The sequence below is a fragment of the Clostridium celatum DSM 1785 genome (assembly GCF_000320405.1).
Lineage (GTDB): Bacteria > Bacillota > Clostridia > Clostridiales > Clostridiaceae > Clostridium > Clostridium celatum.
Genome location: NZ_KB291600.1, coordinates 1 through 52,555 on the forward strand (window position 1 = coordinate 1; position 52,555 = coordinate 52,555).

40 protein-coding genes are annotated in these 52,555 nt (G+C 26.9%); 16 read left to right on the top strand and 24 right to left on the bottom strand.

From position 1 onward, the window contains the following. Nucleotides 1-82: 82 nt before the first annotated feature. Complete coding sequence (locus tag HMPREF0216_RS00605; RefSeq protein ID WP_005209879.1) at nucleotides 83-1,444, bottom strand: sulfatase family protein; 1,362 nt, start codon at nucleotides 1,442-1,444, stop codon at nucleotides 83-85. Between the two features lie 275 nt (nucleotides 1,445-1,719). Between HMPREF0216_RS00605 and HMPREF0216_RS00610 the strand changes: the two genes are divergently transcribed. From HMPREF0216_RS00610 to HMPREF0216_RS00620, 3 genes are all read left to right on the top strand, one after another. Then, nucleotides 1,720-4,329: a calcium-translocating P-type ATPase, PMCA-type gene (locus HMPREF0216_RS00610; RefSeq protein WP_005209881.1), complete on the top strand. Its 2,610-nt coding sequence runs from the start codon at nucleotides 1,720-1,722 to the stop codon at nucleotides 4,327-4,329. Nucleotides 4,330-4,533: 204 nt separating this feature from the next. Beyond that, nucleotides 4,534-4,872: a hypothetical protein gene (locus HMPREF0216_RS00615; RefSeq protein ID WP_005209887.1), complete on the top strand. Its 339-nt coding sequence runs from the start codon at nucleotides 4,534-4,536 to the stop codon at nucleotides 4,870-4,872. Nucleotides 4,873-4,902: 30 nt separating this feature from the next. After that, a complete protein-coding gene (locus tag HMPREF0216_RS00620; RefSeq protein ID WP_040418389.1) occupies nucleotides 4,903-5,118 on the top strand; it encodes a hypothetical protein in 216 nt (71 codons plus the stop codon). Between the two features lie 88 nt (nucleotides 5,119-5,206). On the opposite strand, the gene HMPREF0216_RS00625 is transcribed toward HMPREF0216_RS00620, so the two are convergent. Then, nucleotides 5,207-7,468 (bottom strand): glycogen/starch/alpha-glucan phosphorylase, encoded by a 2,262-nt coding sequence (locus HMPREF0216_RS00625; RefSeq protein WP_005209889.1) that lies wholly within the window; start codon nucleotides 7,466-7,468, stop codon nucleotides 5,207-5,209. A gap of 479 nt (nucleotides 7,469-7,947) precedes the next feature. Between HMPREF0216_RS00625 and asnB the strand changes: the two genes are divergently transcribed. Both asnB and HMPREF0216_RS00635 read left to right on the top strand, forming a co-directional pair. Then, on the top strand, nucleotides 7,948-9,534 hold the full coding sequence (gene asnB / locus HMPREF0216_RS00630; RefSeq protein ID WP_005209890.1) for an asparagine synthase B: 1,587 nt from the start codon (nucleotides 7,948-7,950) through the stop codon (nucleotides 9,532-9,534). 193 nt (nucleotides 9,535-9,727) lie between these two features. Beyond that, on the top strand, nucleotides 9,728-10,687 hold the full coding sequence (locus HMPREF0216_RS00635) for an alpha/beta hydrolase (RefSeq protein ID WP_005209892.1): 960 nt from the start codon (nucleotides 9,728-9,730) through the stop codon (nucleotides 10,685-10,687). 178 nt (nucleotides 10,688-10,865) lie between these two features. On the opposite strand, the gene HMPREF0216_RS00640 is transcribed toward HMPREF0216_RS00635, so the two are convergent. From HMPREF0216_RS00640 to HMPREF0216_RS16085, 8 genes are all read right to left on the bottom strand, one after another. Next, nucleotides 10,866-11,072, bottom strand: coding sequence for a hypothetical protein (locus HMPREF0216_RS00640; protein WP_005209894.1), 207 nt, complete (start codon nucleotides 11,070-11,072; stop codon nucleotides 10,866-10,868). Between the two features lie 142 nt (nucleotides 11,073-11,214). Further along, entirely contained in the window at nucleotides 11,215-13,305 is a 2,091-nt protein-coding gene (locus HMPREF0216_RS16075; protein WP_147576202.1) for a tetratricopeptide repeat-containing sensor histidine kinase, read from the bottom strand. A 327-nt stretch (nucleotides 13,306-13,632) separates the two neighbouring features. Further along, nucleotides 13,633-18,951: a beta-N-acetylglucosaminidase domain-containing protein gene (locus HMPREF0216_RS00650; protein ID WP_147576203.1), complete on the bottom strand. Its 5,319-nt coding sequence runs from the start codon at nucleotides 18,949-18,951 to the stop codon at nucleotides 13,633-13,635. Between the two features lie 338 nt (nucleotides 18,952-19,289). Then, nucleotides 19,290-21,110, bottom strand: a complete 1,821-nt coding sequence (locus HMPREF0216_RS00655) for an ABC transporter ATP-binding protein (RefSeq protein ID WP_005209900.1) — start codon at nucleotides 21,108-21,110, stop codon at nucleotides 19,290-19,292. Continuing rightward, nucleotides 21,103-22,833 carry an ABC transporter ATP-binding protein gene (locus HMPREF0216_RS00660; RefSeq protein WP_040418391.1) on the bottom strand — a complete coding sequence of 577 codons (1,731 nt, stop codon included), beginning with the start codon at nucleotides 22,831-22,833 and terminating at the stop codon, nucleotides 21,103-21,105. Before HMPREF0216_RS00660 ends, HMPREF0216_RS00655 begins: the two co-directional genes overlap by 8 nt. Next, nucleotides 22,817-23,266, bottom strand: a complete 450-nt coding sequence (locus HMPREF0216_RS00665; protein ID WP_005209905.1) for a MarR family winged helix-turn-helix transcriptional regulator — start codon at nucleotides 23,264-23,266, stop codon at nucleotides 22,817-22,819. The genes HMPREF0216_RS00660 and HMPREF0216_RS00665 overlap by 17 nt, the downstream gene beginning before the upstream one ends. Before the next feature lie 219 nt (nucleotides 23,267-23,485). Then, entirely contained in the window at nucleotides 23,486-28,111 is a 4,626-nt protein-coding gene (locus tag HMPREF0216_RS17535; RefSeq protein ID WP_005209907.1) for a cadherin-like beta sandwich domain-containing protein, read from the bottom strand. Further along, nucleotides 28,080-28,400 (bottom strand): glycosyl hydrolase family 28-related protein, encoded by a 321-nt coding sequence (locus HMPREF0216_RS16085; protein ID WP_005209909.1) that lies wholly within the window; start codon nucleotides 28,398-28,400, stop codon nucleotides 28,080-28,082. The genes HMPREF0216_RS17535 and HMPREF0216_RS16085 overlap by 32 nt, the downstream gene beginning before the upstream one ends. A gap of 250 nt (nucleotides 28,401-28,650) precedes the next feature. Here HMPREF0216_RS16085 and HMPREF0216_RS16605 point away from each other — a divergent pair, with 250 nt between their 5' ends. Both HMPREF0216_RS16605 and HMPREF0216_RS00675 read left to right on the top strand, forming a co-directional pair. Continuing rightward, the gene (locus tag HMPREF0216_RS16605) at nucleotides 28,651-28,809 is read left to right on the top strand and encodes a DUF1540 domain-containing protein (protein WP_005209910.1); all 159 of its coding nucleotides are present in this window, start codon (nucleotides 28,651-28,653) and stop codon (nucleotides 28,807-28,809) included. Between the two features lie 140 nt (nucleotides 28,810-28,949). Further along, the gene (locus tag HMPREF0216_RS00675; protein WP_040418394.1) at nucleotides 28,950-29,615 is read left to right on the top strand and encodes a hypothetical protein; all 666 of its coding nucleotides are present in this window, start codon (nucleotides 28,950-28,952) and stop codon (nucleotides 29,613-29,615) included. Nucleotides 29,616-29,667: 52 nt separating this feature from the next. Here the strand turns inward: HMPREF0216_RS00675 and HMPREF0216_RS00680 are convergent, their stop codons facing one another. From HMPREF0216_RS00680 to HMPREF0216_RS00690, 3 genes are all read right to left on the bottom strand, one after another. Continuing rightward, nucleotides 29,668-30,909, bottom strand: a complete 1,242-nt coding sequence (locus tag HMPREF0216_RS00680; RefSeq protein ID WP_040418396.1) for a Gfo/Idh/MocA family oxidoreductase — start codon at nucleotides 30,907-30,909, stop codon at nucleotides 29,668-29,670. A 131-nt stretch (nucleotides 30,910-31,040) separates the two neighbouring features. After that, entirely contained in the window at nucleotides 31,041-31,871 is an 831-nt protein-coding gene (locus HMPREF0216_RS00685) for a phosphatase PAP2 family protein (RefSeq protein ID WP_005209916.1), read from the bottom strand. 19 nt (nucleotides 31,872-31,890) lie between these two features. Next, complete coding sequence (locus tag HMPREF0216_RS00690) at nucleotides 31,891-33,081, bottom strand: M20 metallopeptidase family protein (protein ID WP_040418397.1); 1,191 nt, start codon at nucleotides 33,079-33,081, stop codon at nucleotides 31,891-31,893. Nucleotides 33,082-33,256: 175 nt separating this feature from the next. Here HMPREF0216_RS00690 and HMPREF0216_RS16090 point away from each other — a divergent pair, with 175 nt between their 5' ends. Continuing rightward, entirely contained in the window at nucleotides 33,257-34,012 is a 756-nt protein-coding gene (locus HMPREF0216_RS16090; protein WP_005209925.1) for a GerMN domain-containing protein, read from the top strand. A 76-nt stretch (nucleotides 34,013-34,088) separates the two neighbouring features. Here the strand turns inward: HMPREF0216_RS16090 and HMPREF0216_RS00700 are convergent, their stop codons facing one another. Beyond that, the gene (locus HMPREF0216_RS00700) at nucleotides 34,089-35,039 is read right to left on the bottom strand and encodes an aromatic acid exporter family protein (RefSeq protein WP_005209926.1); all 951 of its coding nucleotides are present in this window, start codon (nucleotides 35,037-35,039) and stop codon (nucleotides 34,089-34,091) included. 168 nt (nucleotides 35,040-35,207) lie between these two features. Further along, nucleotides 35,208-36,245, bottom strand: coding sequence for a collagen-like triple helix repeat-containing protein (locus HMPREF0216_RS17840; protein WP_005209927.1), 1,038 nt, complete (start codon nucleotides 36,243-36,245; stop codon nucleotides 35,208-35,210). Nucleotides 36,246-36,466: 221 nt separating this feature from the next. Here HMPREF0216_RS17840 and HMPREF0216_RS00710 point away from each other — a divergent pair, with 221 nt between their 5' ends. After that, nucleotides 36,467-36,985, top strand: a complete 519-nt coding sequence (locus HMPREF0216_RS00710) for an NUDIX domain-containing protein (RefSeq protein WP_005209928.1) — start codon at nucleotides 36,467-36,469, stop codon at nucleotides 36,983-36,985. Between the two features lie 243 nt (nucleotides 36,986-37,228). On the opposite strand, the gene HMPREF0216_RS00715 is transcribed toward HMPREF0216_RS00710, so the two are convergent. Together HMPREF0216_RS00715 and HMPREF0216_RS00720 are read right to left on the bottom strand one after the other, a co-directional pair. After that, nucleotides 37,229-38,332 (bottom strand): DHHW family protein, encoded by a 1,104-nt coding sequence (locus HMPREF0216_RS00715; protein ID WP_005209929.1) that lies wholly within the window; start codon nucleotides 38,330-38,332, stop codon nucleotides 37,229-37,231. 12 nt (nucleotides 38,333-38,344) lie between these two features. Next, a complete protein-coding gene (locus HMPREF0216_RS00720; RefSeq protein WP_005209930.1) occupies nucleotides 38,345-39,721 on the bottom strand; it encodes an MBOAT family O-acyltransferase in 1,377 nt (458 codons plus the stop codon). A 254-nt stretch (nucleotides 39,722-39,975) separates the two neighbouring features. Here HMPREF0216_RS00720 and nadA point away from each other — a divergent pair, with 254 nt between their 5' ends. Genes nadA through nadC form a run of 4 tightly spaced genes read left to right on the top strand, consistent with a single transcriptional unit; the run spans nucleotide 39,976 to nucleotide 42,987 of the window. Next, a complete protein-coding gene (gene nadA / locus HMPREF0216_RS00725) occupies nucleotides 39,976-40,881 on the top strand; it encodes a quinolinate synthase NadA (protein WP_005209931.1) in 906 nt (301 codons plus the stop codon). A gap of 4 nt (nucleotides 40,882-40,885) precedes the next feature. Beyond that, nucleotides 40,886-41,179, top strand: a complete 294-nt coding sequence (locus tag HMPREF0216_RS17845) for an FAD-binding protein (RefSeq protein ID WP_005209932.1) — start codon at nucleotides 40,886-40,888, stop codon at nucleotides 41,177-41,179. After that, nucleotides 41,163-42,170 carry an FAD-binding protein gene (locus tag HMPREF0216_RS00730; RefSeq protein ID WP_147576205.1) on the top strand — a complete coding sequence of 336 codons (1,008 nt, stop codon included), beginning with the start codon at nucleotides 41,163-41,165 and terminating at the stop codon, nucleotides 42,168-42,170. Before HMPREF0216_RS17845 ends, HMPREF0216_RS00730 begins: the two co-directional genes overlap by 17 nt. Next, nucleotides 42,148-42,987 (top strand): carboxylating nicotinate-nucleotide diphosphorylase, encoded by an 840-nt coding sequence (gene nadC, locus HMPREF0216_RS00735; RefSeq protein ID WP_005209936.1) that lies wholly within the window; start codon nucleotides 42,148-42,150, stop codon nucleotides 42,985-42,987. Before HMPREF0216_RS00730 ends, nadC begins: the two co-directional genes overlap by 23 nt. An 88-nt stretch (nucleotides 42,988-43,075) precedes the next feature. On the opposite strand, the gene nagZ is transcribed toward nadC, so the two are convergent. Then, on the bottom strand, nucleotides 43,076-44,320 hold the full coding sequence (gene nagZ, locus HMPREF0216_RS00740) for a beta-N-acetylhexosaminidase (RefSeq protein ID WP_005209938.1): 1,245 nt from the start codon (nucleotides 44,318-44,320) through the stop codon (nucleotides 43,076-43,078). Between the two features lie 216 nt (nucleotides 44,321-44,536). Between nagZ and HMPREF0216_RS00745 the strand changes: the two genes are divergently transcribed. After that, entirely contained in the window at nucleotides 44,537-45,352 is an 816-nt protein-coding gene (locus HMPREF0216_RS00745) for an N-acetylmuramoyl-L-alanine amidase (RefSeq protein WP_083875331.1), read from the top strand. 49 nt (nucleotides 45,353-45,401) lie between these two features. On the opposite strand, the gene HMPREF0216_RS00750 is transcribed toward HMPREF0216_RS00745, so the two are convergent. The 3 genes from HMPREF0216_RS00750 to HMPREF0216_RS17270 all read right to left on the bottom strand — a co-directional run bounded on the left by HMPREF0216_RS00750 (nucleotide 45,402) and on the right by HMPREF0216_RS17270 (nucleotide 47,278). Continuing rightward, nucleotides 45,402-46,085, bottom strand: a complete 684-nt coding sequence (locus HMPREF0216_RS00750) for a TIGR01906 family membrane protein (RefSeq protein WP_005209942.1) — start codon at nucleotides 46,083-46,085, stop codon at nucleotides 45,402-45,404. Nucleotides 46,086-46,200: 115 nt separating this feature from the next. Beyond that, a complete protein-coding gene (locus HMPREF0216_RS00755) occupies nucleotides 46,201-46,965 on the bottom strand; it encodes a hypothetical protein (RefSeq protein ID WP_005209943.1) in 765 nt (254 codons plus the stop codon). 163 nt (nucleotides 46,966-47,128) lie between these two features. Then, nucleotides 47,129-47,278, bottom strand: coding sequence for a hypothetical protein (locus tag HMPREF0216_RS17270; RefSeq protein ID WP_005209945.1), 150 nt, complete (start codon nucleotides 47,276-47,278; stop codon nucleotides 47,129-47,131). A 414-nt stretch (nucleotides 47,279-47,692) separates the two neighbouring features. Between HMPREF0216_RS17270 and HMPREF0216_RS00760 the strand changes: the two genes are divergently transcribed. Next, nucleotides 47,693-48,868, top strand: coding sequence for an AI-2E family transporter (locus HMPREF0216_RS00760; RefSeq protein ID WP_005209947.1), 1,176 nt, complete (start codon nucleotides 47,693-47,695; stop codon nucleotides 48,866-48,868). Between the two features lie 167 nt (nucleotides 48,869-49,035). On the opposite strand, the gene HMPREF0216_RS00765 is transcribed toward HMPREF0216_RS00760, so the two are convergent. The 3 genes from HMPREF0216_RS00765 to HMPREF0216_RS16920 form a co-directional block, all read right to left on the bottom strand. Further along, complete coding sequence (locus HMPREF0216_RS00765) at nucleotides 49,036-49,404, bottom strand: hypothetical protein (protein WP_005209949.1); 369 nt, start codon at nucleotides 49,402-49,404, stop codon at nucleotides 49,036-49,038. A 77-nt stretch (nucleotides 49,405-49,481) separates the two neighbouring features. Continuing rightward, nucleotides 49,482-49,649: a glycine zipper domain-containing protein gene (locus tag HMPREF0216_RS16915; protein ID WP_005209951.1), complete on the bottom strand. Its 168-nt coding sequence runs from the start codon at nucleotides 49,647-49,649 to the stop codon at nucleotides 49,482-49,484. A 277-nt stretch (nucleotides 49,650-49,926) separates the two neighbouring features. Beyond that, a complete protein-coding gene (locus HMPREF0216_RS16920) occupies nucleotides 49,927-50,079 on the bottom strand; it encodes a hypothetical protein (protein WP_157464278.1) in 153 nt (50 codons plus the stop codon). Between the two features lie 508 nt (nucleotides 50,080-50,587). On the opposite strand from HMPREF0216_RS16920, the gene HMPREF0216_RS00770 reads away from it, so the two are divergent. Then, nucleotides 50,588-52,489 (top strand): segregation/condensation protein A, encoded by a 1,902-nt coding sequence (locus tag HMPREF0216_RS00770; protein ID WP_040418403.1) that lies wholly within the window; start codon nucleotides 50,588-50,590, stop codon nucleotides 52,487-52,489. The last annotated feature ends 66 nt before the right edge of the window (nucleotides 52,490-52,555 follow it).

Sequence of the window (52,555 nt, forward strand, 5' to 3'; positions counted from 1 at the left end):
TATTTTTTCATATCAGCTTAACAGATTCTATTTATTCTTTATATATTATACCTATAAATTAATATTTTAAAATAGCTTATCATTATCTTGCTTTTATTATCTCTGGAAGTTCTTCGCCAGCTTTAACTATATAATGTCTTAATTTGTTTGCAAGTTCTTCCCTTACTTCTTCATAATCTGGATCTTTAACTAAGTTATTTAATTCATAAGGATCTTTTTTTAGGTCATATAAAAAATCTTCTTCATAAATATCACTTTCTGCAAAATCATATCCATTTTTATCTGGTGCATATACACTATACAAATAATCAGCAGTACGAATACATCTACCAACTCTACTTTCACTTATTTGTGCAAATATTTCATTACTTCTATATTTAAATTTTCCATCTACTACATCTTTTAAATTTTCACCTATAATTTCATCTTCTGCCTTAATGTCTGCCATAGCTAAAAAAGTTTTTGGAAGACTTGCTATACTTACTAACTCCTTTATTCTTTTTCCACCTTTAAAGCCTGGTCCTGAAATTATTAAAGGAACATGAAGACATGCTGAATGGCAAGAGCGTTTATAATCATCTGCTCCATTTAAATTCCTATCTCTATTTCTAGTTTTAAAATGAGAACCGTAATCTGAAGAGTAAATTATAATTGTATTCTCATATAGTCCCTTATCTTTAAGTTTATCTATAACTCTACCTAAATTATCATCTAAACTTCTACAACATCCTAAATAATCTGCATATTCTTCTGTAGCATTTCCTCCACCTAAAGCAATTAAATCTATGGGTAATTTAAAATTCTTAAATCTTTCCTTTGAACCTTTTGGTCCTTCATAACATCTTCTATCATTTTGATGATGTGGTTCAATATGTGAAATTGTCATAAAAAATGGTTTTTCATAATTATAACTATTTAAATACTCTAAAGCAAAATCAGTAATACAATCTGCACGATACCCTTTAAATTCACATTTATTCATTTTTTCATCGAAAACGTATCCATCATATCCATGAGAGGTAAATTCCAAAATATCAGCAGCACGCCAAAATCCCTTATATCCACCCCTTCTTTCTAATGGTATTGCACTTATAGTATAATCTCTACAAATAGGCTTTGTCGCGACTTCACTTGCTAAACTCCATTTACCAATATATGCTGTATCATAATTATTTTCTGTAAAATAATCAGCAATAGTTTTAATGTTAAGAGGTAATGCTATATCATCTTTAAAACATCCTGTTTCCTTTTGATATTTACCAGTTTGAAGAATAGCTCTACAAGGTCCACATAATGGCTGTGGAGTGTATGCCTCTTCAAAAATAACCCCTTCTTTTGCTAAGCTATCTAAATTTGGTGTTACATCTAATTCCTGACCATAGCAACCAATTGTATCCCATCGTTGCTGGTCAGAAAAATAAAATAATATATTTGGTTTGCTCATTAAAACGTTCCCCTCTTTCCCATAAATAAACTATAAACTACCTCATAAATTTCTACTTTTTCTTGTGAGTTTATTCCAAAATATAGTGCTAAATTTTTGCTATATTTAATTTAATTATACTATATATCAATAATTCACTCTATGATATTGCCTTTTTAACGCAATATACTTATAAAAAAACGCTATTTTACATAAATAATATTTTTACAAAAAAACATAAACTTCTTTTAAAATTTATATACTAGATTGATTTATATAATTTATGAGGTGAAAAAATGTGGTTTAATAAAAGCATCGAAGAAACAATACAAGAATTAAATTCTAATACCCTAAATGGACTTACCTCTATTGAATCTAAAGCTAGATTAGAAAAGTATGGCGAAAATAAACTAATTTCAAAACCAAAACAAACTATATTTCAATTATTTGTATCTCAACTTAAAGATGTAATGATTTATATACTAATTGTAGCTGCTATTATTTCTATAATTATGGGTGAAACTAGTGACTCAATAATTATTCTTATTGTAGTTGTAATTAATGCTACAATTGGAGTTGTTCAAGAATCCAAAGCTGAGAAAGCTCTAGAATCATTAACTAAATTAAGTACTCCTAAAGCTTTAGTTAAAAGAGATGGTACTATAATAGAAATTCCATCAGAAGAGGTTGTTATTGGTGATATTGTAATTATTGATGCTGGTAGATATATTCCTGCTGATTTAAGACTTATAGAAAGTGTTAACTTAAAAATAGATGAATCTGCTTTTACAGGTGAATCAATACCAGCTGAAAAGAATGCTGATAAAATAATTTTAGATGAAAAATCACCAATTGGTGATAGAGTTAATATGGCATATATGTCTACTCTTTCTACCTATGGGCGTGGTTTAGGCATTGTAGTTTCTACTGGAATGGATACAGAAATAGGAAAAATAGCAAAACTTTTAGATACTGATGAAAAAAATATTACTCCTCTTCAAAAGAGACTTAATAAGCTTGGTAAATTTCTAGGGATTATTGCAATAACTACATGTTTGCTTATTTTTATAATTTCTATTTTTCAAGGAAGAGATTGGCTTCAAATGCTCCTAACTGCTATTTCTCTTGCTGTTGCTTCAATTCCGGAAGGACTTACTGCTATAGTTGCAATAGTTCTAGCACTTGGAGTTCAAAGAATGATAAGCCTTAATGCTATTGTAAAAAAATTACCTGCTGTTGAAACCTTAGGTTCTATAAATATAATATGCTCTGATAAAACCGGTACATTAACCCTAAATAAAATGACTGTTAAAAAATATTTTACAAATAATAAATTAAATAATATAGAAAATATTAATATTAACTGTAATGAAGAAAATTTATTGATAGAGGCTATGGTTCTTTGTAATGATGCAACTTCTACTAAAGCTTCAAAAACTGGTGATCCTACAGAAATCGCATTAATAGATGTAGGAAATAATAATAATATTTTCAAGGAACCATTAAACAAACTTCATCCTAGAGTATCAGAACTTCCATTTGATTCCGATAGAAAACTTATGACTACAATAAATTTTTATGATAATGCTTATAAAGTATTTACAAAAGGAGCACTAGACTCTATCTTTAAAATTTGCGATAAAATTTTAATAAATGGTGAAATTAAACCTCTATCTAGTGATAACAAAAACCTAATTTTAAATGCTGCAAATTCAATGAGTGATTCTGCCCTAAGAGTATTAGCTGCATCTTATAAAGATATTAATACTGATGATATTAATAAAAACACCTTAGAAAGTGGACAAATTTTTCTTGGTTTAATGGCAATGATTGATCCCCCTAGAGAAGAAGTAAAATATTCAATAGCAAAATGTAAATCTGCTGGAATTACACCAATAATGATAACTGGTGATTACAAAAACACAGCCTTTGCTATAGCTCATGAATTAAATATTTCAGAAAATATAAATGAATGTATTTCTGGTTTTGAAATTGATGATTATAATCAAGAAGATTTCAATAAAGTAGTTAATAATTATAAAGTTTTTGCAAGAGTATCACCTGAGCATAAAGTTAAAATAGTTAAGGCATTTAAATCCAATGGTAATATAGTTTCAATGACTGGTGATGGAGTAAATGACGCTCCTTCTTTAAAAGCTGCTGATATAGGTGTAGCAATGGGTATAACAGGTACAGATGTTGCTAAAGGTGCTGCCGATATAATATTAACTGATGATAATTTTTCTACCATAGTAAATGCCATTGAAGAAGGTAGAAATATTTATAATAATATACGAAAGGCTATAATATTTTTACTTTCTTGCAATTTTGGTGAAATTATAGCACTCTTTGTTGCTATTCTACTAAATTGGGATAGCCCTCTACTTCCAATTCATATACTTTGGGTAAATTTAATAACAGATAGTTTTCCTGCACTATCATTAGGGTTTGATCCTAAAGATCCTTCTGTTATGAATGATCCTCCTAAAGCTTCAAATGAAAGCTTATTTGCTGGTCATATGAAAATTTATCTTATAATAAATGGCCTTCTTATAGGAATTCTAACTTTATTTGCATTCAAACTTGGTGAAAAATTATATCCAAATTCACTAATTCATGCTCAAACTATGGCTTTTGTAGTTTTAAGTATATCTCAACTATTCTTTGCATTAAATATGAGAAATACTAAAAAATCTATATTTGAAATTGGTCTATTCACTAATAAATATTTAATACTATCTTTATTACTAGGAATAATTATTCAAGTTGTAATAATTACAGTTCCCTTCTTTTCAAATCTATTTAAGGTTTACTCATTAAGTTTCACTGATTGGATTTTAGTTTTTTTAATTTCGATAATTCCATTGGCTGTTAACGAATTATTAAAATTACATTTAAGAAGATAATATTTTAATATTTAAATAAAAAAGAGAATATATACTTGTATAAATTACAAGTATATATTCTCTTCTTTTTCTATAAAAATCTTTTAACTTCCTTTACTTATATTCCAATAAATGGTAATATATATAAATATGAGGATCTTTTAATCTTATTTATATTGCAAATAAAAATTATTATATTTTTTATATTAGAAAGGGGTTTTATTAATGAGGTATTACATTTTGAGAGCACAAGGAGAAAATGATGTCAAATCAGCAAAAGAAGCAACCCGTTACAGTTTTAATATTAACAATATTAATGCTGAAAGATTTTTAAGCGACTTAAAGGATGAGCCAATTGAATATTTATTATATTGCGTTACTAATAAGAAATTTATTGAACATGGTGTAATAAGTGATATTTCTGTAGATAGATCATCAAAAAATTTCCAAGCACATTTATCACCAAAAAAAAATTTAGACATATATTATACACCATATGCTTCTCCAAACTGCAGAATTATTCCTACAAATAAAAATAAAATGGACGAGCTTTTAAGCATATAATTATTAAATCTATTTATAAAGGAGATATTTATGAAAACATTTAACAATTATACTTATTTCGGATTACTACTAAATTTCATTTGGTTAATATCCTCTAGATTTAATTTATTGCCAGACTTTATAGAAGGTCTTTGTATTGGATTAGGACTTGTATTAATATTAGTTGGAATGTTATACAACACTCATAATATATCTCAATTAAAAGCTTTCAAAAAATCATTATATAACAAAATTTTATTAAAATAATAGTGAGGTAGTTGTTCCTCACTATTATTTATTTTACTATTTATAACTATACCAAAATTATAAATAATAACATATTAAAATTTATCTATTATTTTAACTTCCAAATTTCTTCATTATATTGAGCTATGGTTCTATCTGCTGAAAAGTATCCTGCTTTACTAATATTTATAAGTACCTTTCTATTCCAAGCTTCCCTATCTTCATAGTCCTCAAATACTTTATCTTTAATTTTTATATATTCTTCAATATCAAGCAAAGTCATAAACCAATCCTTACCTATTAAGTCATTGTGAAGTCTTTGTAAATTTATTTTATCTCCAACAGCTAACATAGTGTCGCTTACTAAAAAATCAACTAATGGTTTAATTGATTCTTTATCATAATATCTTCTTGCAATATAATCAGACCTTCTATAATGTTCAATAACTTCTTCACTTGACTTACCAAAGATATATATATTTTCATCTCCAACCAATTGATGAATTTCAACATTAGCGCCATCTTCAGTTCCTAAAGTTAATGCACCATTTAACATAAACTTCATATTACCTGTCCCTGATGCTTCCTTAGATGCTAAAGAAATTTGTTCTGAAACATCACAAGCTGGTATAAGTTTAGAAGCCTTAGTTACATTATAGTTTTCAACCATAACAACCTTCAAATATTTATTAACCTCAGGATCATTGTTTATTATTTCTTGTAAACATAAAATAGCATGAATTATATCCTGTGCTATTATATATGCTGGTGCTGCTTTGGCTCCAAATATCATAGTTATTGGTGTTTTAGGAATCTTACCCTCTTTAATTTCTAGATATTTATTAATAATGTATAAAACATTCATTTGTTGTCTCTTATATTCATGAAGTCTTTTTATTTGAATATCAAATATAGAATTTTCATCTATATCTACATTTTGAGTTTCTTTTAAATACTTCTTTAACTCAATCTTATTTTGCTTCTTTATTTCTTCAAGCTTAGCTAATACCTCTTTATTATTTACATATTTCCCCAAACGCTCTAATTCCATAGCATCAGTTTTAAAACCATCACCTATAAGTTCAGTAATATACTTAGCTAACTCATTATTACAATGAAGTAGCCATCTCCTAAAGGTTATACCATTAGTCTTATTATTAAACTTCTCTGGATATATATCATAAAATGCTTTTAATTCTTCCTTCTTTAAAATTTCAGTATGAAGTGCTGCTACACCATTTACACTAAAGCCATAATGAATATCCATATTAGCCATGTGTACTCTAGAATCTTTATCTATTATTTGAACCCTTTCATCTGAATATTTTAACTTAACTCTATTATCTAGCTCTCTAATTATTGGCATTAATTGTGGTGAAACCTTTTCTATATATGCTATTGGCCATTTTTCTAATGCTTCTGCTAATATTGTATGATTAGTATATGCACAAGTCTTAGTAACTATATCTATAGCTTCACTAGTTGCTATACCCTTTTCCCCTAATAATCTTATCAATTCAGGTATTATCATTGATGGATGTGTATCATTAATTTGAACTACCACATGCTCATTTAATTTACTTAAATCATATCCATTTTCCTCTGCTTCTAGAAGTATTAATTGAGCAGCATTACTTACCATAAAATATTGTTGGTATACTCTTAACAATTGTCCTGCTTCATCACTATCATCTGGATATAAGAATAATGTTAAATTTTTCTTTATATTTTCCTTATCAAATTCAATCCCTTTTTTAACTAAATTTTCATCAACCGTATCTATATCAAACAGTCTTAATTTATTACAAGGTTTATTATATCCTGTAACATCTATATCATATAATGTTGAAGTTACTTTAAATCCACCAAATAAAACATCAAATTTAATATTTGACTTAGTAAGCCAGCTTTCTTTTTCTATCCACGGATTCTTTTCTGCCGTTTGCTTGTTATTTTTAAATACTTGCTTAAATAATCCATAATGATAGTTTAAACCTATACCATCACCATTTAATCCCAAGGTTGCAATAGAATCTAAAAAACATGCAGCAAGTCTTCCAAGCCCACCATTTCCAAGAGAAGGTTCTAATTCAACTTCCTCGATTTCAGCTAACTCCTTACCAGCTTCATTCAAAACTTCTTTGACTTCAGAATAAAGTCCTAAGTTTATCAAATTATTAGATAATAGCTTTCCAATTAAAAATTCAGCAGAAATATAGTATAACTTTTTATCTCCCTTATTTGTCCCTTTATTTTTTATAACACTTTTAGTTAACTCTAATAATGCAAAATATACTTGTTCATTGCTTGCAGCTTCTATTGTTTTTGAAAATCTTCTGTCTAAAATTTCACTTAAAGCTTTCTTTATCATAGTAATTATCTCACCTCAAACTACGCCTTTATTTAAATCATTTGCTATATTTAATAAAGATTTTATTATTCTCTTAATTATATAATATCAATTTCAAAACTTTTCCATTGTATATTCTTTTTATTTTTTGTATATATTTTATGCTAATTTAAAAATATATATATTTTTTTAATTATGTCTCTACTAATTACAATATTAATATTTTTATATCATCACTTATATATCACAAGCTATATTTTCATATAACTTGTTGCATTTTTATTACTTTTATAATATAATTTAACAAATAGTTTTTTATATCATCAATGGCGATGATAAGATATTAACTTGAAAGTATGCTTGAAATTATAAGTATATCTTTAATTTAATGTCTTTGAGCCTTGTAGATTAAAAGCTTATTAATGGAATGCTATAAGGCTCGCTTTTAAAAAGCGAGCCTTTGTTGTTTTAATATAAAAAAATAAACAGGGGGTTATTATATGTGTAGTTTTGTTGTATTTTCATCTACAAAATTAGAAAGTGAAGAATTTGATAAAGCATTAAAAAAAGTATTTCATAGAGGACCTGATAATAAATATTCAGCTATTGAAAATGGTTTATATTGGGGCTTTAACCGTTTATCAATAATGGATTTATCATCAAATGGAAATCAACCATTTAAATATAACTCGTGTGAGCTTGTATGTAATGGAGAGATTTATAACTATCTATCATTAAAGGAATTATTATCTACTGAATATAAATTTCACTCCAATAGTGATTGTGAAGTGTTAATACCTTTATATTACAAATATGGTATTGAAATAATGTGCAAAATGCTTGATGCTGAATTTGCATTAGTTCTATATGATAGTGATACTAATTCTATAATGGCAGCTAGAGATCCTATGGGGATTAGACCTATGTTTTATGGTTATACAAAAGAGGATCATAAAATTTCCTTTGCTAGTGAAGCAAAGGCATTAATTGATTACTGTAAAGATATTATGCCATTTCCACCAGGACATTATTATAAAGATGGTGAATTTATTTGTTATAATGACTTATCAGAATCAAAATTCATAAACAATGATGATTTTAATACTATATTTACTAATATAAGAACTAAACTTATATCTGCCGTAGAAAAAAGGCTTCATGCAGATGCACCTATTGGTTATTTATTAAGTGGTGGCTTAGACTCTTCTCTTGTATGTTCTATCGCACAAAAAATTACAAACAAACCAATAAAAACCTTTTCTATAGGAATGGAAACTGATCCCATAGATTTAAAATATGCAAAACAAGCTGCTGAATTTTTAGGTACTGACCATACTGAAGTTATTATAACTAAGGACGATGTATTAAACTCCCTTGAAGAGGTTATTTATCATTTAGAAACCTTTGATATTACTACTATTAGAGCAAGCATTGGCATGTATTTATTATGTAAATACATTCATGAAAATACTGATTTAAAGGTTATTTTAACTGGCGAAGTAAGTGATGAATTATTTGGTTATAAATATACTGATTTTGCCCCTTCTGCAAATGACTTTCAAAAAGAATCTCAAAAAAGAATTAAAGAACTTTATATGTATGATGTTTTAAGAGCTGATAGATGCATTTCTGCTCATGCTTTAGAAGGACGAGTTCCCTTTGCTGATATTGATTTTGTAAATTATGTTATGAGCATTAATCCATCAAAAAAAATGAATAATTACAATAAAGGTAAATATCTTTTAAGAAAAGCATTTGATAGTGAAGATTATTTACCTAATGACTTATTATACCGTGAAAAAGCTGCTTTTAGTGATGCTGTTGGTCACTCTTTAGTTGATTACTTAAAAGAATATGCAGAAGAGAAATACACTTATACCGACCTTGAGTTAGCTAAAGAAAAATATAAATACTGTACTCCATTCACTAAGGAATCCCTTCTTTATAGAGATATTTTTGAAAGATATTATTCTGGAAATGCTAAGTGGATTAAAGGTTTCTGGATGCCAAATAAATCTTGGGAAGGTTGTAATGTTAACGACCCAAGTGCTAGGGTACTTTCAAATTATGGTGATAGTGGAAAATAAAAACTATACGGGGCTACAACTTAGCTCCGTATAGTTTTTTATATAATCCCACTGAAAGTAACTTTATTTTATTACTATTCGGCATAAAAAATAATCCTCTTTAATTACAATATAATAATGATTAATTACTCTTAATAACATTTTATTTAAGTGCTATAATTAAAATTGAATTTAGCCAAAGAGGTGAAAATTTATGAAAACAATAATACTAATTTTTTTAGTTATACTATTACTAGCTATAATTTTTATAGTGCTTTATGGTGGCAATTATCTATATAACCTTGGAATTAATCCAAACTTCCCAAAAGACTTAGTTTTTAGTAATAAGGATACTAATTCTAACTCTGTAAATCAAGATGAAACTAGTGGTGTTTCAACTATTGATAGTGAGACTTGGCTTTTTGAAAAGTCTAATTATGAAAATTTATTTATTACTTCAAAAGATAATTTAAAAATTCATAATTATCTTATAAAAAATAAAATTAAATCAAACAAATGGATAATTGCTGTACATGGTTATACTTCTGAAGCTAAGTATATGGCACCCTATGCTCAAAAATTTTATAGTATGGGGTATAATATTATCCTTCCTGATTTAAGAGGTCATGGTAAAAGTGAAGGAAACTATATTGGAATGGGTTGGCATGAACGTTTAGATATAATTGATTTAATAAATTATATTACTAAAAATTATTCTGATTCTGAAATAATTCTTTTAGGTGTATCAATGGGTGCTGCTACTGTTATGAATGTTTCCGGTGAAAATCTTCCTAGCAATGTTAAAGCTATAATTGAAGATTGTGGTTATACCTCTACTTGGGATCAATTTGCTTACCACTTAAAAAAATTATTTAAACTCCCAGCCTTTCCTATGATGCATACTGCAAGTATAATATGTAAAATTCGTGCTGGATACTTTATAAGCGAAGCTTCTTCAATAAAACAATTAAAAAAATCTACAACTCCTATGCTTTTTATACATGGAGATAAAGATAATTTTGTACCTTTTTATATGCTTAATGAAGTATATGAAGCTTGCCCTGCTCCAAAGGAAAAGCTTATAATCTCAGGTGCAGCCCATGCAAGAGCTGCTAAAGTTAATCCCAAGCTATATTGGGATACGATTCAAAGTTTTTTAAATAAATATATATAAAGTATAAATTATTTTTAATCATCTAAATAAAAAATCTAAAGCCATTAGTGTGTAAACATTTAAAAGCTTTAGATTTTTTTATAAAAATTATTATATAAATTCTCAGTAAAATTATACAGCTTCCTAAAGACAATATCATTAACCTTTTCACATAATAACTTTTAACAATACAGCTAAACTATCGTCTTAATATATTTTTTGCTTTGAATATAAATTCTTTTTCACTTTTTGCTTCAACAAAAGTTCCATCAACAAAGGCAACTATTGTATCATCCATTCTTCCCCCACACTCACCTATACATCCATATACTATCTTTTCATCTTTAAATTCTCTTTTAACTACCTCACAATCAATTCCTGAGCATCCTGGGCAAATTACTATCATATCTCTTCTCCTTAATTTTATATCTTTTGATTAATACTTTTTATAATTATACTCTAAAATAAAATTTTATAAAATAAAAACTCTTAGGTTAATAGTGTATAAATTACCTAAGAGTTTTCAATATAAAATTTTTATTTTACTTCTAATACAATTCATATATATCCGATAATTCACTAATTACTCTTTCGCTATCTATATCATATTTATATATACTTTCATTTTCATCAATATCTTTTGCTTTAATATTAGGAATAAATACTTTAAAGTCACTACCTTTTCCCTCAGTGCTTTCTAATTCAATATATCCATTATGAATATCAACAAAGGACTTAACCAAAGTTAAACCTATACCACTTCCCTCATTAGTCCTATTTAAAGATGCATCTATTTGTATAAATTTACTAAATATTTTTTCTTTCATTTCATCTGGAATTCCTATACCATTATCCTTTACTTGTATAACAACATATCTTCCTGTTTTATATATATTAACTAATATGTCTCCATTATTTTTACTAAATTTTATTGCATTAGATAATAAGTTTAATAATATTCTTTCTATCATATATGGATCACATTTAACATAAATTTCCTCTTTTTCTGTATCAAACAAAATATTATTTTTTTTAATTTCTACATATGACAAAACTGAAATGGTTATTTCTTCTATTAAACTTACTATATTGTAATTACCAAATTTAGGAGTTATACTTCCACAATCTATTTTATTTATATCTATCATATTTTGAACTATTTTCAACATACGTAGACAATTAATTCTTACACTCTTTTCATGTTTTAAATAATACTCTTTAAATTGTTTATCACTTTTATCTCTAAAAACATTCATAAGTTGTATTGATGAGTATATTATATTTATAGGAGTCTTTAATTCATGAGATAAATTGGCAAAAAAACTCTCTCTATCTTTATCTATAGCCTTTAATTTTTCATATTCTTTTTGTACATTTATATATTTTCTTACTAGGTCATTTTGTTCAACTTCAACAATCAATTTATTAAGCTTTTTCATATACTCATATGATACTTTATAATCTTCTAACATTTCATAATCTATAGCTAAACTCTTATACACTGTTGCAATATAATTATTATTAGTATTAGTAGCTATTTCTAAAGCTATATTATGATACTCTATAGCTTTTTTATAATTTTCTTTATTAAAATATACATCTCCATAAAGTTGATATATAAAATATTGTATATCAGTGAATATACAGTTTTCCTTATTTTGTTTGTAATATTCATGACTTTTATTTAATAATATTAAGCTTTCATCTAAATTGTCTTTTTTTATATTAACATAATATTCAACTATTAATAAATCTAACTGCATACTATATTGTTTAATTTTTATAAAATCTAAGTTCTCTATTTCTTTTTTACACTCTGTAAATAACTCTTCAATAATTTCTAATTTTATTTTATTTTCTAAAATTACTTTTATTAAATCAAATATTATTGATACCCTTACTGCAGTAAACTCTTTAAACTTTTTATCATTTAAAGTAGTAATAAATAGTTCTACAGCCTCTTCCTTCATATTTACTTTAACATATCCTACCCCTATATAATAAAGTATTAATATTTCTGAATGAATATCTCCATAGTATTTAGCTATATTTAAAGCTTTTCTAAGTAACTCTACTGAAGTATCAAAATCATTAAATGCTAACGCATAAGTTGAAGCAATTGCTATATACATTTGTGGTGATAATGGAGATTGGAATTTCCCAAGATTCTCTAAAGCTTTATCTAAATATACTTTAATTTCAGGTATTATTTTTCCTTTTCTAAAGATATATACTCCTACCCGTGAATTTAAATAAGCTAAATCTTCATATTCATTTAATTCCTTTAATATTTTTTCTGCTATTAAATAATTTTTTTTAAATTCTTCTCCTTGGTCTAATATTAAATATGTAGTTGCAAGTAAACTATAGGCTCTTGCTAAATAATATTCATTTTTTGTATTTTTAAAATATTCTATAGCTTTTTTACTTGCTTTTATGCTGTCCTCATATCTTTTTACTCTACTACTCGTCAAAGCTAATAAGTGATATGCTTTAGCTAAACGTCTATCATTTAAGTTTATATCACTATTTAATTTTTCAACCATTTCTTTTCTTATAATTTCAGCTTTATTTAAATCTAATTTTGATTCATTTGTGTATTCAAACATATTTATATATTTTTCAACTTCTCTTTTCATTTTAGAACACCTTCTCATATTACCACTATAATACTTTATCACCATACTTATCCCCAAATTCTATACTTTTATTTTTCTTACTTTTAAAACAAAAATCAACCTACTGTAATTATAAATTTATATAAATTAAATATAACTATAAAATTTCAATATTAATAATGAGAATATGTATTAATTTTTACTATAGCCGATAAATTAAAAATGGCAAACAAAGAAACTATTATAAATAGTTTAATTTTCATTTGCCACTTTTAATTAATTTTTTTAACAATTTAGTTAAATTATTTATACACTTAATTTTTATACAGCTTATTCTTTTGCTTTATATTATTTTTTTCTTCTTGATATTAAAGCTCCTATACTAGCTATAATAGTTCCAAATAATCCAACGGCAGCTCCTGATGTTCCTCCTGTTTGTGGAAGTTTATTACTGTTGCTACTTTGGCTATTGCTTGAAGTGCTTCCTGCAATATTATTTGTATTACTATTTCCGCTACTAATATTGTTTCCAACATTATTACTGCTGTTATTTCCACTATTATTGTTGTTTCCACTATTATTATTACTTCCAGCAATTATAACTAATCCATTTATAGCATTATTTAAGTTTGCTGAAGCTTTTGCAATCTCTTCTTCAGTTGAATCTTCATTTTCAAAAACTTCATTAGCTTCATTTAACGCCTTTTCAACTGCTCTAAAGCTTGCTACAGTATATTTGCTAGAATCTAATGATTTTGCTTTATTAATTAAATCTTCTAGTCTATCTTTGCTTGGCTTTAATCTTAATTCTAAGAATGCTCTTAATAATGTATTATACGATTCTGAAACTTCTTCTTCCATAGCATTTACATCAGATATTACACCATTAGCCTCTGCTAAAACAACCATTAACTTATCCCAAGTTGAAGTAATATAATCATCTCCTGTTAATGCACTAATTCTTTCTACAAGAGAAATTAAATTTTCTTTATTGCCCTTTTCAAAAGATAACATTTGCATTGCTTTGCTTAATCTATCAAAAGATTGATCTACTGAAACTTGAGTTGCATTTTCATCAGCTAAAATTACTTCTGCTTCAGCAAGAGCCGCTTTAAATTCTTCTACTACTGCTGGAACAACTTTTGAAAGTTCTTCTTCAGTTACTTTCTTAGCTTCTTCTACAGCAACTTGTAAATGTGCATTAAATACTGGGTTGTTTTCTTCTTCCTTTTCTACTAAATTATCAATAGCATTTCTTACGCCTTCAGTTGCACTATTTACTTCTTCTACTGTTGCAGCATCATTAGCTAAAACTTCTTTTGCAGTTATTACAGCTTTCTTAAGATCATTTAGAGATTCATCTGTATAGTTAACATCTCCATTAATTTTTCCATCTGCCTCATTAATAATATTGCTTAATTCTCTTATATCAACTAAAGAAGTAATAGCATTTACTAAAGTTTCTCTAGCCTTATCAATATCTTCTTGAGTTGCACTTCCAATATTATTTAAAATTTTCTTAGCACTTTCTAAAGCTTCATTATATAAATTCCAGCTATTAACCGTATAATTTTCTTGTACATAATTACAAGAATCAATAAGTGTTTCTAAATCACTTACATTAGGAACTTCATAATCATTAATTGTAATTAATTCATAAATTGTTGGAGCTATTCCATTCCATTCAATCTTAATTTCAAAAATATTATCATACTTAGTATTTACTATTTCATTTAAGCTCCTATCTAAAGTTCCAAGCTGCTTCCATATATCATTTCCTGCTTCATCTTTTCCAACTCTAGCCATTACTTTAGCATTAGAAATTTCATTACCACTTTGAATAATATTAATTTTCTTAATATCAGTCTTATCTGATAAACGATATGTGAAGCTTCCACTTGTTATTTCCCCATTATTAGTATTTGGTTTATATGCTGTAGTTAAATTACCATCCACTATCTTACTTGGTTCAAATCCTTTAACTTCTATTGGGTCTGAAACAAATGTTGGGTCATTTACTGTTGGTATATATTCACCATTATTAATTAAAAATTCATTAATAACAGCCCAACGATATGAATATGGTGCTGTAAATACAACTCTTAAATATCTAGCTTCTTGATTTATTTCTCCACTATCCATATAAGCATGAGAAATTGGAATTATTCCACCTGATACACTACCATGAGTATATCCATTATCTGTTGGCTTTGAATCCATATCTTCTGATGTATTTGGTATATTATTTTCAATAGTTATAACATCAGTCCAAGTTTCACCATCTAAAGATAATTGAATTTTACCATCTCTAATATGATCTTTTTCTGTATCTAATACAACATATTTTAAATTATTAATATCAATTGTTTGTCCTAAATCATAAACTATTGTATTACCTGTTTGTGGTGCTGCTGTATATTTAACACTAGTATTAAAGTTTCCATCAAAAACAACTGCTGGATCAGCATCATAATCAGCATATGAGCTTATTAATGATGGCTCATAAACTTCATTGGAAGTAACTTCAAGTTTGTTTAAACTAAAAGTAACTTCTTTATTAGCAATTAATCTAATATAACGAGCATCCTCTAAGTTCTCATTATCTAAAACATCATTCCACTCAATTGTATTCATAGAAGTTTGTAATGTTATTCCATCCATATTTGAAACTTCTAAATCAATATTGCTTAAATCCTTAATACGATTTAATTTAATACCGATATACTCACCTTCATTTAAAGTAATATTTTCTTGTGGAACTAGTTTAGTCAATGATTCATCTATATACATAGATTTTATACCTAAATTAACATTTGAATAAACATTATTAGTTGATGGAAGGTTCATACTTTTCTCTACTCTAAATTCAGAGAATTTAACCCACTTATTTAACTCTTTTAAGTTTGTAATTCTTACATATCTTGCTTCAATTCCGCCAAAATCTTCATCAATAACATCTTTTCCAGCTGTGCTTGAATATGTCTTAAATGTTGTCCAAGTTTCATTGTCAGTAGAATATTCTAATTTATAATCTGTCCATTTATCTGTATCCCCTGCTCCAACTACAACATGTACATTTCCAACACTAGTAACTTCACCTAAATCTAACCCAACGTAATCTCCAACTTTTGTAATATCTCCAGTATGAGTTCTATACCAAACACTACTGCTATCATTACCATCTGTTAAGTTAGCTTCACTTCCACTATAAACACTCCATCCTTCACTTCTCATAAGAGTAGCATTTATTTCAGAATTATCTCCTTCACCTTGATTTAAATCATTTTTATTTATAGTTATATCCTTAATACCAAGCCAAGTATTAGTTTTATCTTGAGTGGCAATTACTCTAATACCCATCACATCTAAATCTAAGCCTTCAACTGTAATTTGATTTGGCATAGAATATAATTCGTCATTTAAATCAACCCAAGTACTACCATCCTCTGTATATTGAAGCTTAGCTTCTTGCATTGTATCTCTTGGATTAGATGCTGCTCCCATTTCTATATGAATATCTTTAACTTTTATTTTCTTATTATATTTTACCCCAATATAAGTCCCAGCAACTACAGTATTTGGAGTTTTATATACAACTTCAGTTGCTGAATTATTATCTAATAAATTTTCTAAACTTCCTGTAGGTGTATCTGTTCTATTAGTTATTACTGTTGTTATTACCTTACTTGGATCTACAATTGAAGTAACTACTTCTGCTAAGCTTTGAGCCATATTCTTTATAAATGGAACTATATGTTGTACTCCAACTTCTGCATATTCAGTGTGATCTACATAATGGAATCCATAAGTCTTTGATTTTTCAAAAGCAGTTTGTCCATTTGAATACTTAGTCCAAATAACATCATTTGATGCTCCATCTTCAACAGCAATAATTGCTTCTAAATAAGAAATTGCTGCCTCCATTGTATCTTCCCAACAATTCAACCAATAAGATATTTGACTAACTACTCTTTCATGCCCTTCATTTTTATAAAGAGTTGCCGCATCTTTTAATTTATTAAATTCAGCTATTAATTCAGTGGCTTCTTCTTTAACATTTTCCCCATTTGCATATTTTTCCTTAAAAGTATTAAGCTTTGGAGCTAATTCAACTGACTCTTCTAACTTCGTAACACGACTATCCATATTTTGATTAATCATATGCTTACTTAATTCTCTTAGAGCTGTTGAAGTATCTGTTTCTTCTGCTGTTCCATGATCCATATATTTAAATGAATCATACCAGTTTTGATCTGCTTCCTCTTCATTTTCCCAAATATTCCATGCATAACCTGCATTTGCAAATAAAGCTGATTTATTAGCTTCTGCTTGTTGCATTGGATTTAATACTATTCCTTTAATAGTTGAAGGATCTACTCCTGGATGTAAGAATGTGGAATTTCCTCCCATAATTAAATGTTGTTTAGAGTTATCTGAACAAGGCCAATTAATCCAATAGAATGGTGCTCTGCCCTCATAGCCTTCTGATGCAATATTATTTTTATAATTTGTTCCAAAAGATCCACTAACTTCTCCCCATATTCTTCCTCCAGTAGCAATAATACTAACATTATCTCCTGCTTTATTTACTTCTTTTAATTGAGCTGAAGAACCATTTCCCATATAATCGTTTGGACAGAAAACTATCTCATCTTTTAAATCTGGATATGTTTCTTGTTGTTCTCTTAACCACACTGTTAAATCATTTAATAATTTTACATATGAAGCAGCTCCTTGAGCTGGTACCCCTGCATCATCTGCTAATATAGCAAATTGTCTAACATCAGCTTCTAATAATTGACTAAACTTAGCTTTTATTATGTCTAAATCTGCTTGATAATTTTCTTCACTATTAAATCTAATTGCGTTACTCATAAATGGATGTAATGCATATACATATCTATTCTTAGTCTCATTTCCTACTTTAGCTAGTTGTTTTATTGATTCTAAATCTTCTTCAGGATATAATTCTCTCCACTTTGAATTATGGTATGGGTCATCCTTTGGTGCAAATATATATTGATTCATTTTATAATCTCCACCAAATTTCATAAGCTCTGCTCTATCTTCATTTGACCACGGATTTCCATAATACCCTTCAATAAATCCACGTTGAGCTACATCAGAATAATCATCAACTCTAAATTCACTTATACTTCCATCCTCTAATTGATTAAATACATGCTTTAATGTAGTAACTCCATAGAAAGCACTATCAGTATCTTTACCTAATATACCAATAATTCCATCATCAACTGAAACTAAATGTGAGTCTGTTTTATTAAAGAATGCTTCATCATGAGATACATTTGTATTGAAATACTGATCTACAAATTCCCCTGATTCATTTATACCAATTAAGATATCAGTTTTTCCTTCAACAACAGTATCTGAAATAGTATAATTAATATTTTGATTTTTTAAAATTTCTTCTACCCTATTTCTAGTGTAAATATCTACTCCACTTTCATATACTATATTTACTTCTGTACCAACTTCAAAAGCACTATTTTCATATTCTATACTTTGAGGTATAGGATAAATTTCATACTCTTTTGGTAAGTCTAATTCCGTTGCAGAAACCTTAAGTACTCCAGCAAAATTTGTAGTTAATACAGTGGTAGCAGCAACAATAGCAAAAAGACGCTGTAACTTTTTCTTTATCATAATTTCTTTCCCCCGTTTTAATAATAAAATATTCTGTAACATTCTTAGATAAAAATAAGAATGTTATATAATCATTAATTTTCATGTAATAAAACTAATTTATTCAAAATTATTACAAGTATATATATATTATTTTAATTTATTATCTAAAACGTTTTCTATACTTTAACTTTTTTAAGCAATATATTAACTTTTTTTAGCAATATTATTATATTTATATGTAAGCTAATTCAAAAAAGGTATGATATAACTTTTCAGAAATATCACACTTTTTTTCCTAGCATATCTTTAAATTGTTTTTAATATATTGTAGCCTTTCAGCATCAGTACTGTACCTTTTATATTTCTATTCCTTTTTTGAATTGGCTATTATATAAATTTGCATAAAATCCATTTTTACTAATAAGTTCATCATGAGTTCCACATTCTACTATTTCACCGTCTTTTAACGCTAAAATTTTATCGGCATTTTTTATAGTACTTAGTCTATGCGCAATTACAAATGTAGTCTTTCCTTTCATTAAATTAAGCATAGCTTCTTGAATATGCTCTTCAGTTCTTGTATCAATTGATGAAGTTGCTTCATCTAAAATCAATATTGATGCATTAGATAAAATTGCTCTTGCTATTGCTAATAGCTGTCTTTGTCCTTGAGATAAATTCCCGCCATTATCAGATAAAATAGTGTTATACCCATCAGGAAGCTGTTTTATAAATTGGTGAGCATTAGCCATTTTTGCAGCTTTAACAATTTCTTCATCACTTGCATTTAATCTTCCATACCTTATATTTTCACTAACAGTTTCAGAAAATAAATAAGTATCCTGTAATACCACTGCTACTGATTTTCTTAAACTTTCCCTAGTTATATAATTTATATTTTTCCCATCTATAAATATTTCTCCGCTATCAATATCATAAAATTTAGTAAGTAAATTAACTATTGTTGTTTTTCCAGCTCCTGTTGGGCCAACTATAGCTATAACTTCACCTTTATTAGCTTCAATAGAAATATTTTTTAATATTTCTTTTCCCTTAGTATAAGAGAAAGTTACATTTTTTAAGACTACATTACCTTCTATATTTTCAATATCCTTAGCTTCTATTTTATCCTTTTCTTTTACTTCATCTATTACTTCAAATACTCTTTCAGCACCTGCTAATGCACTTTGAATAGTATTAAAAAGATTCATTATTTCATTTATTGGTCTAGTAAAATTTCTCATATATAATAAAAATGTAAAAACTATACCTACGGTAATTGTATGACCTTTTAATATAAGATATCCACCTGTTACTGAAATAATTAAATATGAAATATTATTAATAAAATTATTTATAGGTCCCATAACAGATGATGCACCCTGTGCTATTATTGCACTTTTAGTTAGCTTCTCATTTATTTTAGCAAATTCTTCTTTAACTTCTTCTTCTTCTGAAAATAATGAAACAACTTTTTGTCCTGATACCATTTCCTCTATATAACCATTTAATATACCAAGTTCATTTTGTTGTTTTACAAAAAATCTTTGTGTTTTTTTAGCTAAAGTTTTTGTAGTTAAAAATGTAAGTGGTACTGTTATTAATCCTATTAAGGTAAGAATCGGGCTTAATATAAGCATTGCAATTAACATACCGCCTATATTTATTACCCCTGAAAATAATTGAGTTACACTTTGAGATAATGTTGTATTAATATTATCAACATCATTTGTAAGTCTACTCATTAAATCACCACTAGAATTAGTATCAAAATATTTCAATGGCAATCCCTGTAAATTACTAAATAAGTCTTTTCTTATATTTGCTGAAACTTTCTGTGATATTTTAACCATAACTAAATTTTGATAGTAGGTAGAAAATATATTTACTAAATACATTATTAAAAGCACTATACAAATAAAAGCTAGTCCCCTCATATCACCTGTTTCTATAAAATTATCTATTGTATATCCGTTTAATCTTGTACCAAAAACACTAATTAGTGTAGTTATAAAACATAAAATAAATACAATTATAATATTGATTTTCTTTTCTATTAAATATCCTATTAATCTTCTTACTGTACCCTTAAAATCCTTTATTTTTTCAGCTTTAGCCCTATGTAATTGATGTGGTCCTCCTCCTGGTCTCATTGGTATAGGTCCTTTATTAGACATTCATAACTTCCTCCTCTCCAAATTGTGATATTGCAATACTTCTATATATTTCTGAAGTTTTTAACAATTCTCTATGTGTTCCAATAGCAGATATTTCTCCATCATCTAAAACTATTATCTTATCACAATCCATAACAGCAGAAATTCTTTGAGCTATAAGAAATACTGTAGAGTTTTGCATTCTTCTCTTTATAGCCTTTTGAAGTTTAGCTTCTGTTGCCATATCTAATGCACTACTTGAATCATCTAATATTAATATTTTAGGCTCCTTAATTAGAGTTCTCGCAATTGATACTCTTTGCTTTTGTCCTCCCGATAAATTTTTTCCTCTTTGTTCAACTATTCTATCGTAGCCTTCTTTAGCTGAGTTTATAAATTCAAAGGCTTGAGCATCTTTTGTTGCACTATGCATCATTTCCTTAGTAGCATCTTTTTTACCAAATCTTAGATTATCGTCGATAGTTCCTGAAAAAAGAATTGTATCTTGAAGCACAACGCCTATAATTTCTCTTAATTCATCTATTTTTAAGTTCCTAACATCTTCATTTCCAATGGTTATACTCCCCATTGTAGTATCATATAATCTTGGAATAAGTGATACTAAAGAACTTTTTCCACTACCTGTAGCCCCTATTATTCCTATTTTTTCTCCTTCTTTGGCCTTAAATGATATTCCACTTAATACATAATCACTATCTTTATTATACTTAAAGTAAACATCCTTAAATTCAATATCAAAATTATTTATTTCTTTTGAATCATCTTTATTAACAATAGAAGGTTCAATATCTAACACTTCATTAATTCTTGTTGCTGAAACCTTAGCCCTAGAGAAATTAATTATAATCATTACCATCATATTTAAAGATCCCATTATCTGAACTAAATAATTAATAAAAGCCATTATTTTTCCTATTTCTAATGATCCAGTATTAACAAGATTTCCTCCAAACCATAATACTGCAACTACACTTAAATTCATTATTAAAGTTACAAGTGGCCAAAGAAGAACTGTTACACTTTGTGCTTCAATGCTTGTCTCCATTAATTCTTCATTGGAATTTTTAAATTTTTCTCTTATTTTACCTTCTATAGCAAAAGCTTTAACAACTCTAATTCCAAGTAAATTTTCTCTCATAACAAGATTTACATTATCAATCTTTTTTTGCATATCAGTAAAAAACGGAATTGATTTAGATGTAATAACTACTACTGATACTATTATTAATGGTATTATTACTAAAAAGATTATAGATAATTTACTACTTATAGAAAAAGCCATTATTACTCCACCTAAACAAATAAGTGGTGATCTTACCATCCCTCTAAGTGCCATCATAACCATATTTTGAACCTGAGTAACATCGTTTGTTAATCTAGTAATAAGAGATGATGTTTTAAATTTATCTATCTCTAAAAAAGATAAACTTTGTATTTTATTAAATAATCCTTGTCTTAAATTTTTTCCCATAGTCATTGCTGCTATACTTGTAAATATTCCACATAATATCCCACCTAAAATACCAATAAAGGCTACAATTATCATTTTAAATCCGATATTTAAAACATATTGAATATCACCATTTGCAACACCAATATCAATAATATCAGCCATTAATTTAGGTTGATTTAAATCCATAATAACTTCTATAAACATCATTAAAGGTGCAAGTATAGCATAAATAATTGAGCTACCCTTAATATATTTAAGTAGTTTTCCCATTTGTAGCTTCATCTCCTTCATTTAAATTATTATACATTCTCTCAAAAAAGCTTTTTATAAGCTTCTTCTCTTCTTCACTAAAATTTTTAAAACATTTTTTTTCAATATTGTACATAGCCTTTTGTAACTTAAGCTGAGTAATTTTTCCCTTTTCAGTTAAATATACATTAAGGATTCTTCTGTCATCAGCATTAGGCCTTCTTTCAACAAATCCAACACGTTCCATTGTTGCTAAAATACTTGTCACTGTAGCAGGCTCAATATTACAATTTTGTGCTATATCTTTTTGTATACTTCCATTATTTTCTGCTAAATAATTTAATATCTTTGGTTGGCCTTTAGAAATTTCAAGCTTTCTGAACTCATTAAGGCACATCCTACGGTGTATTCCTTTAAACTTCATAAAACTTTTAAGTAATTCTCCTTCATTCATAAATCTATCTCCTTTTATTTTAATTAGAATTCTAATAGTTATATATCTAACTATTATTATATATTTAATTATTTCATAAAAACAAGAGGTTATATCAAAATTTTAATATATTAAAATAAATTTATTTCAATTTATTTATTAATATTTCAATTTTAATACAACCTCATTACTTTATGCTCTTACTTAAAAGATATTAAACTTCAATAATTAATATAATAATTAATTATTAAATATTTTTTCAGTAATAGTATCTAATTCATACTTACCTACAATACCATCACCATTCATATCATACTCTGCTTTCTCTTGGTTATAATATTTAGATGCTATTGCTAAGTCAGCTATAGTTACTTTACCATCTTTATTTAAATCTCCAATTAGCTTTTCTTCTAATGAAATACTTAAATTTACTTTTTCAGAAAGCTTTCCTTGTCTATTTTTAGCTGCAACTTCTATATTATATTCACTAGTTTTATCTAAGTTGTTTAATTGGTATTCAAAAGTATCTGCACTAACCTCATCTACAACTTTTCCATTCTTAAATATAACATATCCAATAACACCATAATCCTCTTCTGGCTTTTCCCAAGTTATTGTTGCACTATTATCTGTTTTTTCTGTAGATTGTAAATTACTTGGTGAATTTGGAGTAGTATCTTTTTCAAATACATTTAACTCTGATGCTGATGCAAATCCCCCCACACCTTGTATTGCTACTAATCTAACATGTGTAGCTGTTACTGCATCAAATTCTACTACCTTTTTAGTTGAATCTGAACTCCATGTTCCTTCAGATACAGTTTCAAAATTATCACCATCAGTACTTACTTGCAGTTCATATTGTGTAATAATTCCATTAGTTCCACCAGATTGTCTTGGTAAATATTCATATTTATCTATTAAATATTCTCCACCTAACTCTAATGTTATACTTTGTGGTAATACATCATTTGGTGAATATTTAGTATGCCATATAGTATTTATATTATCATCAATTGCAAAACTAGCTAATCCTTCTGTTCCCACATTAGGATGTTCACTACTAGCTGTTACTTTCATTTGCTTTTTATCAATTTGTAAGCTTGAACTAACTCCTAAGTTTATTTTATATTCTTTTATAGTTCCATCTTCTGCTTGTATGCTTACATTTATTATAGTATTTTCACTTTCTATATAGAAAGATGCTTCTTCTTCATTAGATTTATATTCTTTTTCTTCTCCTTCTAATGAAATAGATACTTTAGCATTATTTTCAACAGCTTTTGCTTTTATTTTAGCTATATTCATTTCTGATGGTAAAACTGCTGAATAGCTATTTATATTAGGATCAAATTCTGGAGTTATTTCTATTCCCTCTACTTCAAGATTTTCTAATGCAGCATTACCTTCAAATTGTCTATTGACTAATATTCTATAGTAGTTTACTTTTGAGTAATCCTCTGATGTTACTTTAACTATTATAGTATTTGTTCCTAGATTTAGTGGAATATCTGTATTTTCTCCTTCAAACTTTACATTTCCATTGAAAATTTCTACTTTTGAGTTTTCACTATTCTTTATTGCTTCAACATTTATACTTTCTATATTTTTATCTACGTTATAAGAATAATTTAATTTATCTGAAACAAATCCATCTAATAAAGCACCATTAACTTTTAATCCAGAAAGTGAAACATCATTACTTTCTCTTCTTATAACCGATAATCTATACATAGATTTTGATATTCCATCTTCAGCTATAGAATATACTTGAACCGAATTAATTCCTGTTGCTAATTTTATATCTCCATTAAATGAGTTTCCTTCTTTATTACTAATAACCTCTCCATTAACTAAAACTATTAGCTTGCTATTTGGTGATTTACTTTCTAAAGTAAGATTCATAGTATCACTGGTTGTTGAACCATTTGCAGTATAGAAATATCTATTTTCACTAAATGCTGGCATTTCTTCAATTCCATTAACAATTATATTACTTAATTTAGATTCACTCTCTTTAAATCTATCTAATTTAATGCTATAAGTCTTAGTTTCTCCAGAATTAGAAATTAATTTAATAGAAATATTTTTACTTTCTCCACTAGCTATAGAAAGATCTGACTTTAAAGTTCCTACTCCTTCTGCTATCTTTTCATCATCTGAATATATCTCTATTTTTGTATCTGATTCTATTGCTTCTAAATCAAAGTTAATATCTGCAATATCTGAATGTACTACCGCATTATAGCTTTCAATATTGTTATTAAAGTCAAATAATAAAGCTGCCCCATTAATATCTAAGTTCCACAAACCAAATCCTTCACGAGCTACTTCTTGTCCAAAGCTTATTTCTTTATCATTTACTTTAAATTCACTAAAAATAAACTCATGTGAAGCATTTGGATTTGCTGTTAAAAGCCCTACTTTTGCATCACTAGAAATACCACTATTACTTAATTCATCTCCAACTTGGATCCACTCATCACCATCTATTGAATAATATCCCTTAAATGAATCACTACTTCTTTCAAGCTTAAAGTAAATATCATTTCCATCTATTTCTGCAACTTCTCTGCTTTCATTTGGTTGTCCTGCATTTTCTGTAACTATTTTAATACTTGGATTTCCATTATTATGCTTTCTTTGTATTGCTACATAATTATCATCATCACTATAAATTACAATTCCAGCTTCTTCATAACCTGATTGAGTTTTTCCACTCATCTTTGTAGTAACAGTATATTCATTTGAAGATTCTACTATTTCTGATAGGAATATATTATTTGCTGAGTTTCCTGTAGCCCATAGTGAACCCCCACTTGTCATAATCTTAAGAGATTTATCACTTAATAATTCCCATTTATTATTATCCTCTCTTACTATTGACCACTTGTTAGAAAGCTCAAGATTAGCCTCCTCATCACCTTCATTTATATTTCCATTACCTGAAACATTAAATACAATACTATTAGATTCATATACACGAGTATCAGATATTACAAATGCCTTAATTTCTGCTTGTCCATTTCCAACAGCAGTTAATTCACCATCTTCATTTATCTTTATTACGTTTTCATTACTACTATAATATTTAACATCACCTTGTCCACTTTTTTGGTTATTAGCATTAATTTTTAAATCATCACCAATTATATTAATACTTTCAGTTGTATTACTCATATTAGATGTGTTTACTCTTAAGTTTAGTCCATTATCATATTTATTATCTTCAATAGTTATATTATTTGCACCTGAGAAAACAAACATTGGAGATGATAAGTTTTCCCCTTGCTTATCAACGGTTAAATCTAAAGTTTGTCCAACTTCTAACTCATTTGAGCTTGAAGATATTTGTACTTGCGCATTACTATTATACCTATTTACAATATTATTTCTGAATATTAGATTTCCGACGCTCTTTCCATTTAATACAGTTGTATCTTTTATATTAAAGATATTATCTTCAATAACTATATTATTATGGATAGGATTATTTTCATCAAATACTTGATTAGTAGGTCCAAAATAAATAACCGGTCCTTCTGATCTATCAAAAACATTATTTCTTATGGTAACATCATTTGTTGGTCCTGATTCATACCATTGATGTGCATCACTTGATATAAATATACTAGACATCCCCATTCCATCAAAGTAGTTATTTTCTATTAAAACAGGCTTTCTAGTTGTAACTAATATTCCTCTAGTAGGTGTTTCAATAAACTTATTATTTGTTATTTCAACCTCTGGAGTATAAGTTATATTTTCAACAACATGAGTATTTCCTGCCACTATTTCATCTGGAATATCCTGATCTAAGGTTATAATTATATCTGTTAAACTTCCTTCAGAACTTGTTCCTGATGGTCCTTCTACATCAATAACCTTGGCATTCGAACCTTCTACAGCTAACATAGTCGTCTTTGTAAAGAATTCTACTTCATCACCAATATAAAATTGAGGGAATCCAGCAGTTTCATTATGCATATATCTTACTTTAACCTTATTAGTGGCTACCTTTTCTACAACTTCTAGATATGTTCCATGTATATTTATAGGGTCATCATGAGGGTTAGAAAAACTACTATTAGTTATTTTTATTTTTCCCTTAGTCCCAGACATTTGTATAAAATCAGCAAATCCAGCAGTTACTCTACCTGAACCTTCTCTTGCTTTGAAGTTCACTCCATCTATAGTTATATTTTCAGTGAATTGCCCTACAAATCCAAATCCATGTAAATATTGTACATCTACATTCTTTACTTCTACATCTTTACTTTCCCAGAAGAATGCACCTGGAGTATCTCTTGTAGTTTCTCTCATCTGATATACTCTACCTAAATCTGCATACTCTTGAGATGAATTATACGTTACCTTTACTCTATTATCTTCTAATTGTTCAATATTAGTTATATTAGAAAATAAACTACCATTTCTTCTTGTTTCACCAGTATTAGCATCATAATGTTGCGTATAGTTAAATGCATTTCTACCAGTCCAATAATATTGACCAGTAATAGGGCTCTTTTCTCCATACCAGTTTATTCCATTATTGTTTATTTCATAATCATATGTTTCTGGGATATATAAAACTCTATAAGCACTTCCATTTTCTACTCCTGTCTCTTCTACAGTAACATCTACTACCTTAGGATTAACATAATCAAATGAGAAGTTCTCAAATCTTACATTTTCAGATCTTATAGCTGCAAATGCTGTTTGAAATCCATGATATGAAAAATGTGATCCTCCCCCATCAATAACCACATCATTCATATCTTCAACTAAAATACCAATATTTTTAATCTTGTAACTTTGCTTTGTTCCTACTGTATTAGAAACATATAATTCTCTTTTTTGGTGCATTTTCTGGATAAAATGTATATTCTCCTTGTGGAAAATATATTTTTTTAGGTCCTTCAATATCCTTAGCATACTCTAATGCCTTAGTAACAGCCTCTACTGAATCTACTTTTCCTGTTGGATCTGCACCAAATTCGGTTACATCAATAATAGTATAATTTTGTTCATCTGAATAGCTTGAAGCTTCCTTTTCTAAAGGATAAGCATTAGCTATTAAAGTATTAGCTACATTAGTCGTTGTTAAAGTTACAGCAACTAATGTAGCTAATAACTTTATTTTTTTACTACACATAAATTCTCCCCCTATTTAACCATAATATAATACGCTATGTATATTTTAACGTTTACATGGCTTATCTTATCATATTTGTTTATATATTATAATTCAGTCTTGTAAATATTATTTTTTACATAATTTATTTAAGAATTCATGAATATTCTACTTTTAAAAGGATAAAATAACAGAGTAACTTGATTGTAACTATAATTTAAAAATATATTTATTTTCAAAGTTAATAGTAATTTAAAGGAGGTATTTTATTATGCGACATAATGGAAGTATTGAATGTACAGTTACTGAATGCAAATTTCATTGTTCTGATGATAATTATTGCACTTTAAATCATATAAAAGTAGTAAGCCATACAAGTTGTGCAAGTAGTATTGAATGTACTGATTGCTCTAGCTTTGTTAAAAAATAACATTTTTGATAATGCGATATTATTTAATATATCTCATAAATTTTATTCAAGTACTAAGTATCAAATGGCAAGTAAAAAGTTATTTTAAAACTTATTACTTGCCATTTATAATTATTATTTAAATTTAAGGAGTGAAACAAATGAAAAAATTTACACAAAAACTTTGTTTACTATTAGCACTACTAACAATATCATCACTACTTCTCTCTAATTTATTTGCATCAGCTAAATCTATTGAAAACCCTTATTCTCAATTTGTTGCTGATCCATATTATGAAGTTACATCTGATTATCTTAATGGAATAAGAGATAAGCTTGTAAAACTTCCTGGTTCTGGTAGTGTTTGTATTGATTATTTATCAGAAGAAATATTATTACATAGAGCATTACTATTTACTGCTCATAATATTCAAAGTTATTCAAATAATCCTGAACTAATAGATATTACAGATGAGATTATCGATAATTATACTGGTGAATTAAGAGAAATGAGAGAAGAACTTGCCAAACTAATAGATACTCTAAAAGATAAGGAACCATTAAAGGAAGATAGTGAGTATATTAAAGAATATAAACTAGTTATTGATAAAATAGTAAAAGATTTAGCTCAAGTAAAATCTGCCGATAGTAATGAATTAACTTATATAAAGCAAGCAATTGCGCTTTTACAAGCATCACATGACATTGCTTTAATAGATAATAAATGTACTAAAAGTAAATTAGTTAAAGAAATATCTCAAAATACAGCTTCTAATACAGAAGCATATATTTCTAGATTAAAAACATTAGAAACAGCTTTTAAATAAAAGTAAAGACACTATATACAAATAGTTCAGTATATAGTGTCTTTATTTTCATTTAAAATACATCTAATTTAACAACCTTATTATTAATTCTAGACTCTTCTGCTGCAAATGCCATTAAGTGACTTTGAAGAGACCTTCTACCACTTGAAAGAGAATCATTTCCACCTTCTTCTAAAAGCTTAAATAATTCATTCATTAATCCTCCATCTCCACCATTATGTCCGCTATCAGCTTGTTCAATCTTATATACTTTTACATTCTTCTCTTGTTTTAAGTTTGATCTAAATGTAACAACTTCTATTTCATTCTTACCTTCATGACCTCTTATTTCCCCTTTAGTTCCCATAATTTTTATAGTTCTTGAAATTTCATCTGTAAACCCTGATAAATTAAATGTTGCTGTAATACCATTTTGAAACTTAATAATTGTACTTTGATGATCACAAACATTATTATCGCATTCAAAAACACATTTTCCATATCTATTTTCTGATAAGGCTTCTAAAACCCCTTCTCTTGTTTGAACATCACTAATTACTGTAGTAGGCCATTTTCCAATAACATCTAAATAAATTTTTCTTCCATCAAAAGCACAATCACTAATGTTGCAATCTAAACATCTAGATGCAGCACCATTTGGTCTATTTTTACTATTGAAAAATATTAACTCCCCAAAAGAAGCTATACTTTCACAATTTGAATTAACAATCCAAGATAAAATATCTAAGTCATGACAGCTTTTTTGAAGAATTATAGGTGATGTTTCATCTGAATTTCTCCAGTTTCCTCTAACAAAGCTATGAGCCATATGAAATGCCCCTACATTTTCATTATGTTGAATAGTCACTATGTCTCCTATTTCTCCACTTTCTACTATTTCTTTAAGCTTCTTAAAGAAATTCGTATATCTAAGTACATGACAAACCATAAGTAATAATCCTTTTTCTTCAGCTTTATTAACCATATCTATACATTCATCCTTATTTACTGACATTGGCTTTTCAAGTAAGATATTATAACCTTTATCTAAAGCTTTCATAACTGGTTCATAATGTTGTCTGTCTAATGTTGCTATTATAACTACATCAGCTAATTTTTCTCTTGAAAAAAAATCATCTAAATTATCAAAAACATTTTCTTTTAATATATTATGTTCAATAGCCATTTTTTCTCTTTTAAAGTCATTCGGCTCAACTACAGCTACAACTTTTCCTAAATGACCGTTATTTTTTATAAATTCACCATATATATCTTGACCTCTTTGGCCAGCCCCTATTATTGCTACAGTTTTCATAACATCCATCCCCTTTATACCTTTTATAGAATATTTTACCATATATTTTCTTTTTTTACATCTTTCTCTTCATTTTTTCAACAAAAAATCCTCTTAAAAAATTTTTAAGAGGATTTCTTATATTAAAATTTTTATAAATTTATCTTTTTAAATATTGCTGGATATACTCCAATTCCAACAAAACTTATTATGCCATATGAAATAAATTTAAACATTAAAGTATCCGGTAATATAAATTTAAGTGTTAATTTTAAAATAACTAATATTAAAACACCTATTAAAACTCTTAATATTTTATTTTTTACTTTACCTTCAACTGAAAAATCAACATATTTTTTCTCAATTATTATACCTAATATAAACCCTAAATATGTTCCAAGGCCCTTTATAAAATCTGCTGAATTAGCAAATGTTAATGCAGGTATAAACAATATGAATGTAATTATATATAATAATATTTTGTTATTTACCTTATTAAATAAATAATAAGACATTAACGATACTGCAACTCCTAAAATTGCTCCTACTATAACATCTTTGGGATAATGTACCCCTAAATATAATCTTGAAAAACCTATTAATAATATTATTATTGTACTAATAATATAGTAAATTCTTTTCTTCAAATATATTGCTATAGCTCCATAGAAAGAAGCTGCTCCTTGTGTATGCCCACTAGGGAATGAATATCCTGTAGCTGTTTCTGCTCTCAATGTTCGTATTCCTTCTTCTCCTATAGGTCTTTTCATTTTAAATATATCTTTTATTGAATTATTTAAAAGAACACTTGTTAAAACTGAATAAGCTAAATATTCTCCAAATTTTTTATCAATTGCCCAATAAATAATACACATAATTGATATTAACACTAACTGTTCTCCACATATTGTTATAAGTTCAAATAGCTTATCTAAAAAAGGATTTGCTATACTTTGAATATTTCTTAAAATTTCTAACTCCATAGAACCCTCCTACTTATCTTTAATGTCTAAAGACATGTCTTCTTACTTCTTTTTTTAGTGCCTCTAATGCATATGCTACATAAAGTTCTGTACTTATTAAAATTGCTTTTTCATCTATATTAAACTTATCATTATGATTTGGATAGTCTATTCCAATATCTTCATTGCTCGCCCCTACAAATGCAAACACTCCTGGAATACTTTTTTGATAAATAGAAAAATCTTCTCCTAGCATCATTCTCGGAACACTTATAATATCTTCTTCTTTAAATATTTTTTTAGCACCTTCTAGTGCTGTTTTTACAGCTTCTGAATCATTTATTACAGCTGGATGATTTGATATATCATATTCAACAGTAGCAGTGGCTCCATATGCTATAGCTGTGCTATAAGCCACTCTTTTTATTGACTGTTGTATGTGCTTAGCTGTAGAAACTTTAAATGATCTTACTGTTCCTTCAATTATAGCTTCACCAGATATTATATTGTGTGTATCTCCTGATTTTATATGTCCTACTGTTACAACAGCAGAATCAACTGGATCAATCTCCCTACTTACTATAGATTGTAAATTCATTACTATAGCTGCACTCACTAAGGTTGCATCTACACATTGATGTGGCTTACCAGCATGTCCTGCCTTTCCAGTAACTTTTATTCTAAATTTATTTGATGCTGCCATTCTTGGCCCTTCTTCTATTGAAATTTTACCACATTCTATATCTCCAAAAACATGTAATCCAAAGATTTCATCCACATCATCTAAATATCCTTGTTCTGATATTAATTTAGCTCCCAATGAATTTTCTTCTGATGGTTGGAATATTAATATTATTTTACCTAATAAGTTTTCTTCATACTTTTTTAAAATCATAGCTGCCCCGATTAACGATGCCATATGTGCATCATGGCCACAGGCATGCATTACCCCTTTATTTTCTGACGAATATCTAACTCCAGTATTTTCCTCTATACTTAAAGCATCCATATCTGCTCTTAATGCAATCGTTCTTCCTTCACCTTTTCCTATACTTGCTACAACTTCTGTTTTAACCCCCTCTTCATAACGTATTCCTATTCTATCTAATTCTTCTTTTATTTTTTTTGATGTATTGTATTCTTGCATACTTAATTCTGGATATCTGTGAAAATACTTTCTTAACCCAATTATATAATTACTAATTAATTTAGTTTCCTTTGCTATATCCATATTAATTCCCCCTTTTTCCCTAATAAAACACATATAGATTATACATTTATGAAATCCATTTGTATATTATTACCTATTTTTTTTGTGAAATTTTACATTTTATATTTTATTTTATGTAAATTTATGGTAATATTTTCTTGTGATTATTTATATACTATAGGTTGAGGTGAATTTTATGAAAAAGAAATTTTTATTATTAAGTTCTTCTATACTATTATGTTGCACTTTTATATCTTGTAATTTAAAAGATGCAATAACAGGTGCAAATACTAATGATACTTCTACAACAACAAATGAAAACACTACAAATGAAAATGATAATAAATCTGTTATCATCAATGATGCTAATGCTGAAAATACTGATTCTAATATGGATACAGCTACTAGCACAGATCTTACTAATGCTACTTCTAGTATAGATGATAAAAATGGTTCAACTTTAACAACTACTGACTATACTTCTACAACAAATACAACTACTAATGATACAACTACTTCTAATACCGTTAATAGAAATTGTAGAGTTTTTTATTTTAATACATCTGATTTAAAAACTTATTATATCGATACAACTGTTCCTGTAACTGATAATGCCTTTACAACAGCTTTAACTAACAAACTATATACTAGCCCAGATTCTAGTGATAATTTTATAGTTATTCCAGAAGAATTTGGTGTTAATTCTGCAACTATAGATGAAGAAACTGGAGTTTTAAAAGTTGTGTTTAATGAGGATTTTACTTCTGCACTTCCACTAGGAACTTCTTCTGAAAGTGGACTAATATCAGCAATAGTAAATACTTATGGATATAATTATGGACTTGATAAAGTTGCAATTTATTTTGGTGATACTCTTTATACAGGTCTTAAAGGTGAATTACTTGAAGGATATTATACTGTAAATACTGAGGATGCAATAAAATTAAATTAATTATAACTAAATAATGATATAACTATTAAATTACATAGTAGTTATATCATTATTTTTTATTTCACGTAATAATAATTTATTTGTTTAATGTTTCTGAGAAATTTCTTTTTATCATTAAAAATTCTTCCATATCATTTAAAAATTGTAGCAATTCTGCTCTATTCTCAAACTCCTCTCTAGTTTTAGGTAAACTCATCTTTTTAAACTCACATCTTAAATCTTCTAGCTCACCTAATAATTCTTTGCAATCATTCATTTCCCTTATATTTTCTGATACACAGTATGTAAATTTTGCCATAACTTTCATTTGCTCAACTGGTATGCTAAATTTATGAAAATGTAATCTCATTCTATTTATAGTATCAAACTGATTTATTCTCATATTTATATAATCTGTATAATATGATGAACTTCTAAAAAAATTATTATTAACTATTTTATAAGCTGTTTCTTTACTCTCATACAACTTACTTCTTATATCATCAATTAATTTTTGTTCATCAATATCTACAGTATATGTCATTAAAGACTTTGCCATCTTATATATTAAAATTCTATAATTTTCTTCTATCCACTCTTTGTCTTCTTTAAATTTATCTTCAAGTGATGGCATAAATACATTAGCTATAGCTGCTACACCTATTCCTATAATCATAATCATAATTTCATTTACTATTAAATTTATAGTAATTTTATCTGCAACTAAAAAATGTGTTGATAAAACAACTGCTGGAACCATGCCTTCCTGCATATTAAATTTATAAGTTATTGGTATTAGAACTAATAAAAATATCCCAAATATTATTGGTTCTTGTCCTAATATTCCATAAAATATAATAGAGATTAATATACCTATTAGACATGCCACTACTCTTTTTTTTCCAACTATCAACGCTTGCCTTCTTGTGTCTTGAATGCTTAATATTGCAATTACAGCACCTACTGTTGCATAATCTAAACCTAATACATTCCCAATAATTAATGTAATAGATGCCGATATAGCCATTTTTAAAGCTAAGTTATACATTTGCTTACTTTTACATCCTTTCTATTAGTTAATCAATTTATCTTTATCTTTATCTATATTATCATAATTTATAAATAACTAATATATTAATTGATCATAAAAAATCCTAGCACATATAAATATGAGCTAGGACTTTGTTTATATTAACACATAAAAATCAAATTAATATTATTTAATTTGAAATGCTGTAACTGTTGCAGCTCTAACTGTAATCTTTTCTTTAGATCTAGTTAAATTAGTTAACCTTAATGTCATATCTGAATTAGCTGTAACTAGCATACCAAGAGTAATGTGATTATTTCTAACATCATCTGATATACTTGCTGTATGCTTGCTTCCTCTTAATACATTTCCATTAGGATCAGTAAAAGCAAAAATTACATCTTTTCTAGTAGCAGATCCACATTTTTCAGTTGCATGAGTAAATGATACTGCATACTTAATAAAATAAGTGTGTCCACCTTCTAAGATTAGATCTGTTCCATTAGCAAAACGAACTCCAGTTCCTCCAACAACATTAGTGTCTGGAAGTGATACAGGTTCAGCATATGCTACTGCTAAGTCATCACCATAAGCTCTACTTTCAACTCTATATTCCTCTATAGAAGTAACTCCATCTTGTCCTGCAGGCCCTGCAGGTCCTGCTGGTCCTACTGGTCCTGTTGCTCCTGTTGCTCCTGTATCTCCCTTATCACCTTTTATTCCTCTTAATCCCATTGGTCCTCTTGGTCCTGTTGGTCCTGTTTCACCTTGTGGTCCTGCTGGTCCTACTGCTCCTGTTGCTCCTGTTGCTCCTGTTGCTCCTGTTGCCCCTGTTGCTCCTGTTGGTCCTGCTGGTCCTATTGGTCCTCTTTCTCCTGTATCTCCTTTTTCTCCTTTTTCTCCTCTTGGTCCTCTTGGTCCTCTTTCACCATCGCAACCTTTTGGTCCCATTGGTCCTCTTGGTCCTCTTGGTCCTCTTGGTCCTTTACATACGCAACAAACTGATTCTTCTTTTTTACATTCATATTCATCATATTTATCATATTCACATTTGTCATTCTTTTCACATTTCTCATGTTTTTCACATTTCTCATGCTTTTCATACTTATCATTTTTCTTACATTCATCATGTTTGTCAAAGCTTGATTCTTGGTAATCTTCCCAATTATCTTCGTAGCTTTCTTCATAGTTTTCTTCATCATAAAAATTGTTGTATTCTTTCACTTTTTTATCCTCCTGTTATTACACTTTAACTAATCATTTGTTTTATTTATAATTCATCTTATGTAAAAACTCACTATTTTGTTACATTATTCAACTTTACTTTTTTAATTGTTTTATATTTTTTATACAAAAGATATAATACCTATTAAATAAAAATAATACTTTTGAAAATATTTTATTTTAGTATTAGTATATTTATTAGAAAGTTTAGGAGTGATGTTATGAAATTTTATGAAAAAACTCTAAGTGAAAATATAATCTATGAAGGTAACTATTTAACCTTTACTAATATTTCTGTAGAATTACCTAATGGTGATATTAGTGATAGAGATATCATTAAACATCCAGGTGCATGTGCAATAATACCTTTTATAGATAACAATAAAATAATTTTAGTTGAGCAATTTAGAAAAGCAATTGAAAAAACTATTCTAGAAATTCCAGCTGGAAAGCTTGATAAAAATGAAGATTCTCTTACTTGCGCACATAGAGAACTTGAAGAGGAAACAGGATATAAAGCTAAAAATATGACCTATCTTGGTGCTATTGCAACTGCTCCTGGATTTTGTAATGAACTTATTCACTTATATAAAGCTACAGACCTTTATATAGGAGAAAAATCTTGCGATGAAGATGAATTTACAGAAGTAAAGACATTTACTTTAGAAGAAGTTAAATCAATGGTTAAAAGTGGGGAAATAATTGACACCAAAACTATAAGTATTCTTGCCTATCTTTAAAATTATATTACGAACTAAGGATAATATTTTGCTACATTTATATAATATCTTATAGCAAGAAATATTTGCTTTTTTACTTTGTTATTTCACTAAATCATGAAGTAAATTATAAAGAAAAGGTTGTGATCTTAACGCAAGAAATATTCATAATGAATCTTAGAATTTAATCTTCATTGGAATAAAAATTACGTTAAAAAGCAACCTTTTCGATATCAAGTTATCTAATAATTTAACCGTATTATACTAATACTTTAATTTTATTATGCTATTGTCCGTTGATAAATTTATAAAATTGTATAGGATTAGTATATTATCAAATGCGTTTTCTTTAATATATTCACTAATTTTACTTGAAAAACTTCTTAAATCAATAACATGTATTTCTTCATAATTTTGTGTTAAAAATGGCACAAGTGAATTTGCAAAAGAATCTTTGATAACTAAAAGTTTTTTTCCATTCTTAAGTTCTGAATTTTTTATTATTGTAATTGGATTATTTCCATTTAAAAACATTGAGTATTTGTCTCTTATTTCTAACTTGGAATAATCATATATAGATTCATATACAGCATCTCCTACAATATTCATTGTTAAATTATCAAATTCATAATATATTAAATTGTCACCATTAATATTAAAGGGTTTCGCCTTTGAAAAATATGTTCCATAAAAGTTACTTACATTTACTTCTATAAGACTATTTATATCTATTGGTTGTAATCCAAGTGATTTTATAAATTCTAAGTATGCTAAATATGCTCCATATGTTGTCCAGTGATGATCTGTCTTATAATAAATATATTTACCCTTATTTTTCATTAATACATTAAAAACATCAATATTATTAGTATATTTTAATGATGAATATATTTCTTTTATTATTACATCTTGTCTTATTTGTCTTGATCCTAAAGGAAGATCTTCTCTATATATTTCATAAGAATTTGGTGCAATTATTAATGATACTTTATCTAAATTTTTTTTGCTAAATAAGTTTATAGCATTAATATTATTTTTCAATTTTTCTTCATCTATAGTATCAAATTTTTCAAATAACTCATCATTATTTCCATATATTATTCCGTTGTTTTCTACTTTTCCTAATACATATTCACTTCTTGATTTTAAACTAATCCATTTATCTCTTAAGGGAAATTGATCATTAATATATGTCTCATAATTTTTTTGAAAACTTCCATTAAAAAAATCCTTTAAATTGAAAGTTACCTTAGTTTTTAAATTTCTATTTTCTAATTCAGAAAATGTTTTATTATCAATAATGAAGCTTACTATTGTCAACCCTAAAACTATAACAATAAAACTATGTAATAAATATTTTTTTTTCAATATTTACACCTCCTAAAATCTAAAGTATAAAAATGGATTATAACTTGCATCAACTAAATATGCTATGCATAATAAAAGTATAATTATTAAAACTATAGTATTTATAACTTCACTTTTAACTATCTTTTTGTATAAATTAGATATTAATGGTGTTGAAAAAATCCCTGCAATTATAAATGTAATTCCATAATTTCTTATGTAATATAACCATTCTAAGCTATTATTTAAGGTAAACATTCTTTGAATTAATATTTTAAGCTGATTTAAATCAACAACTGCAAATAATGCCCATCCCATAATTATAAAAAATAATGCATATATATGGGAAAATATTTTATGCCTATTTAAAAATTTTAAAATTCCTGCTTTTTCTATACTTATTAATACGAAGAAATATAGTCCCCACAATATAAAATTATAACTGGCCCCATGCCAAAAACCAGTTAAAAACCATACTACAAAAAGATTAAAATATAATCTGTACTTTCCCACTCTATTTCCTCCAAGTGGTATATATACATACTCTCTAAACCATGATCCTAAAGTAATATGCCATCTTCTCCAAAACTCAGTTATACTTCTTGATATATAAGGATAATTAAAATTTCTTGGGAAATTAAACCCCAACATTTTTCCAAGACCTATTGCCATAAGTGAATATCCACTAAAATCAAAATATATCTGAAAAGCAAATGCTAGCACTCCCATCCATGCTAAAATTGTACTTATATTACTAAATCCTATAGTTTCTATTTCTGTCCAAAGTGCACCTATATTATTAGCAATAAGAACTTTGCTTCCAACTCCCAATATAAAAAGTTCTACGCCATCTTGAATTTGATTTAAGTTTACTTCTCTATTTTTTAATTCTTTATTTATATCCGTATATTTAACTATTGGTCCTGCAATAAGTTGTGGGAAAAGACATACAAACGCACCAAAGTTTATAATATTTTTTTCTGCTTTAACCTTTCCTAAAAATACATCTATTGTATATGACATAGTTTGAAAAGTGTAAAAACTTATTCCTAAAGGTAAAGTAATTTTTACATAATTTAATGAAAGGTTAAAAATATTATTTATATTTTCTAAAAAGAAATTAAAATATTTAAAGAAAAATAACATTCCTAAATTAAAAGTTATAGATGTACATAAAAGTGCAATACTAATCTTCTTATTTGTTCTATATTTTTCAATTCCTCTACTTACAAAATAATCTATAAATATAGATATTATCATTATAAAAAAATATTTAGGTTCTCCCCATGAGTAAAATACTAAACTTAGTACTAATAAACTTAGATTTTTAAATTTTTTAGGAGTTAAAAAATAAATCCCCATAGCAATTGGTAAAAATCTAAATATAAATAGAATACTACTAAAAACCATATTTATCCCTCTTTTCCTTTGTACTATTCAATAACTAATCTTTATATTATTTATTAGACTATATTTCCCTGGAAATTGTTCCATTCGATTTTATTCTACTCTATTTTAATATTTAATAATTAAAATTATACTAATATAAAATTAATTCCTAATATGAATTTATCTCTAGCACATATAATCCATTTGATGTTTGAATACTTTTATGATAATCTAGTGTATATACACAAGTAAATATATATTAAAGAGGTGTAAACATGAGCTTAAAAGAAGAAATACTTAAATTGAAAGAAGAAAAAAATGCATTAATAGTTGCTCATCTTTATCAATGTGATGAAATTCAAGAAATTGCTGATATAGTTGGTGATTCTTATTTTTTAAGTAAAAAGGCAATGGAAAGTGATAAAGAATTAATAATATTTTGCGGAGTAAAATTTATGGCTGAAAGTGCTAAAATTCTTTCTCCTAATAAAAAAATTCTTATTCCTTCTAACAAAACCACATGTCCAATGGCTGATATGGCATTAGTTGATAGATTAGAAGAAATTATAGACAAGCATCCTAACGCTAAAGTTGTAAGCTATATTAATTCAAACTTAGATATAAAAGCATTATCAGATGTATGTGTTACTTCATCATCAGCAATAGACATATTAAATAATATAGATGCTGAAGAAATAATTTTCTTACCAGATAGAAATTTAGGAAGTTACTTAGCAGAACAACTTCCTAACAAGAACTTCATTTTATATCAAGGCTTCTGCCCTACACATGAAAGAATTGAAAAAGATGAAATACTAAACCTAAAAGAAAAATATCCAAATTATCCTGTATTAGTTCATCCAGAATGTAATAAAGAAGTTCGTGATTTAGCTAATTTTATCGGAAGTACATCAGAGCTTATAAGCTTTACTACTTCCTCTAATGCAGACGGATTTATTGTTGTAACTGAAGAAGGTGTATTTTATGAAATGAAACTAAAAAGCCCTAATAAAATTTTTATCCCTACAAAAACAGGTATGATTTGTCCTAATATGAAAAAAATCTCTCTTAATGATTTATATAATTGTTTAAAAAATGAAGAATATGAAATTCATATTGATGAAGCTCTTAGGGTAAAAGCTCATAAAGCTTTAGAAAATATGCATCTTCTATCTGTATAGTATTATGAATTATGATGTTTTAATAATTGGTACAGGAATTGCAGGCCTTTATACTGCTCTTAACTTAAGAGAAGATATTAGGATATTAATAATAACAAAAAATAAATTTAGGGATTGTAATAGCTATTTAGCACAAGGGGGAATCTCTACGTCCCTTGGTACCTTTGATGAAGAAAATTATATTAAAGATACTCTTAAAGCTGGTACCTATCGTAATAATAAAAGTGCTGTTAAACTTCTTGAAAAAAAATCTATTGAAAATATTGATAACTTAGTCAAAAATTGGAGTTCCTTTTGATAGAAATGAAGATAAATTACGATATACCCGTGAAGGGGGGCACAGTGAATTTAGAATTGTCCATGTTAAAGATGAAACTGGTAAAGCTGTAATGGAATCATTGTTAAATGTGGTATCTCAAAAGTCAAATGTAACTATGCTTGAAGATACAAAGTTATTAGATTTAATTACTAAAGATAATATTTGCTATGGTGGTGTTCTTAAGAATAAAGAAAAAACTTTTACTGTTAATAGTAAATTTACCATTCTTGCAACTGGTGGTATTGGTGGAATATTTAACTCAACTACCAACGTAGAATATCTAACAGGTGATGCTATTAATATTAGTCTTAAAAATAACATTGAAATTAAAGATATGGAATATCTTCAACTTCACCCTACAGTTTTATATGAACCTAACGCTAAAGGCAAAAAGCTTTTGCTTTCTGAATCATTACGTGGCGAAGGTGGCGTAATTATAAATCAACATAGAAAAGAGTTCATTGATTCTTTACTTCCTAGGGAGGTAGTTTCTTCTGCGATACTAAAGGAAATTTCAAAAACTCCAAATAAACCTTATGTTTATCTTGATATGACTAAAAGACCTAAAAATTTTTTAACTGATAGATTTCCTTATCTTTATAATGAATGCTTAAAAAGAGGATATGAAATGGATAAAGATTTATTACCTATAGCCCCTGCTCATCATTACTGCATGGGTGGAATTAAAGTTGATTTATATTCAAAAACATCTATGGAAAATCTTTATGCTGTTGGTGAAGCTAGTTGTACCGGAGTCCATGGTAGTAATAGGCTTGCTAGTAATTCTCTTTTAGAAGCTTTAGTTTTTGGAAATCAAGCTGCTGAAAATATTAATTCTAAAATAAATGAAATTCAATTTAAAGAAATTATACAAACTCCTACAGAATTTGCATTAGATTCGTATGATAATTTTATAAACTTTTTAAAAGAAAAGGTGGATAGTAGATATGCTAAACTATTTAATTGTTGATAATATAATAAAAGAAGCATTAAAAGAAGATATTCCTTACGGTGATATTACAGCTTCATCAGTTGTAACACCTGATTCTAAAGCTAAAGCTTCTCTTATAGCTAAAGAAGATGGAATAATTTGCGGATTATCCGTATTTGAAAGAGTTTTTAGTATATTAGGTGGTGTTAAATTTACTTCCTTTATTTCCGAAGGATCTTTTATAAAAAAAGGGGATATAATTGGTGAAGTTACCGGTAATGCTCTCAATATTTTAATGGGTGAAAGAGTTGCATTAAACTTACTCCAAAGGATGAGTGGTATTGCTACTTTAACTAATAAATATGTAAAAAAACTCGAAGGCCTTAACACTAAAATTTTAGATACCAGAAAAACTACTGCTAATCTTAGAATCTTAGAAAAATATGCTGTTAAAATTGGTGGTGGAAAAAATCATCGCTTTTCTTTATCTGATGGAATTTTAATTAAAGACAATCATATAGGATATGCAGGTAGTATAAGTGCAGCTGTTAAATTAGTTAAAGAAAATAGCTCTTTTGTTAGAAAAATAGAAGTTGAAACAGAATCTAAAAACGATGTTTTGGAAGCACTTGAAGCTGGTGTTGATATTATAATGCTTGATAATATGTCACCATCCCAAGTGAAAGAAATGGTTAAGTTAATCAATGGACGAGCCATCATTGAATGTTCTGGAAACATAACCTTAGATACTGTTAGAGATTATGCCTTACCAGGAGTTGATTTTATTTCATCTGGTGAATTGACTCACTCCATTAGAGCTTTTGATATATCATTAAAAAACTTCACAAGACTTTAAAATAACAAATGGCAAATTTAATAAATGAATTTGCCATTTGCTATTAAAATTATATATTTGAAATTTAAAGCAGCAATTTATAACTTATCTAATCAAAAATATTTTCTATTCTTTTATTAATATTAGAAACATCTGTATTTATTTCAATGTTTTCATTAGTAATCTTATATTTTTCCTTAAGTTTTAATATTCTATAAACACTTTCATTTATTCTTTCTTCACTAATAATATTATTTTTTACAGCATTCTTTATTGAATTAATAACATTTAACTCATTTTCATATCCATGACAAACAAGTATTATATCAGCACCTGCATTAATTGATTTAACTGAAGCTTCACCAATATCATAATTTTCAATAATAGCTCCCATTGTCATATCATCAGTTATTACCACTCCATCAAACTCCATATTTTCTCTTAAAACATTAGTTATAACTTCCTTAGACATAGTTGCAGGATTTTCACTATCAATCTTAGTTAATAATATATGTGAAATCATAATTGCATCAGCACCAGCTTTAATAGCATTTTCAAAAGGTATTAGCTCCAATTCTTTTAATTCAGCTAAAGATTTTTCTACTAAGGGTAATCCATAATGTGAATCTACATCAGTATCCCCATGCCCTGGAAAATGTTTTATTACCGATACAATTGAACTATCTCTTATTCCTTCCATAGTTTTTATTCCAAGCCTGCTTACTATATCCGAAGTTTCTCCATATGACCTATCTCCAATTACAGTATTATATGGATTACTTAATATATCTAATGATGGTGCAAAATCCATATTATATCCTTGTTGCTTTAATTCATCTGCAATTATTTTTCCTATATTATAATTTATATTTTCATCATCAAACGCTCCTATATACTGGGCGCTTGGTATTGCTAAAAATTCATTTGGTGTTCTAGATACACTTCCCCCTTCTTCATCAACTGCTATAAATAATGGGAATTTATTACTTGTATTTATTTTTTTAAATTCATTAGTTAAATTTATAACACCCTCTAAACTTTCTACATTGTTGCTAAAAAATATTACTCCGCCAACATGGTTATCTAATATTAATGACTTAATATTTTCATTAATATTTTGACCATCAAATCCCACAATAAGCATCTGACCTATTTTTTCATTTAAAGACATTTCCTCAATATTTTTTTGAAGTTTATCTTCATTTTCCTCTTTGGTACTTTTATCCACTATGTTCTCTTCCTTTGAATCAAGTTGTTTGTTATCAATATTATTATCATTTATATTATTGTCTTTACAACTCCAAAAGAACGTTATTCCTATTATTAAAATTATAAATATTATTGCTCTCTTCATAATACCCCCTAGATTTCACTTAGATATCTATACTTTTTAATTAATATCCAAAGACATATTCCAAAACTTATAATCACTTAATTTTTTCATTATTAATTTTAGCAAATAAATTTTCAGGTTAATTTTCAACTATACTCATATAAAATTCATATGACATAATTAAAATTTATATTATCTATTTTAACAAATGATAATTTCTTTTATATACACTAAGGAGTGATTTATATAAAAAATAATACAAATTTGACTAATTACTTAACTTTAAAAAGACAAAAATTAAAAAGACGTAAAAATTTAAGAAAATTATTTATATACTTATTAATATGTTGTGTTCCAATTTTAACATTTATATTTAAAATTTCATCTATATTCCTTGATTCTACTTCAACTTCTACTAATAATTCAAATTACGTTTTGTCCTCTAATTCATTATTACGAAGTATAGAAGATAGTATTACAATATGTATTGATGCAGGACATGGTGATTGGGATGTTGGAGCCGAAGGTATTACTGGCTCATATGAAAAAGATATAAATTTAGCTGTAGCATTAAAATTAGGTGAAAAATTAGAAAACTCAGGAGTTAATGTTGTATATACTCGAGACTCTGATACACTAAACTGGTCTGATAATGCTATAGAAAATTTGTACGAAAGAGTTAATATTTCTAAAAATAATAATTCTGATTTATTTATCTCTATACATTGCAATAATTCTGATGAATCTTCTTATTATAATGGTGTAGAAACTTGGTATAATCCTAATGATTATAATAGTGAATTATTTGCTACCATAATTCAAGATGAACTTGCTAGTTTAGAATATACAGAAGATAGAGGAATAAAAAGTTATTCTGCTGATTATACTTTAGCTGTTTTAGACCATAATATTATTCCTTCAGTACTTGTAGAGTTAGGTTTTTTAAGCAATTATTATGATGAAGCCTTTTTACTGTCGGAAAGTGGACAAGAACTTTGTGCAACTGCACTATATAATGCTATTCAAACAGCAATTGAAGATATCTTAAATTAAGATATCTTCAATTATTTTATATAAATTAATTTTATAGTATATATTTTAATTATTTAATTCTATATAATTTTTTTGAATTATATCCTATATGAACTATTTTTATTATAATTGAAAATACTGCAAGTATAGCCAGTATAGTTATTGCATATATCATAAATACTTCTTGCGGTAATGCATTAATTATAGGATCCGTAGCAGAGTCAAAAATCCAATAATCATTTCTAAAAAATATTTTATGAAATATAATAAATACTTTAGAAAAATCAATACTAAATAAAATGCCAAGCACTATAAAAAAATTTATTAAAATATTTGCACTTAAATTAAAATTATTAATTAAACTTTTTATTGTCTCCTTATTTTTAGTCAACTTCTGCAAAAAAAAGTAAATTATCATACCCAAGATAAAAATTATTGATATATATATTAAATTTATAAATATATGTTTTACTTCCATAAAATGAATTTCTCCAGCATAACTCATAGTAAAATCATCAAATCTAAGCTTTTCTATAAAAGGATTTTGAAGATACTTAACTAATCCATTATAATTTTTCATTAAATTTTCTGCTGAAACACCTGTTTCTTCAACTAAATTATATTTGTTTATCATAATCTTGTACATAAATGTAGAATTTAAAACTATAACTGTTGCAATTGAAACTATAGAAATTGATGTAATTATTCCAACTAACAATTTAAATAACATTTTTCCTATTACTTTAATACTCATATATTATCCTTTTCTTATTTACTATTTTTTAATCATTTTACTTTATATGTATATTTTATCACAAAAAAATATAAGACAAATTTATTTTATGCTTTTGTCTTATATTTAATTTATTTTACTTATTATTTTCTAAAAAACACTTATCTTTTTCTTTTTTATCCCTATTATCAAATGGATTGTTTATAAGTGCCTTACAATATAAACTTGGATAATTTTTACTTAGATACTTCATATATTCAGCCCATTCTATAGTTAAATACTTATATACAACCATTAAGTCTTTTTCTATATGTTGTATTTCATATTCTTCTATATCAGGTGAATATCTAGTATCTAATTCTTCCTTTAAATGCATTATAGTCATTAGCATTTCTGTAAAAGTTTCATGCTCTAATAAATTTCCATTTGAAATTAAATTAATAAGTAAATCCCTATTTTCATCTAATTTATTTCTTATATCTTTTAAATTAATTTTATTAATATCTATTTCATAATCATATTCTAAAATATCATTATGTAACTTAGAAAAAGATTTACCACACCAAGTATCTGCAGTTATAGTTCTATGATTAGCCATAACTCCATGTGTATCACCTTTCACTATATCTGAAAGTAGTTTTGTTCCAAGTTCTGTATAGAATAGTCCTATAAGCATATTTAATTTTTCTAATAAATGCTCCTTTTCCCTCTTTTCAAGCATTCTATCAATTACTATAGTAGTAAAGAATACTTCCATTGGTATAAATGCAATATCTGCTACTAAAAATATTAGTGTGTGATGTACATCTTTAAAAAGTAAAATATGAATATAATGTAATACTAATGATAATATTACCAATCCTGCACCTATTAATATAGTTTCTTTAGTTTTTTTCTTCAACTATTTTCTCTCCTTATGTATATAATTGAGGGATACTCTTTTCTTATGGCGCTTATAGTATATCAATTAAATTTATTCAAGTAAATATAAATAAATAAAGTTATAATTGTAATTATTTTCTTACAATTATAACTTTATTATTAAAAATAAATTCTATCTTTATTTAAGATAATTCTTCATTTTTTTCATTTGTAAATACTGTTGATGGATCTATACCTAATTCTTCACATGCCTCATCTAAATTGCATCCATTCTCATCCATATACTTTGCTACATAAGCATTTACATCAATCTTTGAATATACATTTTCCATACCATAATCCTCCTAAAAATAATATAAAACTTAATATCTCCAATATTATAATTTATATTCTACCTTGTATTTTATATGTGTTACTCTATAGAATATTCATATTTCATTAATTTTTTGGTAACCTTTACTTAAAATTTATTTGTATTTTTTTCTATATATTCCAATATTTTATTAATTCTACACTTCTTTATTTTCTCCTTCTTAATATTTTAAATTTAATAAAATTAATAATATTAAAAAATTAACCACCTGATATATAGTGTAATAATTATATCTGTTTATCTAATTATGTAAATATGAATGCTATATTAATTATATTAAAAATATGTTTTAGAACTAATTTTCCAAACTTTATGTTATACTATATTTTATATTATAAAATTAGGAAATTTTTTAATAGGAGGTACTTAAAATATGAAAATACATTATGATAAAAAGCTACTTAAATACTGCCTATATGTTAGTCTTACTTCCATAGCTATCTACTTAGCTCTTACTATAATGTCTAATATAGGTACGATTTTTACTACTACTATAAATATTCTGCACCATGGTCTTAATTTAATAAAGCCTCTAATTATTGCTCTAATTATTGCATACTTATTATTTCCTTTAACTAAGGCTGTAGAAAACTTTTTAAGAACAAATTCATTTTATAAAGTAAAAAAGCATGATAATAGAAGATTATTATCTATTATTTCATCTTACGTCCTTGTTTTAGGAGTAATTTTAATAATTCTTTGGGGAATTTACTTTATGATTGGTGGACAATTATCAAATAATCCAACAATAAGTAATATTATTGATGATATATCTAACTATCTTAACACTAATTCATTTTCTACTTCATCAATAGAAACTACTTTACGTAATTTAAATATTCCTTTTATTGATTCACTTGAACCTTATATTATTCAAATTGTAAATGCACTACAAACTTATATTATGAGTAATTTAGGTGCTATGACATCAAATATAATGTCTATTGGTAGCAGTATTGCTTCATTTTTCATAGCTTTAATTATAAGTATATATATTTTAAAAGATTACGAGTATTTTATAGGTTTGTGGAAGAAACTATATAACCTAATTTTTAGAAGAAGTTCTCTTGGAAATAAAATAATTAAAATATTTAAAGTTATAAATGATGTATTTTCAAAATTTATTCGTGGTCAATTATTAGAAGCCTTTTTTGTTGGTGCATTATCTTCTATTGCACTTGCAATTGTAAGAATAGACTATGCTGTGGTAATAGGAATTATTGCCGGTATATGCAACCTTATTCCTTATGTAGGTCCTATTGTTGGAACTGTTCTTGCCGCTATTATGGGGTTACTGAGCGGAAGACCTATAAAAGTACTTTATGCTATTATTGCTATGCTTATTGTTCAACAAGTTGATAATAACTTCTTAGCTCCTAAGATAGTAGGAAATAGTGTAGGACTTCATCCAGTATTTACAATGATGGCAATTTTAATTGGTGGAAATATAGGTGGATTATTTGGAATGCTACTTGCTGTGCCAATTGTAGCATCAATTAGAGTATTATTTAACATGTGGTACGAAAAATACATAACTATCGAACAATAAAGTAATATTACTATCCAACATTATATGGAAAAAGTTTCGATATCACCTTTAGAAATAACGCTTAAGAGTCTATTTTCTATCAAATTATATTAAATGCTAGATTAGAAAAAGTGCTGATATAATAGTCAAATTATATCAGCACTTTTTCGGTTAACTTTAACTTTTAGTTATATTAAACAACCTATTAGCATTGTTATTAGTCCCCCAATAATTAGCGTGATGTAACTAACCCCTATGCTTAAATTTTTCTTAAGTTTATTTACAGGTTTTTCTTGCTCCCTCCTTGCAGCTTCAAGGTTCGTATAATTATTATAAGATGATCCAGTATCTTGTCCTATTAAATTTATTGAACTTATAGATATTCCTCTCATAGAACTAAAAAAGCCTACTATAATTAATAATATTCCTTCTATAAATATTGCATCTTTATAATTTAATGTAGAATTATTAGATATTATTAGTGCAATAACTCCAGCTATTATAGTCCAAATCAATATATATAACCCATACCTTAATAAAGCCATCACTTTTTTCATCTTTATTTTACCCCCATCTTATAAATTTCTTGATTATTGCCTAAATATTTTTACTAATCATTTAGAATTTTAAATAATTATTTTTTTCTATTTTGATTAACTACATAATCAGCTATAACTCCAATTAAAATTCCAAAACATAATCCAATAGATATCTCATTAAAGAAAACACCTGTTGAGATTCCTAATGCTATTCCTAAAGGTAAAAATACCACTTTATCTTCTTGGTTATTTTTGTTTCTCATTTTAATCCCCCAATTAATTAACGAAAAATTTAACCTGTTTACTATCTATTATATTCTTTCAAAATCATTTTTACCATATAATAGAAATCAATTGCAATATTAATATTTTACTGCCATATATTTTATAATATACACCATCAAAAAGAGTTTATTTTCTGTTATATAATTTGAATTTATAAAATTATTTATAAGTATTTCTCCTTTTATACTAAAAAAGAAAAATACCATATATATAACTCAAATAAATTCAAATTATATATACGGTATATTTATTTTATTAATAAGTATATATCTTGGCTATAGTTTCCTTACCATCACACTTCCAAATTACTTTTTCCTTACATTCATCACAAGTTATAATCCCAGTAGAAACACACTCCGGATTTTCTGTAATAATTTCTCCACATTTTGGGCATCTGATTTTATCCATTTTATACTCCTCCATTTTGCATTGTCAATTTATTTTTACCTATGGATATTATTTACTGTATAGATATTTTCGGCTTTCCATATTTTAATAATTTAATTACATAGATTATTATTACCAATTATTTCATTTTTAAACTAAATATTATTCTTAATTTAATGCTTAATACAAAAATAAATATTTCCATTTATCTTTAACACATTAAAATTTTACTTTTTTATACATTTTTAAACATTATTCTATCTATATTATAAATATTTATGTTATAATTTGTAAATACATTTAATTAGTATAATTTTTTTTAAATCCTTATCATATTATTAATATTATACCTATAGATTGTTAGAAAAATAATTTATTGACAGTATCTGTTTAATATAATAAAATTTCCTTAAGGAAATTACGAACATTTTCTTACTTTTTACCCATTTTATTCGAATTTTATACAAGAAAGGATGTGACCAAATTTCATATATTCATTATCTGATGTAATATTATGAGATTAAAGCTTATGATTAATAACTTACTTTATACTATCCCAAAGGAAAATCACACAAAAGAGCAAGTAAAAGAAATACTACTAAATCATCCCGAAATAAAATTTGTTTCATTTGTAGGAATAGATCTTTCTGGAAATGATACTGATGAAAAGATTCCTGTTAACTTATTCCTAAGTGATTTAGATTCTTTTATGCATGGAGTTGCAGTTCAAACTGATGGTTCTTCAGTTGTATTGCCTGGAATTGCAACATTAAATAATGCAAAAGTTGATATGGTTGCAGACTTAAACTGTAAATGGTTTGTTGACTATAATTATGATTTTATAGACACTGTAACAAATAAACCTGTAGGAACATTAAGAATTCCTTGTTTTTTATATCATGATAATAAACCTGTAGATTCAAGAAATATTCTTAACAACGCAGTTAAAACTTTTAAAGAGACGTTATGGCAAATATTCGACACTCATCCTGAAGTTTTAAAAGCATATGACCTAACTAAAGATGAGGTTGAAGAAATAATTATAACTTCTGCAACGGAATTAGAATTTTGGGTTAAAACTCCAAATAGCGATGCTGAACTTGAAGAATTATCTACTTCTCAAGTGCTTCATGAACAATATTGGACAAGAACAAAAGGAAAGGTTCGTACTGCATTAGAAGAAAGTTTATTATTAATGGAAGCTTATGGATTTGAACCTGAAATGGGTCATAAAGAAGTTGGTGGAGTTAGAGCTAAACTTGATGCTTCTGGTAACTTCAATCACGTAATGGAACAAATTGAAGTTGACTGGAAATATTCAGATGCTGTTCAAGCAGCTGATAATGAATTATTTATTAAAATATTAGTTCAAGAAACTTATAGAAGGCATGGATTAGACGTTACATTTATGGCTAAACCACTTGATGGAGTTGCTGGTTCTGGTATGCATGTTCATTTAGGTATTAGCTTAAAACTTAAAAACGGTAAGAGAATTAATTTATTCCATACAACTAAAGACCATTTCCTAAGTGTTATTGGCTACTCTTCTCTAATGGGATTACTTAAAAATTATGAAGTTATGAATCCATTTATATCTTCAACTAATAACTCTCTTAAAAGATTAAAACCTGGATTTGAAGCTCCAGTTTGCATAGTTACTTCTCTTGGATTATCTCCAAGTAATCCATCTAGAAATAGATCAATATTAGTTGGGCTTATAAGAGATTTAGCTAATCCTTTAGCTACAAGATTTGAACTTCGTTCACCAAATCCACACTCAAATGCATATATAACTATAGCTGTGTGCTATATGGCAATGCTTGATGGTATCCTTTATGCAATTAAAAACAATAAATCAGAAGATGATCTTTTAGCTGAACTTTCTAAAGAATATGGTGAAGAAGCTGACTATTTAGAAAAATATAGAAAATATAGAGCTGAAGAAGATGTGTTTGAAGACTTTACAGAAGAAGAAAGAAATAAGTACTTTAGCAAAGCTCCAGCAACTATATATGAAAATATAAAGGCTTTAGATAAATATCCCGAAAAAGTTGAAGTTTTAAAAAGAAACGGTGTATTAACTGATCAACTTATAAATAGTTTTAGAATGGCAGTTATGAAAAGATGGACTATGGAAATTGCTCATAGAATAGTTAATAAATTTACTACAGAAATAAGAAACTGTAAATGCCTTCATAATAGTGAAAAAGCATTAGATTTAGATTTAACTAATTGGATGCAAATTCACGACTTAAGACTTTATATAATGAAAGATACTAATTCAACTGAGAGCCTATTCACACGACTTAAAAATGCAATTTCAGAAAACAATTTAGAACTTGCTTCTGATCTTTATTTAGAACTTGAAGATAAAATGAGTTTATTAAGAAGCATGTATTCATCATATAAAAAGAATCTTTTAGATATTTAGAAAAATAATAAAAATCCAGTAGAACTTATTGTTTATCTAGAGACTGTAGATAATTTTGTGTAATAT

Coding starts and splice junctions, on each gene's coding strand:
- HMPREF0216_RS00660 (WP_040418391.1), bottom strand. CDS start 22,833: ATGGGAAAACTACTTAAATATATTAAGGGTAGCTCAATTATTTATGCT.
- HMPREF0216_RS00690 (WP_040418397.1), bottom strand. CDS start 33,081: ATGGATATAGCAAAGGAAACTAAATTAATTAGTAATTATATAATTGGG.
- HMPREF0216_RS00605 (WP_005209879.1), bottom strand. CDS start 1,444: ATGAGCAAACCAAATATATTATTTTATTTTTCTGACCAGCAACGATGG.
- HMPREF0216_RS00620 (WP_040418389.1), top strand. CDS start 4,903: ATGAAAACATTTAACAATTATACTTATTTCGGATTACTACTAAATTTC.
- HMPREF0216_RS00750 (WP_005209942.1), bottom strand. CDS start 46,085: ATGAGTATTAAAGTAATAGGAAAAATGTTATTTAAATTGTTAGTTGGA.
- HMPREF0216_RS16605 (WP_005209910.1), top strand. CDS start 28,651: ATGCGACATAATGGAAGTATTGAATGTACAGTTACTGAATGCAAATTT.
- HMPREF0216_RS00710 (WP_005209928.1), top strand. CDS start 36,467: ATGAAATTTTATGAAAAAACTCTAAGTGAAAATATAATCTATGAAGGT.
- nagZ (WP_005209938.1), bottom strand. CDS start 44,320: ATGAAGAGAGCAATAATATTTATAATTTTAATAATAGGAATAACGTTC.
- HMPREF0216_RS16090 (WP_005209925.1), top strand. CDS start 33,257: ATGAAAAAGAAATTTTTATTATTAAGTTCTTCTATACTATTATGTTGC.
- nadA (WP_005209931.1), top strand. CDS start 39,976: ATGAGCTTAAAAGAAGAAATACTTAAATTGAAAGAAGAAAAAAATGCA.
- HMPREF0216_RS16920 (WP_157464278.1), bottom strand. CDS start 50,079: ATGGATAAAATCAGATGCCCAAAATGTGGAGAAATTATTACAGAAAAT.
- HMPREF0216_RS17845 (WP_005209932.1), top strand. CDS start 40,886: ATGAATTATGATGTTTTAATAATTGGTACAGGAATTGCAGGCCTTTAT.
- asnB (WP_005209890.1), top strand. CDS start 7,948: ATGTGTAGTTTTGTTGTATTTTCATCTACAAAATTAGAAAGTGAAGAA.
- HMPREF0216_RS00665 (WP_005209905.1), bottom strand. CDS start 23,266: ATGAATGAAGGAGAATTACTTAAAAGTTTTATGAAGTTTAAAGGAATA.
- HMPREF0216_RS00760 (WP_005209947.1), top strand. CDS start 47,693: ATGAAAATACATTATGATAAAAAGCTACTTAAATACTGCCTATATGTT.
- HMPREF0216_RS00685 (WP_005209916.1), bottom strand. CDS start 31,871: ATGGAGTTAGAAATTTTAAGAAATATTCAAAGTATAGCAAATCCTTTT.
- HMPREF0216_RS00615 (WP_005209887.1), top strand. CDS start 4,534: ATGAGGTATTACATTTTGAGAGCACAAGGAGAAAATGATGTCAAATCA.
- HMPREF0216_RS00765 (WP_005209949.1), bottom strand. CDS start 49,404: ATGAAAAAAGTGATGGCTTTATTAAGGTATGGGTTATATATATTGATT.
- HMPREF0216_RS00680 (WP_040418396.1), bottom strand. CDS start 30,909: ATGAAAACTGTAGCAATAATAGGGGCTGGCCAAAGAGGTCAAGATATA.
- HMPREF0216_RS00640 (WP_005209894.1), bottom strand. CDS start 11,072: ATGATAGTAATTTGCCCAGGATGCTCAGGAATTGATTGTGAGGTAGTT.
- HMPREF0216_RS17270 (WP_005209945.1), bottom strand. CDS start 47,278: ATGGAAAATGTATATTCAAAGATTGATGTAAATGCTTATGTAGCAAAG.
- HMPREF0216_RS00700 (WP_005209926.1), bottom strand. CDS start 35,039: ATGTATAACTTAGCTTTAAAAATGGCTATATCGGCATCTATTACATTA.
- nadC (WP_005209936.1), top strand. CDS start 42,148: ATGCTAAACTATTTAATTGTTGATAATATAATAAAAGAAGCATTAAAA.
- HMPREF0216_RS16915 (WP_005209951.1), bottom strand. CDS start 49,649: ATGAGAAACAAAAATAACCAAGAAGATAAAGTGGTATTTTTACCTTTA.
- HMPREF0216_RS00650 (WP_147576203.1), bottom strand. CDS start 18,951: ATGATAAAGAAAAAGTTACAGCGTCTTTTTGCTATTGTTGCTGCTACC.
- HMPREF0216_RS00610 (WP_005209881.1), top strand. CDS start 1,720: ATGTGGTTTAATAAAAGCATCGAAGAAACAATACAAGAATTAAATTCT.
- HMPREF0216_RS00675 (WP_040418394.1), top strand. CDS start 28,950: ATGAAAAAATTTACACAAAAACTTTGTTTACTATTAGCACTACTAACA.
- HMPREF0216_RS00770 (WP_040418403.1), top strand. CDS start 50,588: ATGATTAATAACTTACTTTATACTATCCCAAAGGAAAATCACACAAAA.
- HMPREF0216_RS16085 (WP_005209909.1), bottom strand. CDS start 28,400: ATGTGTAGTAAAAAAATAAAGTTATTAGCTACATTAGTTGCTGTAACT.
- HMPREF0216_RS00625 (WP_005209889.1), bottom strand. CDS start 7,468: ATGATAAAGAAAGCTTTAAGTGAAATTTTAGACAGAAGATTTTCAAAA.
- HMPREF0216_RS17535 (WP_005209907.1), bottom strand. CDS start 28,111: ATGCACCAAAAAAGAGAATTATATGTTTCTAATACAGTAGGAACAAAG.
- HMPREF0216_RS00720 (WP_005209930.1), bottom strand. CDS start 39,721: ATGGTTTTTAGTAGTATTCTATTTATATTTAGATTTTTACCAATTGCT.
- HMPREF0216_RS00655 (WP_005209900.1), bottom strand. CDS start 21,110: ATGTCTAATAAAGGACCTATACCAATGAGACCAGGAGGAGGACCACAT.
- HMPREF0216_RS00635 (WP_005209892.1), top strand. CDS start 9,728: ATGAAAACAATAATACTAATTTTTTTAGTTATACTATTACTAGCTATA.
- HMPREF0216_RS16075 (WP_147576202.1), bottom strand. CDS start 13,305: ATGAAAAGAGAAGTTGAAAAATATATAAATATGTTTGAATACACAAAT.